We start from the raw sequence: 55,975 nt of genomic DNA, 5'->3' as shown, positions 1-55,975 counted from the left end.
AAGGTCATCGTCATTTTCCATATTGTCGGAACGGCTATGGAAGTGTTCAAAACCCACGCCGGATCATGGATCTATCCGGAAGAAAACTTCTTCCGGATCGGTGGCGTACCACTGTTTTCAGGCTTTATGTATGCGGCTGTCGGTTCCTATATGGCGCGTATCAACCGCATCTTCGATATCAGGCTCAACCACTATCCGCCGCTCTGGACAACGATCGTGCTGGCGGCTGCGATCTATATCAATTTCTTCGCCCACCACTTCATCTGGGATATGCGCTGGGTGTTGTTTGCCGCAACCTTCGCGCTCTATTGGCGCACGACCATGCATTATCGCGTGTTTCGCTTCCGGCATAAAATGCCGCTGCTGGTTGCGTTCCTGCTCACATCACTGTTCATCTGGATCGCGGAAAACATCGGAACCTGGTCGAAAGCCTGGCTCTATCCCAACCAGCGCAATGGCTGGGAGCTGGTTTCAATGAGCAAGCTCGGCTCATGGTATCTGCTGATGATTATTTCCGTTGTGCTGGTGACACTCGTTCACCGCCCGCGCGAATATTCGGAAAACGAAAACGCCCGGTCATAACAGACCGGGCGCGCTGGAAACTTTACAGCGGTTCCAGTTAAGAAAGAATCGTTGGAGCCGCTGTAACTGTTTGTTTATACGCATTATCCGTCGCAAAACCGCTTCGCACTTTTGCTGCAAACGCTATAATCGAAGAGATCAAAGCTTGTAGAAGTTCTTGATCTCGTCCCAAGCTTCGTCAGCCGTTTCCACGAAGGTCAGCAGCTCAATATCGGCAGGCGAAATTGTGCCCTGCTCTGCGAGAAACTCGATATTGATCGCCTTGGTCCAGAATTCCTTGCCGAACAGGATGAGCGGCATACGCTCCATACGGTCTGTCTGGATCAGCGTCATGGCTTCAAACAGCTCATCCATCGTGCCGAAGCCGCCGGGGAATACGCAGACAGCCTTTGCCCGCATGAGAAAATGCATCTTGCGCAGCGCAAAATAATGGAAGTTGAAGCAAAGTTCCGGCGTCACATAAGCGTTTGGTGCCTGCTCATGCGGCAACACGATATTAAGACCGATGGTCGGCGCACCAACATCGGCGGCACCGCGATTGCCTGCTTCCATCACGCCCGGACCTCCGCCAGTCACCACGATGAATTCGCGATAATAGGTGGTCGCTGAATATTCGGAGCAGATGCGGGCAAACTTGCGCGCTTCTTCATAATAGCGAGAGTTCGCTTCGAGGTTCTTTTTCTGCACTTCGTTTTTCGCAGCCCAGGCTTCACCGCCCGGTTCCGGAATACGTGCACCACCGAACATGACGACCGTGGACTTGATGCCACGATCAGCAAGGATCAGTTCTGGTTTCAGAAGCTCAAGCTGAAGCCGCACGGGACGCATATCACGTCGCGTCATGAAGTCATCATCCATGAAGGCAAGACGATATGCGGGAGCTTCGGTCTGAGGTGTCTGAGGCACAGTGCGTGCCTGTTTAGCAGCGTCCTCAGAATTGGGGAAAGGCGTCCAGCCGGACTTCTCCATTGGGTTCATGCTTGCCTGCTCCTTCAATTACAATGCGTATTGATGCTTTAGCATCAATTTTGGCGCTAAATTCTTAATCTGTCTCAAATAGGGCCGCGCAATTCGCGTAACAACGCGATTGACCCATATGGTACCTTCGCTTAATCACTTCTGTGACAACTGCCGACCACAAAGACGGCAGCCGCTTATCCTGCCATTTTATGGAGACCGCCATATGACCAAGCCAGATTTCGCCTCCCTTGAAAAGGTCATCGAAAAGGCTTTTGACGAACGCGATGGCATCAACACGGCAACCCGCGGCGAAGTTCGCGATGCTGTTGAGCAGTCGCTTCTTATGCTCGATCGCGGTGAAGCGCGTGTGGCAGAAAAACAGGCGGACGGCAACTGGCAGGTCAATCAGTGGCTCAAGAAAGCGGTGCTGCTTTCTTTCCGTCTCAACCCGATGCAGATCATCAAAGGCGGTCCCGGCGAAGCCTCTTGGTGGGACAAGGTTCCTTCCAAGTTTGACGGCTGGACAGCCAATGAATTCGAAGCTGCTGGCATTCGTGCAGTGCCAAATTCAGTTGTTCGCTTTTCGGCTTACATTGCGCCAAACGCGATCCTGATGCCATCCTTCGTCAACCTCGGCGCTTATGTCGATGAAGGTACAATGGTTGATGCGTGGGCAACTGTTGGTTCCTGCGCACAGATCGGTAAGAATGTGCATCTGTCGGGCGGCGTCGGCATCGGCGGCGTTCTGGAGCCAATGCAGGCTGGCCCGACCATCATCGAAGACAATTGCTTCATCGGCGCCCGTTCGGAAGTCGTTGAAGGTTGTATCGTTCGCGAAGGTGCCGTTCTCGGCATGGGCGTCTTCATCGGCAAGTCGACCAAGATCGTTGACCGCGCAACTGGTGAAATCTTCTACGGCGAAGTACCGCCATATTCGGTCGTTGTTGCAGGCACGATGCCGGGCAAGCCATTCCCGAATGGTGAAGCTGGTCCCGGCCTCTATTGCGCCGTGATCGTCAAGCGCGTCGATGAAAAGACCCGCTCGAAGACTTCGATCAACGAGCTGCTGCGCGACTAATACCAAAACTCCGTATGAGTCATACTCATGGAGTTTTGGTTAAGCCCGAGTGGCGATTGAACTTTTTCAAGGCGTGATGCGTTAGCATCTTAGCGCCTTGGTATAATTTGCCTGCATAGAGCGGTTTCAGCGAATACTAAGTCATTGAAACCGCTTCACACTTTTCAGGATGCACTCGCATCAAACAAAAAGGCGAAGCCCGAGAGCTTCGCCTTTTTTAGTTTCACTGCCAGAATGATTAGTTCTGGTAGCTCGAAGGCGATGCATCGCCGAAGCGGTGTGCAGAACCGTCGCTATAGGTCTGGTTCTGGATCGAAGCAGGAGCGGTGTAATCAACGCCCTGTGTTGCAACTGGCGTACGATCGTTTGCATAAAGATCAGCTGGTTCACCAACATGTGGGTTTTCAGCGAAAGCAGCACCGGCGCTAAGGGCAACGGCTACGGCAGCAAGAGCAAACTTCTTCATTTTCATAATCCTTATATCACCCCATCGGATGGCAACTTGCCTTTCCCTTCGGGGACTCCGGGATGACATGAAGCCATCCTCCGGGGAGATTCGTTAAAATCGTTGAGTATATAAATCCAGCAGCAAGAACCTTGGGAGGCCGCACTCACTGCCTTCATGTCTTGCTATTCCGATCTGCAATCAGACCGGGATAGCAAAGCTCACTATCGAACGCTTAGTTCGAGAAGCTGGAAGGCGATGCATCACCGAAACGGTTTGCAGAACCATCCATGTAGGTCGACTGGCCGATTGCAGCAGTCGCGGTGTGATCAACGCGCTGAGCAGCAACTGGAGTACGATCATTTGCATAAAGGTCGGCTGGTTCGCCTACGCGTGGGTTTTCAGCAAAAGCAGCACCGGCGCTAAGTGCGAGAGCAGCAGCAGCAAGAACAAACTTATTCATTTTCTATCTCCTTAGTCAGATGGGCGACGTTCTATGCGTCGTCCTCATGCATCTCAAATGGGTGACAGTGGGAGAAAGTTCCAGTCACGAAAATGTTTTCTTAATCACACATTCGTGCAGCCAATTTTTTCGAAATTGGATATAAAAACGAAAATTATTAATTAGAAACAGCACGTTAAATCATATATCAGCATTCACAGAACTGTTATATAGGTATTTTTGTTCATTTTCGTTGAACAGACTGTTTGCAATCACTGTATAATAATAGCGAACAATGAGGCCCATTGGCGACAGTTGTGTGGCTGATCGTTTCAACGTTGCCACGATCTGCAAACCGCAAAACAATCAAACGAAGCGCCCTCTTCCAACACAACAAGAAGCTCACAATAAAATAGGGCCGCGAGACGCGACCCTATTAAACTTTGTAATTGCCATGCCGATTTGGAGCTCAGTCAAAAACTGGCCACCGGCCCTAATTATTAGCAACAGCTACCGAACGTCCCGCAATCGAGACCCACTGGCCGGAATTGGCTGGCGATTGCATCTTGATATAACGGTAGGAGGTCTTCTCCACCGGCAGGACTTCCCCGCGCATATTGTCGAGAATGTAATCACCGTGATCCGTCCTTGCCGACAACACAATATGCGGCTCGCTTCCCTGCACCATGGTAATGAGCAACTGCGATGGGCTGATGCCCCGCGCCATCAGCTTGGCGCGCTTCATCAATACGTAATCTTCGCAGTCGCCCTTCCCATTGCGGGGAATGGTCCAATAATCGCGCTTGCCGTAATTGTCCTGATCGGAAACAGGCTTGATCGCCGCATTGACCGATGCGTTCACGCTTTGCAGAAGCTTCATGCGATCCGGCGTCAGCTTCATCGGCGCCAAAGCGCGATGAGCGCCGCAATCACGCGGATTGCGTTTGCAATAATCAAGATGACCGTATGGAATACTGGTAATCCCGCCTGCTTCACTCCATTGAGCTGCCTTGGCCGGAACCAGCGTCGCCCCGGATAAAGCCATTATACCTGCTGCCGCAGAAATCAGTAGACGCATGACGGATTCCCATTATTAAAAATGTCCCTTGGAACAATTCCCCGGTGACCGGTCCGTTTTCCGGATCTCGCTATCAACCTTTTTTTAACTAACGATGACAAAGCCCCTCTGGTCAAGGAAATTTCATTCCCGAATTGCAACGATCTGAGAAAAGCTGCGATTTTTGCGCGTCCTCGAACTTGTTTATCTAAAGAGGCGATTGCTATTTCATCTGGGAGCTTCCCGATCTAATCTCAAGCCCATACGATTCTCAGAATGAAGCTTTGACATCATGAGCCTTCCTACCAATCCCGCCGATAACCTCGCCGCTCTCATCCGCTGTCCTTCCGTAACGCCCGCTGAAGGCGGCGCGCTTACGGCACTCGAAGCGATGCTTGAGCCAATGGGCTTTTCCGTTCAGCGCCCCGTCTTCACTGAAGAAGGCACGCCGGACATCGAAAACCTCTATGCGCGTAAATCCGGAAACGGTGCTCATCTGATGTTTGCCGGCCACACCGATGTCGTGCCTCCGGGCAATGAAAGCGACTGGAAACATCCGCCTTTCTCCGCCGCTATCGAAGACGGCATCATGTATGGCCGCGGCGCAGTCGATATGAAGGGTGGCATTGCCTGCTTTGTGGCTGCTGTCGCGCGACATGTTGAAAAGCACGGCAGCCTCAAGGGCAGTGTCTCCTTCCTCATCACAGGTGACGAAGAAGGCCCGGCAATCAACGGCACCGAAAAGCTGCTGCAATGGGCCAAGGAACGTGGCGAAACATGGGATGCTTCGCTCGTCGGCGAGCCAACCAATCCGGACACGCTCGGCGACATGATCAAGATCGGGCGTCGTGGCTCAATCTCCGGCACGATCACAGTGCATGGCGTGCAGGGTCACGCTGCCTATCCGCATCTGGCAGAAAATCCGGTTCGCGGTGTAACCACGCTTATCGACGGCCTGCTTTATCCGGCTTTCGATGAAGGCACGGATGACTTTCAGGCCAGCAATATGGAAGTGACGACGGTTGATGTGGGCAACACAGCAACAAACGTGATTGCAAACAAGGCGACCGCTTCCTTCAACATCCGCTTCAACGATACTTGGACCGCAGACAGCCTGAAAGCCGAGATCGTCTCGCGTCTCGAAAAGGCTTCGCGCAACGACCGCCTGCGCCCGGGCCGTGAAACGCCAATCAAGTATGAACTGACATGGCGCGAACACCCAAGCCATGTCTTCCTGACCCGCGATGAGAAGCTGATCGGAACACTGACCTCTTCAGTGGAAGCTGTCACCGGCAAACGCCCTAAGCTTTCCACATCAGGCGGCACGTCGGACGCGCGCTTCATCAAGGATTATTGCCCGGTGGTGGAATTTGGCCTCGTCGGACAGACCATGCACATGGTCGATGAACGCGTGGCTCTTGCCGACCTCGAAGGACTGACACAGATTTACGAACGTTTCATCGCTGATTTCTTTGGGTAAAGGAATTACATGCCCAATCTGGATAATATTTTCAGATACTTCACGGGCGTCTGGAAGATGATGCTTGGCCGCAAAGACGGCCTTGCATATCTCGATATCTCCGCAGAAGATTTCTGGACATCATTCTATGCGATTGTCGTTGCTCTGCCGCCGCTTCTGGCGACTTGGGTTGCCTATTCGGCTGACCTCACGGCCGGACGCGAAGAAGCTGGGCTTCGATTGGCAATCGTCATTCGTGCAGCAACCGTCGATATCGCAGCATGGGTGATACCGATTGTTATTGTCGGCCTGCTTGCCAAACGTATAGGCATTGCAAAGCGCTACGCTGCTTATGTGATTGCAACCAACTGGGGAAGCGCTCTTCTTGCATGGCTTTTCGCGCCAATCACGCTGCTGCAGTTGTTCTTTCCGGGATTTCTTGATGTCGCAACACTGTTTGCATTCGTGCTCTTCGGCATCTCAATTATCCTGAGCTACCGGCTAACCTTTATCGTGTTGCAGCGTCCGCACGCCTATGTCGCGCCGTTCTTTGCCTGCATGTTCTTCGGCTCACTGTTCATTACAGTGGTCCTGCAACAACTCTTCGGCATCGGGATTGGAGCCGAGAGCTTTTAAAGCGCATCCCGAAAACTGTGAAACGGCTTTCGGACAAGATGCGCGCCTAAACAAAGAATGAGAGCGTCGATCTGATTCAATCAGATCGAAAGGCGCTCTAAAACGGAAACGGGTAATCAACGCCGACCAAATAGAGGCCATAGGGCGGCGCGACCTGACCGCAGGCTTTGCGGTCCCTGGCCTCAAGTGCTGCCTGCAGATCATCAGCCGTCCAGCGGCCAACGCCAACTTCCATCAGGCTTCCTGCAAAGGAACGCACCTGATTATGCAGGAACGAACGTGCTGAAACGCGCATTTCGACATAGTCACCATTGCGCGTGATATCGAGCCGGTCGAGTGTCTTGACCGGACTTTTTGCCTGACATTGCGTTGCGCGAAATGTCGTAAAATCATGCTCGCCCAGCAATCGCTTTGCAGCCTCATGCATCGCTTCGTGGTCAAGGCGTTTCTGCACCCACCAAACGCGCTGATAATCAATCGCCAGCGGCGCACGGCGATTGTGAATGCGATAAAGATAGTGCCGGGCGCGCGCCGAAAACCGCGCGTCAAAAGCATCCGTCGTCTTCTCGACATTGAGAATGCTGATGCGTTCATCCGCCATCACCAGATGCGCATTGAGCGCATCGCGCACTTTCGCAGCACCCCAATCTTTTGTCAGATCAACATGAATGACCTGCGCGCTCGCATGAACGCCTGCATCGGTGCGGCCTGCCGCACTCAACGTCAGATCTTCTCCGCAGAACTTCTTGAACGCCTGCTCAATCGCGTTCTGCACGGCATGCCCGTTTTCCTGCCGCTGCCAGCCGACATAGGGCGTGCCGTCATATTCGACCGTGATCTTGTAACGAGGCACCGCTCAGAGAACCTTCGTCACAGACGCTCCACGCAGAAACTCCTGCGCGGGCAAAGGCTTGCCGCCTGAACGTTGTAACGTTACGAGCCGCACAGCACCCTCGCCGCACGCAATCGTCAGGCGATCATCAAGTACGGTTCCCGGAGCGCCGCTTCCCTCGCCCAATGTGGAGCGCTGGAGTTTGACACGTTCAACGACACCGTTGATTTCCATCTCGCACCAGGCGCCCGGAAATGGTGAGATGCCACGGATCGTATTGTGAACATCCTTCGCAGGCTTCGACCAGTCGATACGCGCTTCGGCCTTATCGATCTTGGCTGCATAGGTCACGCCTTCCTCTGGCTGCGCCTGAAGTGTGAGACTTTCGCGCTCAAGCGCACCCAATGCACGCACCATCAGGTCAGCACCGATAAGGCTTAAACGCTCATGCAGCTCGCCTGCAGTCATGTCCGGCGTGATCGCAACTTTTTCGGCCATAGCGACAGGACCCGTATCAAGCCCTGCATCCATTTTCATGATCATCATGCCGGTTTCTGTATCGCCAGACATAATAGCCCGCTGAATGGGAGCAGCCCCGCGCCAGCGCGGAAGAAGCGACGCATGACCGTTGTAACATCCAAGGCGCGGCGCATCGAGAATGGCCTGTGGCAGCAGCAGGCCATAGGCCACCACGATTGCTACATCCGCTTCCAGGCTCGCAAAAACGTCCTGCTCTTCCGTCCCTTTCAGGCTTTTCGGCGTGAAAACCGGAATGCCGAATTCCTCGGCCTTTTCATGCACGGGCGACTTGGTCAGTTCCAGTCCGCGACGGCCAGCCGGACGCGGTGGCTGCGAGTAAACCGCAACGACTTCATAGCCCTGTCCGATGATGGCTGTGAGGATTGGCACGGAAAAATCCGGCGTCCCCATAAAGACGATCCGCATTACAAAGCCCTGTTTGACGCACGCTGGCTGGCGAGCTTCTTGAACTTCTTGATGACCATATCGCGCTTGAGCTTGGAGATATGATCGATAAACAGCACACCATTGAGATGGTCGATTTCATGCTGCAGGCAGGTCGCCATCAGCCCATCGGCTTCCATCGACTTTTCCTTGCCGTCCGCATCGAAATAATTGACCTTGATGGTCGCAGGCCGCTCGACCTCGGCATAATAATCCGGGATCGAAAGACAGCCTTCTTCATAGACGCTGCGTTCGTCCGATGAGGCGACAATCTCCGGATTGATAAAGACATGCGGCGCTTTCGGCTCGTCTTCCTTGGCCAGATCAATCACCAGCATCCGCAGAGGCTCGCCCACCTGAATGGCGGCAAGGCCAATGCCCGGCGCGTCATACATGGTGTCGAACATGTCGCCGGCAAATTTGCGCAACTGATCGTCAAAGCGCTCGACAGGCTTGGAAAGCTGGCGCAGGACGGGATCGGGAAGGATGATGAGCGGTTTAATAGACATGCGCTTCACGTAATCGCTTGCGCGAGAATCGTCAATTGTAACTTGCAAAATGTTCTTGTTTTGATCTCATCAAGGCGACACGAATCAGTTAAGCTTGCGCAATGGAAAACCAGAATCTCTTGAACGAACCGCTTTTGCAGCTTGGTGCAACCTCCTTCACGCTGGGAGATATTCTCCTTGCGGGCATTGTCGTGCTGGTCCTGTGCCTCGCCATTTTCCTCATTGCGGCAGCGCGTTCTGCACGTCTCCGCGCGGTTGCGGAGGCACAGGCTGAAGACCGTGCGCGTGACGCGGAATATCGCATGGCGGAGATTCTGAAAACACAATCCGAAATGCAGGGCCGGATGCAAACCATGGCCGAAGTCTTCGGTTCACGGCAGGCAGAGCTCAACCAGTCAATCCGCGAACGGCTCGACGGCATGACGCATCGCATCGGCCAGACCATGACCGAGCAGACCCGTTCGACCCATGAAAACCTCGCCAAACTGCAGGAGCGTCTTGCGGTCATCGACACAGCGCAGAACAATATCCAGTCGCTTGCCGGTCAGGTCGTGCAGTTGCAGGCGATCCTTGCTAACAAGCAGACGCGCGGAGCCTTTGGCCAGTCTCGCATGGAAGCGATCATTGCCGATGGTCTGCCGCAGGGCGCTTACGAGTTTCAGGCGACACTATCCAACGGCACGCGCCCCGATTGCCTTGTAAAGATGCCAAACAACGCGCCTTCACTGGTTATCGACGCGAAATTCCCGCTTGAAGCATGGAACTCCATGCGCGAAACGGAACAGCCGGAAGCACGCAAGACAGCCGTTGCACAGTTCCGCCGCGATATGGAAGTGCATATCAAGGATGTTTCCGACAAATATCTGATTACAGGCGAAACACAGGATACGGCTTTCCTGTTCGTGCCATCGGAATCTATTTTTGCCGATATTCATGAGCATTTCGAAGCGCTGATCCAGCGCGCGCACCGGGCGCGGATCGTTATTGTCTCGCCATCGCTCCTGATGCTGTCAATTCAGGTTATTCAGGCGATCCTGAAAGATGCCCGTATGCGCGAACAGGCGCATGTCATTCAGGGTGAAGTGATCCGTCTGATGGAAGATGTAGGCCGCCTTGATGAGCGTGTGCGCAAGCTGCAAACCCATTTTGTGCAGGCCAACAAGGATATTGACGACATTCTGGTGTCTTCCAATAAGGTCACCAAGCGCGGTGCGAAGATCGAAGCACTGGAATTTGGCCCGGCACCGGCTGAAGAGCCCCAGCGCCCGACGCGACAGTCGGATAACGCTCCCACCCAAATGCGCCTGCGCGTGGTGGATGAGGATTAGAGCGCATCCCGAAAAGTGTGAAACATTTTTCGGATAAAGATGCGCGTTACAACAAGAATTTAGAGCGACGATCTGATCCACTCGGATCGAAACGCGCTCCAAATCCTACCAAAAACAAAGAAGCCCGCAACTTGCGGGCTTTGTCTTATTCAGATTTTGACGTCCTATCAGAGTGACCAAGATCGCGATCAGGCCAGACCAGATCACGCACGCGTTGCTTCAATACCTTGGCTTCCGGAAACCCACCGTCACGCTTGCGCTCCCAGATGAACTCATCTTGACCGCCCGGCATAGATACATGGATTTCAAACACACCACCTGTGCCGGGCCGCAGAGCGACCTCGCCTAAGTCCTGCCCGAATGTCTGCAACAGCTCCTGCGCCAGCCATGCAGCCCGCAACATCCAGTTACATTGCGTGCAATAGGTGATGGAAATAGAAATAGTCATTAGCAGTCGATCATTTCGTATTGTCTATCACTAGTCTCAAATCTGGATTTCGGTCTTGGGAACCTCCACCATGCCCTGAACCTTCGACCCCGACTATAGCCAAGTTGAATAATAGGTCATTTAGGTCGCTCGCATACACCCCCATAGACTCTGCAATATCGTGTACAGAGATGCCATCTCTCTTCAGTTCCAAGAATAACATCTGAAATAATTTTGAGAGCTCTTGCTTGTGATCAGACGGCTCACTCTTACGATATCCTCGCTGCGAGATTTGTTGAAACAAAGTCCTATAGTGCCAATCGCTAATCAAACCAACGCGATGCAAACGTACTATATACGCGGCAAGCGAAACACCCCAATGGCTCTTATGTGCCAAAATATTCTTCAAATCAGGCAAACGTGGAGCAGAGGCAATGAATCCTGCCCGAGGCATCAAAAAGGCTGAAGCAAATTCATCTGCTTCTTGTTCAGTAACACGACCGTCATACTCACCATGACGATGAAGCACCAAATGCCCGAGTTCATGCGCGGCATCAAAACGTCTGCGCGCATTCGATTTCTTAGTATTCAAAAAAACATACGGAATATCATCGCGCCAGGTACACAGTGCGTCCACATCAGATATGTCTAAAGCTAAGGAAAAAACCCTAACGCCTTTGGATTCCAAGAGATGCACCATGTTAGAAACAGGCTTTTCCGCTAAACCCCACATGTATCTCAAGGAAACAGCAGCTTGCTCCGGCCCTTCCTCTCGTAGATCAGGAATCGAGACCATTGGTAATTCAAAATGACTTTCTAACCATTTACAAAAAGCGAATGCAATTGCTGCGCTTCCTCTTGCCATATCGCGTTTTACTGCTGACAACTTAGAAACAGCTCGGAAACTAACTTGCTCCGCCTCAGGGCCGGCTAAGTCCCCTAGATAGAAAAAATTTTCTCTCACAGTTAATGTCTTAGCGAGAAGCTGAAGAGTATCATTTCCCGGAGGAAACTCTCCAGCTTCGTATGCCGAAATACTACGAAGATCTACGCCAACAGCTTGTGCAAGAGCTGTCTTGGTCAACCCTCGCTTTTTTCTCATCCACGTCAATCGATCAGGTGTAAATACCGAATTGTTCATTTTCTTCGAGCAAGCGTAACTTCGTATTCGTCGGCTTCAGGAGCAGGAGAATCTGGAGGAAGAAGATCATCTGCACGAACAACAGGAAGAATTATTCTTTCAGCCCAGAGTGAAATCTTCTTTTCTTCCATACCTACGGGTAATGAAAGCTCTGAATAAAAAGCTTCACCTTTTCTCCTTATCAATAGATACCAAAATGGGCATCTGGCCTCTGAGGAGGCCACCTCAGGCGGAGGGATATCTAATACATACTGATTAGAATCCACCGCCACTACAGTACATCTGCCTTTATCCGAGGACGTAGAGACGTTTACTAAGCGATCGCCAGTCCCACTGTCACCGGTGGCAACATTTACAGCTAGCAACTCTGCGGGGTGGACGGTTAGCGCAAAGCCATTCTCATCAGAGTTAAACCAACCGTAAAGCTTCATTCGATTTCTCAATGCGAAAATCGCTTCACTGGCGGGTGTGATCGCTCGCCCCCAAGTTGGATGATCTTTTGTTTGGCTATTTAAGCTCAATGCGTATTGCCGAACAACTTCCGTAAGCAACTCTATTGGAAGATTCAGCTCATTTAACCGCGTGTGTACATCATGCTCTTCGAAAAGAATTCTGGCCTTAACAGGCATGCGAATCTCCAACTTCCTGTTTCTCTTCCTCAAATGTGGTTTAAAAACAGGAAGTCGTCAATGCAACTCGTATTAGATTCACCGTCAATTCACACAGTAGATCAATCATCACCCATCTTGAGTGCCTGAATGAAGGCCTCTTGCGGGATTTCCACCTTGCCGAACTGGCGCATGCGCTTCTTGCCTTCCTTCTGCTTGTCCAGAAGTTTGCGCTTACGCGAAATATCGCCACCATAGCACTTGGCCGTCACGTCCTTGCGCAGCGCTGAAATGGTTTCGCGCGCCACGATACGTCCGCCAATCGCTGCCTGAATAGGAATTTTGAACATATGCTGCGGGATCAGCTCTTTGAGCTTTTCGCAAAGCACACGGCCACGCTTTTCAGCAGCAGAGCGGTGAACGAGCATCGAAAGCGCGTCCACAGGTTCTTCATTCACAAGGATCGACATCTTGACCAGATCACCCTCACGGTAATCCGAGAGATTATAGTCGAACGAAGCATAGCCCTTCGAGATCGACTTCAGACGATCGTAGAAATCGAAAACGACTTCGTTGAGCGGCAGATCATAGGTGATCATCGCACGCGGGCCAACATAGGTCAGATCGATCTGGAGACCGCGACGCTCCTGACAAAGCTTCATGATCGCGCCGAGATAATCATCGGGCGTCATGATTGTTGCGCGAATCCATGGCTCCTCGATTGCATCGATCTTCACAACATCCGGCATATCAGCCGGGTTGTGCAGCTCTTTCTGCGAGCCGTCCTGCATGTTCAGACGATAGACAACCGAAGGTGCCGTCGTGATGAGGTCGAGATCGAACTCACGCTCAAGACGTTCCTGAATGATTTCAAGATGCAGAAGCCCCAGGAACCCGCAGCGGAAGCCGAAGCCGAGCGCCGCAGAGGTTTCCATTTCAAACGAGAACGACGCATCGTTGAGACGCAGCTTGCCCATGGCAGCGCGCAAGTCTTCAAAGTCGGCAGCATCAACCGGGAACAGTCCGCAGAACACAACCGGCTGCGCAGGCTTAAAGCCCGTCAAAGCCGCTGCTGTAGGGCGGCGATCTTCGGTGATGGTATCACCGACGCGGGTATCAGCCACTTCCTTAATGGAAGCGGTGATGAAGCCCAGTTCACCCGGTCCGAGTTCATCCATCTGAACCATTTTCGGCGTAAAGACACCGGTCCGTTCAACCGGATATTTCGCGCCCGTACCCATCATGCGGATGGTCTGGCCCTTTTTCAGCACACCGTCGATAACACGGACCAGAACAATAACGCCGAGATAGCTGTCATACCAGCTGTCGACCAGCATCGCCTTCAACGGCGCATTGCGGTCACCCTCTCTCGGAGGAGGCAGCTGCTCGACAATAGCTTCGAGCACATCAGGAATGCCGAGGCCAGTCTTGGCCGAGATCATCACGGCGCGGCTTGCATCAATGCCGATCACTTCTTCGATCTGGCTCTGAACGCGCTCAGGCTCTGCTGCTGGAAGATCAACCTTGTTGAGCACAACAACAATGTCGTGATTGTTGTCGATGGCCTGATAGACATTGGCCAGCGTCTGCGCTTCAACGCCCTGTGAGGCATCCACCACCAGAAGCGAACCTTCGCACGCAGCCAGCGAACGCGAGACTTCATAGGCAAAGTCGACGTGTCCGGGGGTGTCGATGAGGTTCAGCACATAGTCCTCGCCGTTCTTCGCCTTATAGTTAAGACGAACGGTCTGGGCCTTAATGGTGATGCCGCGCTCGCGCTCGATATCCATCGAGTCGAGGACCTGGTCCTTCATCTCACGCGTGTCCAGCCCGCCCGTCAATTGAATGAGGCGGTCGGCCAGCGTCGATTTGCCGTGGTCGATATGGGCGACGATCGAAAAATTGCGAATATGGTCAAGTGGTGTGCTCATGCGCGCGATTTACCAGTAAGCCGCGAAATCTCAAAGCGGTATTGCGTGTTTAATACGGGAAAAGCGGCCTTTGTCGCAGTCGTGACAACAAGTCCCCTTTGCGTTGTTGCCAAAAGGCGATAAATCACCGCCAGAAAACATGCCGCAATGATAAACTCGGGCATCATATCCGGCGTTATAATCAGGCTTTCATGCAGGAGTTCAGGATGAAGACCGAACCGAACGAAGTTCACAACAGACCAAAGCTGGTCACTGTTTTCGGCGGCTCCGGCTTTGTTGGGCGCGCGGTCGTAGCAAGCCTCACCAAGCGCGGCTATCGTGTACGCGTCGCCGTACGCAAGCCAGAGGTCGCTTATTACATGGCGCCGCTCGGCAATGTTGGCCAGATCCAGATGGTTCAGGCCAATGTCCGCCATCGCTGGTCGGTTGAACGCGCCATCATGGGCGCTGATCATGTCATCAATCTCGTCGGCATTCTTTCGGAAAGCGGCAAGCAGCGCTTCAACAGCGTTCAGGTGCTTGGCGCAAAGAACATTGCCGAAGCCACCAAGGCAGCCGGCCTCAAGCTGACACATCTTTCGTCGCTTGCAGCAGACGCAAAATCTCCTTCGGATTATGCACGTACCAAGGCAGAAGGCGAAAACGCCGTTCTCTCCATTCTGCCAGATACGGTTATCCTGCGTCCGTCGATCATTTTCGGCCATGAAGATCGCTTCTTCAACCGCTTCGCCAACATGGCTCGCTTTTCGCCGTTCCTGCCGGTTATCGGCGGTGGTGAAACCAAGCTGCAGCCGGTCTATGTCGGCGATGTCGCGGAAGCTGTTGCACGCGCAGTCGATGGCAAGCTTGAAGCCGGTAGCGTGTATGAACTGGGCGGCCCAGACGCACAGCCATTCAAGAACTGGATGAAAGACATGCTCGGCGTTATCGCCCGCAAGCGCGTCATCGTCTCGATGCCTTTCTGGGTTGCGCGCATTCAGGCATCTGTTCTTGGCTTGCTGCCAAATCCGCTGCTCACCAATGATCAGGTGACGCTGCTGAAATTTGACAATGTCGTTTCGGAACAAGCCACCAAGGAAGGCCGCACACTTCAGGGCATGGGCATTACGCCAGAAGCCGTGGATGCAATCCTTCCAGCCTATCTCTGGCGCTACCGCGTTGCCGGTCAGTACACCAAGACCGGGTTTGCGTGAGACGAAAATCTAGAGCGCATCCCGAAAAGTGCGAAGCGGTTTTCGGAGCAAGATGCGCGTAAAAACAAATTGATAGAGCATTTCCAATGACTCAATCAAAACAGGAAATGCTCTAAATGAATAAAGGGGCCGAAAGGCCCCTTTTCTTTTGTCCGTTCTTTGCGGGTTTACCCCCAGATAAGCAATGCAGCCATTCCGAGTGCGCCGACGATCAAACGCCACCAGGCAAACAGCTTGAAACCATGGCGAGAAACATAGTCGAGCAGGTGACGCACAACAAATACGCCTGAGATGAAAGCCATCACAAATCCGACTGCGATCAGCGCGCCGTCATTCATCGACAGCATATTATGGCTCTTATAGAGATCATAAGTGAAAGCGCCGGCCATGGTTGGCATGGCGAGAAAGAACGAGAATTCAGCAGCCGAACGCTTGTCTGCTCCAAGCAGAAGCGCACCAACAATCGTTGAGCCTGATCGCGATACGCCGGGGATCATGGCAAGGCACTGGACAAAGCCAATCGCCAGACAGATCGGCAGCGGATAATCCATCACATCGCGATAACGTGGCTTGAGTTCCAGCTGGTCCACCCAGAGCAGAATGAAACCACCGACGATAAGCATGGCGCAAACCAGCATCGGCGTTTCAAAAAGCACGCTCTTGATGAAGCCATGTGCCATTGCGCCGATGACAGCTGCAGGCAGAAATGCAACCAGAATACCCAGCACGAAGCGCCGTGTGCGGGCATCGCGCGGAAAGTCGGTCAGAATTTTGATCAGCTTCGCGGAATAAACCGTCAGAATTGCCAAAATCGCACCGAGCTGAATAAGCACCTCGAAGGTCTTGCCCGTCGATTCAAAGCCAAGAAAATGGCCAACCAGCAACAAATGGCCTGTGGAGGAAACGGGGATGAACTCCGTCAAACCTTCGATGAGACCAAGAAAAGCGGCTTCCAGAAGATTATAAATTTCCATGAAGTCAGTACCTTAGGGAGGTGAGCAGGATGAAAGCGGTGCGTCTTGACGAGCTGTTAAGCATGAAAGTGCTACAATAAGCGCTTCCAGCGATTGCTTGTCTCCCGCAGGCATAGCCCTTATAGACTAAATATTCCGTTGAGGTGGCTCGAATCGCCTGACAGCAGAAATAACCTGCTGCCGGTGCAAACGCTAGCCGCAGTGCCTCACCGGGGATCAATTAAAGCTTGTCAGTCGAGAGTACCGCGTCGATTATGCTTACGCTTTTTCATCATCCTATGTCTTCAGGCTCGCGCTATGTGCGGCTTATTCTCGGCGAATATGATGTGGAAGCCGAACTGATCGAGGAACGTCCATGGTCGCGCCGCAAGGAATTTCTGGCGCTGAACCCTGCTGCAACACTTCCTGTATTGCTGGCTGAACGCGATCTGCCGGTTGTTGGCGCAACCGTCATTGCAGAATATCTCGATGAAACGCGCGGCGCCTTAAAACGCAGTCGTCGTCTTTTGCCCGAAAGCCCGATGGAACGCGCAGAAGTGCGGCGTCTGGTCGACTGGTTTCTGCTCAAGCTCGAAAACGAAGTGACACGCCATATTGCACGCGAACGCGTTTTCAAGCTTCAGATGGCTGATGAAATGGGCGGCAGCGCGCCGGATTCGACCGCCATCCGTGCAGCCCGCACCAATATTCGCCAGCACATGAAATATATCGACTGGCTGGCCGCTACCCGTGACTGGCTCGCAGGCAGTCATCCAAGCTATGCGGATATGGCGGCCGCAGCGTCCATTTCTGTGCTAGACTATCTCGGCGAAATTGAATGGGGCGAGACAAAAGCCGCGCGCGACTGGTATGCTCGCATGAAATCGCGCCCAGCCTTCCGCCCGCTGCTGGCTGATCGCGTGCGCGGACTAGCTCCAGTGGCTCATTATGGCGACCTCGACTTCTGATACTAGCCAAGCTTCGGATAAAGCTCTCAAGCTGAAACGCTTTCTGATCGAAGAAGCGAAAGCTGTCGGCTTTGATGCGGTCGCTTTCACAGGGCCGGACGCTATTCCGCAGGCACCTCAGCGCTTGCGGCAATATATTGCCGATGGCCATCATGCTGACATGCTCTGGATGGAAGAGACCGAAGAGCGCAGGGCAAACCCTAGCGTTCTCTGGCCGGAAGTGCGTTCGATCATGGTGCTTGCCATGAATTACGGTCCGGATAGCAACCCGCTCAGCATTCTTGAACATAAAGACCGGGCGGCAATCTCGGTCTATGCGCAGAACCGCGATTATCACGACATCATCAAGGGCAAGCTCAAGCACATCGCAAGCCGCTTTGCGGCACGCGCCGGACAGGACGTAAAAGTCTTTGTCGATACGGCACCTGTGATGGAGAAGCCGCTTGCGCAGGCCGCTGGCCTTGGCTGGCAGGGAAAACACACCAATCTGGTCAGTCGCGAACTCGGCTCGTGGCTGTTCTTAGGCTCGATCTTCACCACGGCTGAAATTCCGCCGGATGAACCGGATCGCGATCATTGTGGCTCCTGCCGCGCCTGTCTCGATGCCTGTCCGACAAAAGCTTTCCCCTCACCTTACCGGATCGATGCGGGACGCTGCATTTCCTATCTCACCATCGAGAACAAGGGGCCAATTCCACACGAGTTCCGCAAAGCCATGGGCAACCGCATCTATGGTTGCGACGATTGCCTTTCAGTTTGTCCGTGGAACAAGTTTGCACAAGCGACCAGCGAGATGAAGCTGAAAGCACGCGATGATCTCAAGGCACCAAAGCTTGCAGATTTTCTTGCACTCGACGATCCGGCCTTCCGCACACTGTTTTCGGGTTCACCCGTCAAACGCATCGGTCGCGACCGTTTTCTGCGCAATGTGTTGATCGCAACCGGCAATTCGGAAGACCAGACGCTGGTGCCGCAGGTGGAAAGCCTGCTTGAAGATCCGGCACCTCTTGTGCGTGGTGCTGCTGTCTGGGCTTTGAAACAGCTCGTAAGCACAGATCGTTTCAAAATTTCACAGAAACGTCTGGCCTCACGCGAAGAGGATGTTACGGTGCGCGCAGAATGGAGCTTAGAGCACCAGTCTGATTAAGTCAGATTGGTGCATCTCAAGCTTTTGTTTAAACGCGCATCTTTTCCGAAAACCGTTTCACACTTTTCGGGGTGCGCTCTGGAGGATAGCTAGAATGCGCATTTTTCTGTTTGGAGCCGGTTATTCTGCGAGAGCCTTTTCCCGCCTGATGACCGGAGAGGCAGAGCGCATCGATGGCACCACCCGCAACGAGCAGAATTTCCCCCTCCTCGAAAAATCCGGCATCGCACCGATCATCTTCGACGGAGAAACCGCCTCGCCTGATCTGATCGACCGCCTTGCAAAATCAACCCATGTCGTCATTTCGATTTCGCCGCGCGAAAGCGGCGATCCATCGCTTGCAATTGTTGAGGAGGCTTTACGCCGCCCCGGCAATACCATTCGCTGGATCGGCTATCTCTCGACGGTAGGTGTTTACGGAAATCATGACGGCAACTGGATTGATGAAACAGCACCTTTAGCCCCGACATCGCGCCGTTCGCTTGAACGTGTGGAAGCGGAAAGCGCATGGGAAGCACTAAGCGAACGCCATGGCACACCGGTAGCACTTCTGCGTCTGTCGGGCATCTATGGTCCAGGCCGCAATGCATTCGTCAATCTGGAACGCGGCACCGCGCGGCGCATCATCAAGGACGGTCAGGTCTTCAACCGCATCCATGTGGATGATATCGCCGGAAGCCTGCGTTTTCTGGCAGGCACCAATAGTGGTGGCGCCTTCAACATCACCGATAGCGAACCCGCCCCGCCACAGGATGTCGTCGCTTATGCTGCCGAGTTGATGGGCGTTGCCATCCCGCCGGAAATTCCATTTGAACAGGCTGACCTCACGCCAATGGGACGCTCATTCTACGGCGAAAACAAACGCGTCTCCAACCTGCGCATCAAGGCTCTGGGCTATGATTTTATCTATCCTGATTACAAAGCAGCCTTTTCGGCCATGTGGCAGGATGATCATTGGCGCTAACACATGCCCCCAAAAGTGGACGTCAGTTTTGAGGTGAAGGCTGCGTAAAATGAGTAGTTGATTGCCGTTCTGGCGAACGCAAAGCATAATCCGGCCCATCAGCTCGAATGATTCGAGCAAAAGTTTTATGGAAAATTGCCCATGGCAAAGAGATCCAGCTCGAAATTCTGGTCGCGACTTGTTCTTGCAACCTGTCTTGCCACAATGATTGCACCAGACTTTGTCCCGCAAGCTTTGGCGCAGGATGCCCCTGCCAAGCAGGCATTCGGCAGCAAGAAACTTCCGGTTTTGGCGCAGTCGCCGCAATCCATCGGCTTTTATGCCAAGGGCTGCCTTTCAGGTGGCGTTGCCCTCCCAATCGATGGCCCCAACTGGCAGGTCATGCGGCTTTCGCGCAATCGCAACTGGGGGCATCCGCGCACCATTGGCCTTCTGGAAAAACTATCCCGCGACGCCGCAAAAGACGGGTGGCCCGGCCTGCTGGTCGGCGACATTTCACAGCCACGCGGCGGTCCAATGCTGACAGGTCATGCTTCGCATCAGGTTGGACTGGATGCCGATATCTGGCTGACGCCGATGCCAAAGAAGCGCTTCACCGATGCAGAGCGTGAAAGCGTCTCGGCTGTATCCATGCTGAAGAAGGATTCGCTTTACGTCGATCCGCAGAAGTGGACGCCAGCGCGCACAGCACTCATCAAACACGCTGCCAGCTATCCGGAAGTTGAACGCATCTTTGTGCATCCCGGCATCAAGAAACAGCTTTGCGATACCGTAACAGGAGACCGCAGCTGGCTTGGCAAAGTGCGCCCATACTGGGGCCATTTCTATCATTTCCACGTCCGACTGCATTGCCAGCCGGGATCGCCCGATTGCAAACCGCAGCCAAAAGTGGCGGCGGGTGACGGCTGCGACAAGTCGCTGGCATGGTGGTTTACAGATGAACCGTGGAAGCCTGCAAAGCCATCCAAGGAGCCGCCGAAGAAGCCAAAGCCGGTCATGGTGTCGGATTTGCCAAAGGCCTGTGCAGCGGTGCTGAATGGCCCGTCGCCGGATTCGATCGCGGATGTTATCTATGGTGCCAATTAACGCATGTCGCGGAAAAGTGGGAACCGGTTTTCCGGTAACGACATGCGTGGAAATAAAGAGATAGAGCGGGCGCAATGGCTACTATAAAATGCGACACGCTCTAGCATCTGTCAGAAAACATGCTTTTCACGGACCTATGGTGTCGCTATAGGTTTCAAACGATTTAGAACACAAATGACAAGGTTATCAATCTCATGACGGAACGTCTGCGCATTGCCCTGATCGCTCATGATCTGAAGAAGGACGAGATGGTCGCCTTTGCGCGTACGCATGAGAAAGCCTTGTCTCACTATGATATTGTCGCCACCGGCACCACTGGCGGTCTCATTCAGGAGGCTTGTCCTTCGCTGAATATCCATCGCGTCAAAAGCGGCCCGCTTGGCGGCGACCAGCAGATTGGCGCAATGATCGCGGAAGGCACGGTGCAGGCCTTGATTTTCTTCATCGATCCGCTCTCACCGCTCCCTCACGATGTCGATGTGAAGGCCCTCACCCGTCTCGGCAGCGTCTATGACATTCCGATGGCGCTGAACCCGGCAACAGCCGAAAAGCTGGTGCAAGTGCTGGACTAATAGAGCCACTCTGAACACGCCCGCAAACAATAAGAACAGTCGAAGCAGCAAGGCAGACCATGATTAACGCTGGCCAGAGTTTCAAGTTTCCCGTCCTCGTCGGCGATATTGGTGGAACCAATGCGCGCTTTGCGCTTCTTGTTGATTCTCATGCAGAGCCTAAAGAGTTTCCGGTCGTCCAGACCGCCGATTATGCAACGATAGACGATGCAATCGAACAAACGGTGCTCAACCACACTTCCATTCGTCCCCGTTCTGCTATTCTGGCTGTTGCAGGCCCGGTCGATGGTGATGAGATTGATCTCACCAATTGCGATTGGGTTGTCCGCCCGAAACAGCTGATCGCCAATCTCGGATTTGAAGACGTAACCGTCCTCAATGATTTTGAAGCGCAGGCGCTCGCCGTTGTTTCAATTGAAAAAGAATATCTGCATCAGATTGGCGGAAGCGAAGAAGAAGTCGTTGCCACACGCGTCGTGCTCGGCCCTGGAACGGGCTTAGGCGTTGCAGGTCTTGTGCGCACCAGAACCGCATGGGTTCCCGTTCCCGGTGAAGGTGGCCATATCGACATCGGCCCACGCAGCGAGCGTGACTATCAGGTCTTCCCGCATATCGAAACCATCGAAGGCCGTGTAGCGGCCGAACAGATCCTCTGCGGACGCGGTCTGCGCAATCTTTATCTCGCAATCTGCGCTGCCGATAAGGTGGCACCTGTTCTAGATACACCACCCGATATCACTGCAGCAGGTCTTGATGGCAGCAATCCTCAGGCTGTCGAGACGCTTGAACTCTTCGTGACCTATCTTGGCCGCATTGCCGGCGATTTGGCCCTCATCTTCAAGGCACATGGCGGCGTCTATCTTTCAGGCGGCATTCCCCAGCGCATCATGTCTGCGCTGCAGGCCGGATCGTTCCGCGCAGCCTTTGAAGACAAGGCTCCGCATACGCATTTCATGCGCGATATTCCGGTACGCGTCGTCGTTCATCCGCTGGCAGCCCTCAGCGGTCTTTCGGCTTTCGCACGTACTCCTATGCGGTTTGAGGTTGCCACCGATGGCCGCCGCTGGCGCGTCAGCTAAGCGGCTTCGCTTTCTCAGGCATGGTCAAGCGACAAAGATAACGCTATAGAAGCGCTGCAATGAAAACACTCATTGCAGCCTTTTGTCGTTTCCAGTCCAAAAGGACGCGCGAAAATGCATGATCAACGACAGCCAGCGGCTGCTAGATAAAAAGCACTTTGCCCGTGAGCCTATTCAAAAAGAAAAAAAACAAGATCGACCCGAGCGAAGCCACCCGCGTCATTCGTCGTATGCTATCGGAAAACGGAAGCCAGTATAAGGCGAGCTATGCGATTGCCATCGCTGCTTCGCTAATCGTAGGCGTTTCCAATGGTGCGCTTGCTTATCTGATGAAGCCGATGATCGACAAGATTTTCTATGAACAGAAGATCGGTCTTATCTGGGTTATCTGCGGCGCCATCCTCGGAATTTTCGTGCTTCGCGGACTTTCAAGCTATGTTCAGGCGGTCGAGCTGGCCAAGATTGGCAACAATCTGGTCGCGCGCTATCAGAAGCGTATCTTCGATCACCTGCTCAAGCTCGGGCTGGATTTCTATAATGATACACGCTCCGGCCATCTGGCAGCGCAGATCAATCAGAATGTGAATGGCATCCGCGATCTTCTGAACATGACGATCACCTCGATTGCGCGCGATTTCGTCGCGCTGATCGGGCTGATCGGTATGATGTTCTATACCGATCCGTTTATGTCTACGGTTGTCTTCCTCGTAGGCCCGCCACTTGTGCTGGCGGTTGCCTATATTTCGCGCCGTATCCGGTCCGTCACACGCGATCTGGTGCATCTCAATTCCCATCTTCTGGGCGCAATGCAGGAAACTGTGCAGGGCATTTCCATTGTGAAAGCCTTCACCATGGAAGATCAGCTGCGCGGCAAGATCAGCACGCTGATCGATCAGGCTGAAAACCGCAGCAACAAGATCGCCCGCGTTTCCGAACGCACGACACCTATTGCCGAAATTCTTGCGGGCTGTGCTATCGCAGGCGTTTTGGCCTATAGCGGCTATAATGCGATCCTCAACCAGCAGCCTCCAGGTGCGATGTTCGCCTTCATCACGGCTCTGCTTCTTGCCTATGATCCGGCACGCCGTCTGGCACGTCTGCAGGTCGGTCTTGAACGCGCCCTCGTTAATGCACGCATGATCTATGAAGTGCTGGATATTGAGCCCAATCAGGGCGATGCGCCTGACGCCAAGGCGCTTACGGCTGGCCCCGGCGAGATCGATTTCAAAGACGTGCGCTTCTCTTACAGCGACATCGCGCCGGTTCTGCATGGCGTGAGCTTCACAGCCAAAGCGGGCGAAACCACAGCGATTGTCGGCGCTTCGGGTGCAGGCAAGTCCACACTGATCAATCTCGTGCAGCGGTTCTACGATGTCACCGGTGGGCAGATTCTGTTCGACGGACAGGACATCGCCAAAGTGACAAAGGAATCGCTTCGTCACTCCGTGGCCTATGTTTCGCAACAGCCTTATCTGTTTGAAGGAACGATTGCCGACAACATCCGCTATGGACGTCCGGATGCAACGCAGGAAGAAATCATCAAGGCGGCAGAGCTTGCCAACGCGCATGAATTCATTCTCCAGCAACCACAGGGCTACGATACACCTGTCGGTGAAAACGGTGTTACTCTCTCAGGCGGTCAGCGGCAGCGCCTTTCGATTGCCCGTGCAATCGTGCGCAATGCTCCGGTATTGCTGCTCGATGAAGCGACATCCGCACTCGACAACGAGTCAGAAAAACGCGTGCAGCAGGCGCTTGATCACATCATGCAAGAGCGCACGACCATCGTCATTGCGCACCGCCTTTCCACCGTCGTCAATGCCGACCGCATCGTTGTCATGGAAGCCGGTCATGTGGTTGAAGAAGGTCGTCATAACGATCTCATCACGATACCCAATGGTGTCTATGCCCGCTTCTACCAGCTTCAGAGCGGCAAGGACGACATGCTGATCGCAAACACTGTTACAGAGGAAAAATCCAATGGCTGATAGTGCAGAAATCGGGCTCGTTGTTGTGGGCGCAAATGGTCGAATGGGACAGGCTCTCATTCGCGCCATCCACGCAATTGACGGAGCACGTCTCACTGGCGCCATTGCGCGTCCCGGCTCGCCATTTCTGGGCAAGGATGCGGGCGAAGTAGCAGGAGTGGGCAATCTCGGTGTCGCGATTACCGATGATCCGCTGCCGGTTTTTGCAAAGGCGCAAGGCGTGCTCGACTTCACCACGCCAGCGACAACGCTCAACTATGCAGGCCTCGCAGCACAGGCACGCATTGCGCATATTATTGGCACCACGGGTCTTTCGGTCGAAGACGAAGAAAAGATCCGCGCCGCAGCGCGTCATGCCACAATCGTCAAATCCGGCAATATGAGCCTTGGCGTCAATTTGTTGTCCGGTCTCATCAAGAAAGCAGCACAGGCGCTCGGCCCTGAAGATTTCGACATCGAAATCCTCGAAATGCACCACAAGCACAAGGTTGACGCGCCTTCCGGCACCGCCCTTCTGCTTGGTGAAGCAGCAGCGCAAGGTCGCGCTATCAATCTCGCAGAAAAGAGCGTGCGCGTACGCGACGGTCACACCGGCCCGCGTGAGCAGGGCACAATCGGCTTTGCAACCCTGCGCGGCGGCTCGGTTATCGGTGACCATGAAGTGATTCTTGCTGGCGAAGGCGAGCGCATCACCCTCGCCCATCATGCTCAGGACCGCACAATCTTTGCTCGAGGCGCCGTGAAAGCAGCTCTTTGGGCACATGGAAAGAAACCCGGCCTTTATTCCATGCTCGATGTTCTCGGACTTAACGACTAACTAACAATTATCCCAACGGAGTGCTGCGATGTCTCGTACCCTCGTCCTGGTCCGCCACGGCCAAAGCGAATGGAATCTGAAGAACCTTTTTACCGGCTGGCGCGATCCGGGCCTTACCGAACAGGGCCATGCCGAAGCCAAGGCTGCGGGTCAGCGTTTGAAGGCCGCTGGCCTCAAGTTTGACCTCGCATATACTTCGGGTCTGTCGCGCGCGCAGGTCACATGCCAGCACATTCTTGACGAGCTCGGCCAGTCCGACCTCGAAACGATCCGCGATCAGGCTTTGAACGAACGCGATTACGGCGATCTTTCCGGCCTTAATAAAGACGACGCACGCGAAAAGTGGGGCGAAGAGCAGGTTCACATCTGGCGCCGTTCTTACGACGTCCCTCCTCCAGGCGGCGAAAGCCTGAAGGATACCGGCGCACGCGTCTGGCCTTATTACCTGCACACCATCCAGCCGCATGTGCTGCGTGGCGAAACCATCCTGGTTGCAGCCCACGGCAATTCGCTGCGCGCGCTCATCATGGCGCTCGATGGCCTGACACCGGAAGAGATTCTCAAGCAGGAACTCAATACCGGCGTGCCAATCATCTACAAACTGAACGCCGATTCGACCGTCGCTTCCAAGGAAGTGCTTTCTGCATAATGATTTTTCGGGCGCGGCTGCAATTACGCACCGCGCCTGATCTCTGTTTTCATCTCGGTTCCCCGGCCTTTTTCAGCCTTCACGACAGGAATGTGAAAAAAAGCTGATTGAAGTGCGAAATCGTGATTGACAGAGACAGGCCGACCCCTTAGATCGGTCCTCGTCGCCCAGATGGCGGAATTGGTAGACGCACCAGCTTCAGGTGCTGGCGCTCGCAAGGGCGTGGAGGTTCGAGTCCTCTTCTGGGCACCATTTCCAAGTCTTCAGACCACTACCAAGGTCCAGAAGCACCCCAAAAAGCCCGCGCAAGCGGGCTTTTTTGTTGCCTGTGTTTGCCCATTGAGCCAAGCGCCAAACGGTTCGGCAAAGACCGAAATCAGATCTCATTGCGCAAACACATAAGCGTGATCTGAGCTACTCCAAACCAGAATGAAACTGAAAATCAACGGTTTCAAAATAGACCACGCATCGGGTGGGTTTGGATGAAATCATGGCCGTATATGGCACATGAATGGTAGCGATTTGTTCTTCGATAGAGCATTTCGAAACCGCATTCTTTTCACTCAAATGACAAGCTTTCCGGCGTCCCTCCCAACGGGCGGGTTTCCCGAACGCTTGAGTTCGAAAACCATAGGAAATGAAAATATGAAGAAGCAGACACTCTCCCTCATCGCTGTAATGCTTATTGCTGTGGCAGCAGCGGGATGTCAGTCGACGGACAACAAGACACGCGACTGGGGCAACAACAGGTCGGACGCACCTAGCCGCTCGGCAACTTCACAGTCCATGTAAGGGATTGGGCTACGCCGCGCGCGTGGCTACAGTCGTAAAATGAAAAAGGCCGGCAAATTGCCCGGCCTTTTTTACGCTGTCATCAGTGCTGGTACATCCGCAGTCACGACAACAGCTATAACGCCATAGTGAGCGTGATTGGTTAATAAATGGTTAACGAACAATGGCTTCGTAATCTCGCAATGCTTTGGGCCTTGCCACATACGAGAACTCCGCGCATCCTTCATTCAAGAATTGCGATTTGAAGGACAAATCAGATGGAGCAACCTGCCTATGACCTTGAGTTTGGGGAGATGATCCGCTGGCTCCGCGAGCATGGGCTTATTCTGCAGTCCGATCTTGAAGGCAATGCCGAACTCTCTACGCGCGCAGAACGGTTGGGTCGCAAACGTCGGCGTGAGGCAGAACAGACAAAACAATAGTGGGATTTACAGGCTCAAAAACAATAATCATATCAAGCCTGGGACGAAGCAAAATGGGGAGAAGAATGCGCCATAAGGGCTTGCTGGATTTTGGCAGAAACGGGCTGTTTTACCGGTTGTTTCTAGTGAGCGCGATCTGCGCGATCCTGAGCAGCGTATTGAGCCAGAATGGGGAGATTCCGTTCTGGCGCTGGGTTCATTATCTAACCAAACCAACCGCGACACTGCTTCTGCTTTTCGCAATTCTGAACGCCCCTCGTCTCAACTCCAAAACATACGGATTTGCAATCGCGCTTGGGCTTGCATTTGCAGCCGCTGGCGACTTTTTCCTGATGCTACCCGGTGAATATTTTCTCACTGGTCTGATTTGCTTTCTCATAACTCATTGCATTTACATCTATGCACTGTGCCGAAAGACGCGCTTTGCAGAAAGCAAACTCGCCTTCCTGATCTTTGCAGTGCTCGCAATTTCGATCATTGTGGGTCTGTGGGGCAAATTGCCGTCAGCCATGAAAATCCCCGTTGCCATTTATGCGTCAGCAATTGGCATCATGGCGGCTCAGGCCTTTAGCCGTGCGCTTTCGACAAGCCCCGACACCGCGGTACGCTATGCCGCATGGCTTGCCGCTGCGGGCGGCATTTTCTTCATGGTGAGTGATACGCTGCTCGCATTCAATCGTTTTCACACGCCTATTCCGCTCGCGGGCCTCTGGGTTCTCACCACCTATTATGTGGCGCAGTTCCTTTTCGCGCGCTCAACAGAGAGTTTTGCCTATGAGCGCTGATCAGCCTGCTTCGCCACAATACCAATTGCAGGCGACATTAAAGCGTTTGCGACAAAGCTGGCTGGATGATCGACCAGCCTATGAGCAACGCATCGATGATCTGCGGAATCTGCGTAGAGTTCTCCATGAGCGTCTTGAGGAGATGGCACACGCCATCAATGCCGACTTTGGCAATCGCTCGAAACATGAAACCTTGCTGGGCGAAGCCAGCGTTGTCTTCGCCGAAATCGATCACGCACTGCATCACCTGAAACGCTGGATGAAGCCACAACGCCGAACCGCAGGCTGGAAACTGTGGCCCGCAAAAGCCGAGCTTCGTTTTGTACCTCTTGGCGTGGTTGGTATTATTTCGCCATGGAATTACCCGGTCAATCTTGCGCTGGCGCCGCTGGTGGCAGCGGTCGCCGCTGGCAACCATGTCTTTCTGAAACCGTCCGAGCATACGCCACACACATCAGAATTTCTGCGCAAACTGATCGCCGACGTCTTTCCTGATGATCGGGCAACGGTGGTACTTGGCGATGCGCATCTTTCCGCTGAATTTTCATCGCTGCCTTTCGACCACCTGTTCTTCACCGGCTCGACTGCCGTTGGTCGCAAAATCATGAAAGCGGCAGCCGAAAACCTCACACCCGTAACTCTGGAGCTGGGTGGTAAATCGCCTGCCATTATCGGTGAAGGAGCCAGTCTCAAACGCGCCGCAAGCTCCATTGCTACAGGCAAATATTTCAACGCGGGTCAAACCTGCATCGCGCCTGACTATGTGCTGATCCACCAAAGCAAACGCGATGCCTTCGTAACCTTACTGCGCGAAGAAACTCGCAAGCGATATGGCGAGGGATCAGCGCAAAGCGACCGCACGACGATCATCAATGATGCACAATATGCGCGCCTGTCCTCGTTGTTGCACGATGCAGAGGATAACAGCGAAGCAATCGTTCCGCTGATGGATGCACCAACTTCACAAAGCCACCCGCGGCTGATGACGCCCGCAGCAATTCTGGAGCCCGGTCCGACCAGCGCAATCATGCGCGAAGAGATTTTCGGCCCCCTGCTTCCGATTATAAGCTATCGCTCAATTGATGAGGCAATCGCTTATGTTCTCAATCATGAGCGGCCACTGGCGCTTTATTGCTTCAACGACAACACAGCTGAAATCGAGACGGTGCTTTCTCAGGTCGTTGCAGGCGGCGTGTGCATCAATGACACGCTCTATCATTTTGCATGCGGAAATCTGCCGTTTGGTGGCGTTGGCCATAGCGGCATGGGGCATTACCACGGCAAAGATGGCTTCCTGACCTTCTCGAAAGCCATGCCAGTCCTGACCAAATATACGCCTGCAGCAACGGACTTGATCAAGCCACCCTATACTGGACTTGTTGACCGGATAATCCGTTTCATCACGCGATGAGCTGAACTGAAAACAATCTTGTCAGCAATCTGTGATCCAACACTACTGTTCAAACCGCAAAATGACCTATTTAAAAGGATATCCAAAACGGCACGAGGTAGCGGCGGGTGAAGAAAAAGAAAACACCAGGTCGAATTTCTACAAAAATATTGACGGCTATCCGTAATCGGCCCGGCTTCCGACCGCTGCATACCAATGTTGCAGACGGCGACATCGTGATCGCCTCCTACAATGTCCATAAATGCATTGGTGTGGACAAGATCTTCGACCCCCAGCGCACAGCCGACGTTATCAGCGAAATCGATGCCGATGTGATCGCTCTGCAGGAAGCAGACAAGCGTTTCGGCGAGCGATCCGGCCTGCTGGACTTAGGGCTGCTTGAGCGCCGCCACGGTCTTGTTCCCGTACCGATTACATCGACAATGCCCAAAGGCCATGGCTGGCACGGCAATGTTTTGCTGTTTCGCGAAGGTGTTGTGCGCAATGTGCGCCAGCTTGCTTTGCCAGGGGTAGAGCCGCGCGGCGCACTGGTTGCCGACCTGCAATTCGCATCCGGCCCTCTGCGCGTAATCGCAGCACATCTGGGGCTTTTGAAGCGCTCTCGCGAACAGCAAGCGGAAAGCATTCTTTCCGCATTGCAGGAAGCCGACACCCTGCCAACGCTGCTGATCGGCGACCTCAATGAATGGCGTATCGGCAAACGATCCTCACTGGCATCGCTCATGCCGGTGTTCAACCATGTATCAACTGCAGTACCCAGCTTTCCATCCCGCTTTCCAGTATTTGCGCTGGATCGCGTTCTTGGAACGCCGCATAATCTGGTAACGGCTGTAGAGGTTCACAACACACCGCTGGCGCGCATGGCTTCTGACCATCTTCCGATCAAGGCGCATCTCGATCTTAAAACCGCAGCGCAGGTCCTCGAAGAATTCAATCCTTCACTGCTGACCAGCAACTCAAGTTCAGGCAGCTAAAAAGCCTTAAAGATAAGGCGATCCGAGCCAGATGATACGGTCGATCAGTCGTTCGTAGAACGGGCGGTTTTTGAGACGGGTTAGGTTCACTTCCCGGCTGCTGTCGATCACCTTGCCGATACGTTCTTCGACTTTCAGCGCAATCTCGCGATCCAGAATTTCGAGATCGACCTCAAAATTTAACCGCAGCGAACGGGCGTCAAGATTGGATGAGCCGACATAGGACCACGCACCGTCAATCGTCATCAGCTTGGAGTGATTGAACGCGCCCCCTGCCCGCCAGATACGACAGCCACCTTTCAGCAACTGATCGAATTGCGCGCGCATGGCGCGATCCACCAGCTTGAGATTATTGACCCCCGGAACCACCACATCAACCGACACACCACGCCGGGCAGCAGTGACCAGCGCACTGATAAGTTCGCGGTCTGGCAGGAGATAAGGCGACATGATCAGGATGTGCTCCTGCGCAATCGAGAAGGCGCCCATCATCATGCGATGATTGGTTTCAATGTTCTTATCTGGCCCCGAGCCGACCACGCGGATGAGCTTGCCGGTTCCCGGCGGATCTTTGGGTGCTGCAATGCTCCAGGCGTCACCGGTCAGCAATTCGCCTGTTGCAAAACGCCAGTCTTCCGATGCGACATGGAAGAGATCGGCAATCGCCGGACCTTCGACGCGGAAATGCGTGTCAAACGCAACCGCATCGCCAGCGATAGCTTTTACAAAGCCTGCACGAATATTCATGCCGCCGGTAAAGGCCAGCTTGCCATCGACGATCAGGATTTTACGGTGGGTGCGCAGGTTTGCATAAGGCAGACGCAGACCCATAATGATATTGCCGTTGAACACATCAACAGCCACACCATTTTCCTTCAGCAGATTAACGATGCTGGGAATGGAATAGCGCGCGCCGACAGCATCCACCAATACACGAACTTCGACACCACGCTTGACGGCATCACCCAGCGCATCGGCAAATTGCTGGCCGATTGCATCACGGTCAAAAATATAGGTTTCAAGCATGATGCTGCGTTCAGCTTTGCCGATAGCATCCAGCATTGCCGCATAGGCTTCATCACCGGTTTCCAGCATTTCTATGCTGTTGCCGCTGGTAAAATCATAAAGGCTGACAGTGTCGCCAAGAATTTTCATCGCCCCGAACTGACGTCCGAAGGCCGCGCGCACGAGATCATTGGTCGTGTCGAAATGCGATAAATGATAAAGCGCAATATTGCCCATATTATCGCGCTGATGTCCGAGGGTGCTGCGCCGGATACGGTTCACACCTGCCAGCGCATAGACAACCGCACCGACGATTGGCGAAAGCACAATCACGCCAACCCAGCCGAGCGCGGTCCGCACCTCATCCTTGGTCATTGTCGCGTGGATAGCTGCAATCGCTCCCAGAACGATCGACAGAACAGCCAGGATATGCGGCCAATAGTGCGAAACCAGATCAAACATCAAACTGACTTTAAGCCAAAAAAAGTTTTTACTGCAAAGACATACCGTGTTCTGGCTCTTACACCAACAGGAGATTTTTGGGCGAGTTCAAGCCTCGGATCCATCTCTGGCCAAATCTTCAGTTTGGCTTATATTGCTGATCGGGAATGAAAATTGAGGGACATCTTATGGCAACAGCACAGAATGACTTTAATCGTCCTACCCTTCCAACCGAGGTCTCATCAAAATGGGGCTGGTTCGTCGCTCTCGGCGTCGCACTGCTGATCCTCGGCGGTATTGCTTTCGGCAATCTGGTTCTCGCGACAGTCGTCTCCGTCTACTATGTCGGCATCATGATGCTGGTCGCAGGGATCATCGAAATCATTCATGCTTTCGGCGTGAAGACCTGGGGCAGCTTCTTCTTCTGGCTACTGAGTGGTTTGCTCTATGCAGCCGCAGGCATTGTAGCCTTCGTCAATCCAATTCTCGCCGCAGGCGTGCTGACCTTCCTGCTTGCAGCCGCTCTTCTGGGTTCCGGCTTCTTCCGTATCTGGATGGGCTTCAAGTCAAAGCCAGCAGCAGGCTGGGGCTGGATTGTTGCAGCGGGTGTTATCACCGCTCTCGCAGGTCTCGTCATTGCAATGCAGTGGCCGGTCAACAGCCTGTTCATTCTGGGCCTGTTTTTGGCAATCGACCTGATCTTCCAGGGTTGGTCGTTCATTGCATTCGGCCTCGGCATCAAGCGCTAAAATCATAAACAACAAATTTGCGAAGCGGCGTTCCTCACGCCGCTTTTTCATTTCAAACACCGGGCTTGTTGAGATTTTGGCCAATGACTGCTAGATGCAGCGCAACATCTTCGCAGCGCGCGTTTCGCGCAGCCATCACTTCGCCATTACGAGTTTCTTCATGCCCGCTGATCATCCTGTTTCAAAGCGCCGTACCTTCGCGATCATCGCGCACCCGGATGCTGGTAAAACCACGCTAACCGAAAAGCTTCTGCTGTTCGGTGGCGCCATCCAGCTTGCCGGTGAAGTGAAGGCCAAGAAGGATCGCATCCAGACCCGTTCGGACTGGATGAACATCGAACGCGACCGCGGTATCTCGGTAGTCACTTCCGTGATGACCTTTGAGTATAAGGACTGCATCTTCAACCTGCTTGATACACCGGGCCACGAAGACTTCGCAGACGATACTTATCGCACGCTGACCGCTGTGGATTCTGCCGTCATGGTCATCGACGCCGCAAAAGGTATCGAGCCACGGACGCTGAAGCTATTTGAAGTCTGCCGTATGCGCGATATTCCAATCGTGACCTTCGTCAACAAGATGGACCGTGAAGCACGCGATCCACTCGAAATTCTTGATGAGATCGAAGAAAAGCTGGCGCTTGATACAGCACCGATCACCTGGCCTATCGGTTCGGGCAAAAGCTTTGCCGGCACTTATGATCTGCACAGCAACACTGTGCGCCAGAAGGATGCCGAAGAGCAGCCCACCAAGGTCAGCGGACCGGAAGAAGCAGCGAAGCTTCTGCCTGAAAACGAACGTGAAGCATGGATTGAAAGCGTCGAACTTGCGCGCGGCGTCTGCCGCCCGTTTGACCTCGCATCCTTCCGCGAAGGCCATATGACACCGGTTTATTTCGGTTCAGCACTGAAAAATTACGGTGTGCGCGATCTGATTGAAGCCTTCTGCGACTTCGGCCCAAGCCCACGCGACCAGCAGGCAGATAGCCGCATGGTTGGTGCGACCGAAGACAAAATGACCGGCTTCGTGTTCAAGATTCAGGCCAATATGGACCCGAACCACCGCGACCGTATTGCCTTCCTGCGCGTCTGCTCCGGCAAGCTTTCACGTGGCATGAAGGCCAAGCTGGTGCGTACCGGCAAGCCGATGAGCCTGTCTGCGCCACAGTTCTTCTTTGCACGCTCCCGCCAGATCGCAGACGAAGCATTCGCGGGCGATGTGGTTGGCATCCCGAACCATGGCACATTGCGCATCGGTGACACGCTGACCGAGGGTGAAGACATCCTGTTCCGTGGCGTGCCGAACTTCGCGCCGGAAATTCTGCGCCGCGTCCGCCTTGATGATGCGATGAAGGCGAAGAAGCTGCGTGAAGCGCTTCAGCAGATGGCAGAAGAAGGCGTTGTACAGCTCTTCGTGCCAGATGATGGTTCACCGGCAATTGTCGGGGTGGTTGGTGCGCTGCAGATCGACGTTCTGACCGAACGTCTTAAGATCGAATATTCTCTGCCTGTCGGCTTTGAAATGTCGCGCTTCTCTATTTGCCGCTGGATCACAGCGGATGAACCGGCGGAACTCGACCGCTTCATCGCCTCGCATCGCGCTGATATCGCACACGATCTTGACAATGATCCGGTATTTCTCGCGCAGAATGGCTTCTCACTCAACTACGAAGCCGAGCGTTGGAAGGCGATCCGCTTTGCCACGATCAAGGACTATCAGGTCCGCGACAAGGCCTGATATCACGGAGAAACAATGAACGACCCTGTTCTGGCTGCTCTCAACCTGCCCGATGCACTTGCGCATTCTCTGGCAGGCTATCGCAGTCAGCAGGATGGCATTGGCCGATCCACGGCCAATGTTCTTCTTCTGGAGCACCCGGAAAAAGCCCCGCTCGTTTTAAAGATTGAGCCCGCAAGCCCTGTCGGCGAGCTTGCCGATGAAGCGGCCCGGTTGACCTGGCTCAGTCAGCAAAACATAGCCTGCCCTGCTATCATGAGCTTTGTTCAGGAGCCTGATCAAAGCTATCTGCTCATGACACGGCTGGAAGGCCACGACCTCGCATCTGCTGCAGATCGTCTTGCACCCCAGCGCATCATCGAAATTCTCGCAGCAGCGCTGAAATCATTGCATGATATTGATCCCACATCATGCCCGTTTGATCATCGGGTCGATATTCGCATTGAAGACGTCCGCAAACGTGTTTTGGCAGGTGCGGTTGATGAAGATGATTTCGATGACGAACGTGCAGGACAAACGGCTGAAGATCTGTTCGCAAAACTCTGCAGCCTTAAACCGGCAAGCGAAGATGTCGTCATCACCCACGGCGATGCTTGCCTACCCAATTTCATGGCCGCTAATGGCAATTTCACGGGCTTCATCGACTGTGGAAGACTGGGTCTTGCCGACCGTCATCAGGACTTGGCGCTGGCTTGCTGGAGTGTTGAATATAATCTCGGCAAAGAATGGGTGATGCCATTCTTTGCTCTCTATAACGGCCCTGTAATAGACGAAAAGAAGATCGCTTTTTATCGCCTCTTGGATGAATTCTTTTAGAGCGCATCCCGAAAACCGTTTCACACTTTTCGGGATGCGCTCTAAAACATTCTCCGCAAATGGCTGAGCTTGTCAGGATTGCGGATGAGATAGACCCCCCGGATCAATCCGTCTTCGATCTCCACCGCAGCCACTTGCGGCAGGCCATCCGCCTCAAGGCTCATATGACCGGGTAAGCCATCAAACAGCGCAAAATGATTGATGGCAGGCACAAGCCCATCGGTCTTACGCGCAATACCGTCATAAAAGCGCATGATCTTTTCACGCCCATATATCGGGTTGAGCGCTGCATTGCGGATACCGCCACCGTCGGAATACATCACAGCATCTTCAGCCAGCAGACCTTTCAGCGCCGTCATGTCACCACTGCGGGACGCCTGAAAGAAAGCCTCGGCAATCGTGCGTCCACGATCCTCGGGCATGGAAAACCGCGACTTCTCCTGTCGAACATGGCTGCGTGCGCGGCTCGCCAGCTGACGACAGGCCACAGCATCGCGATCAAGCACACGCCCGACCTCCTCAAAGCCCATATCGAACACGTCATGCAAAAGAAATGCCGCCCGCTCCAGCGGCGACAGTCGGTCGAGAGCCAGCATCAATGTCAATGTGATATCGTCGCTGCGGTCTTCTTCATCCTCGACAAGTGGCTCAGGCAGCCATGTTCCGGGATAGGTTTCGCGTCGTACGCGTGCAGATTTCAGATGATCGAGCGCAAGACGGCTGACCACACGCGTAAGCCAGCCCTGCGGCTCACGGATGGTTGCACGATCCGCAGCGCTCCAGCGCAGCCATGCATCCTGCACAATGTCTTCGGCTTCGGCATGGGTGCCAACCATACGATAGGCAATGCGGATGAGCCGAGGCCGCACGGTCTCGAACACACCCGCATCATTGATATTTGGCTCAAGCGGCAGCTGCATCGGCTTTAACCGGATGAACGAGACGCAGGCCCACTGCAATCCGGTTCCATGCATTGATGGTGGTAATCAGCATGGTCAGATTGACGATCTCTTCGTCTGAGAAATGCGCTTTCAAAGCATCAAAATCCTTATCCGGTGCGCCCGTCTGTGCCAACAGGGTCAGCGCCTCGGTCCAGCCAAGTGCCACCCGCTCCCGCGCAGTATAAAGCGGTGATTCACGCCATGCAGCAACCAGATAGAGGCGCTCTTCAGTTTCGCCAGCCTTCCGCGCATCAGCCGTATGCATATAGATGCAATAGGCGCAGCCATTGATCTGCGAAGCGCGGATTTTCACCAGCTCATAGAGGCTATATTCAAGTCCGGATGCCGCAACGCGCTTTTCCAGCTCAACCATTGCCTGCATGATCTGCGGTGCGAAAGTGTAAGGGGCAAGTCTTAGTTCCATGATCTCTTCTCCTCGATGTTGACCCGTATTGGTCGCTCACCATCAAGACGAGATAGCTGCATCGGAATGTGACATGCCCCGCATAAAAAATCAGCTTTTTATTTCGAGAAGTGCGGCCGCAATTTTTTCTGCAAGCTTTTCAGCAACTTGCTCCTTGCTCATTTCCGGCCATTCTTCGATGCCTGCGCGGCTCAAAACACGCACACGGTTGCGATCGCCGCCCATCACATCGCCAGACACATCATTGGCAACGATCCAGTCGGCACCTTTCTTGTCGAGCTTGCGGCCTGCATTGGCGAGCACGTCCTGCGTTTCCGCAGCAAAGCCCACCACAAGCCCGGGACGCTTCTCACTATGACCAACACCGGCCAGAATATCCGGGTTCTCTATCATGCTGAGCGTTGGTGCGCCCTCGCCCGGCTGTTTCTTGATCTTCTGATCGGCTGCATTAGCTGTCCGCCAGTCGGCAACGGCTGCAACCATCACAGCCGCATCAGCGGGAAGATGGCCTTCGACCGCCGCCTGCATTTCCCGCGCTGTTTCAACATGAGTGACGTTGACGCCCTGCGGATCAGCGATCGTGACAGGACCGGAGACCAGATGCACAGTGGCGCCCAGATGTGCTAGGGCCGCAGCGATGGCATGGCCCTGCTTGCCCGAGGAACGGTTGGCAATATAGCGCACCGGATCAATCGGCTCATGTGTCGGGCCAGATGTCATGACGATCACTTTGCCTGCAAGCGGCTTCGCCTGTGGCGCAAGCAGGTTTTCAATTGCCGCGACAATAGCCAGCGGTTCGCTCATGCGACCTGTGCCAGCCTCTCCACTTTCCGCCATCTCGCCCTTTTCAGGCCCAATGAAATGCACGCCATCCTTTTCCAATGTCAGACGGTTGCGCCGGGTCGCAGCATTGTCCCACATCGCAGGGTTCATGGCAGGTGCAATCAGCAATGGCACCTTGCGGGCGAGAAGCACAGCACTGGCCAGATCATCGGTAATGCCAGTGGCCATCTTGGCCATACGCCCCGCCGTTGCAGGTGCCACAACAATCAGATCGGCATCGCGCGCAAGGCGAATATGGCCGACATCCTGTTCGTCCTCGCGAGAAAAAAGATCCGTAAACACATGATCGGCGGACACAGTGCCGATGGTCAGCGGCGTCACAAACTGCTGCGCTCCGGCAGTCAGGACCGTGCGAACACGCGCGCCACGCTCTTTCAAACGCCGAATGAGGTCCGGTGTTTTGTAAGCTGCAATCCCGCCGCTGATGATGAGAAGAATTCGCTTATCGCGCAATGAACCGGCAATCGGCGACAAAGCAGCGGCTACCGGCTTCGTCTCTTCAAGACCGCCAAGCAGAAGCCTTGCTTCTTCTTCCATGGAGCGCCCGTTTTGAGCGGCTCTCACGCGAAGCCGCTCTTTTGCAGCGTCATCAAGATTGCGGATTGTAATACTGGCCATTTGATTGCACCGGTCTAATACTGATGCAATCAATGAAATCACTATTCTGTTGAATAATCAACAAACAGATGAATTATGGTGCAGCTAAAGCTCGATATAGAGCTTAATCGCTATCGCAGCCAATGAAATTGCAATCACTATCTGCGCAATGCGTCCCCAGCGCGAGTGCCGCGCCTCGGCTCGGCCAATGGCTTCTGCAGTCGCGTCGTCAAAGCGCAGACCGTTTGCAGCCATCTCGTCAAGCGCCACGGAAGCACGATCCATTCTTGCTACCAGCTCAGGCGTCTTGCGGGTGAAATGGAGCAGCGCATAGGCGCTGTCCTTAGCATCCAGCAACATACCCTGCGGCCCGAGGTTCTTGCGAATCCAAGCGCCCACAACCGGCTCGGCTGCTTTCCACATGTTGAAATGCGGATCGAGCGTGCGCGAAACACCTTCCACCACCACCATCGTCTTCTGAAGCATCAGAAGCTCAGGACGTGTTTCCATGTCGAACAGCTCAGTCACTTCAAACAGAAGCGTGAGCAGCTTTGCCATGGAAATGGTTTCGGCTGGCTGTCCGTGGATAGGCTCACCAATCGCGCGGATTGCCTGCGCAAAACTCGCCACATCGTGCTTGTGCGGAACATAACCGGCTTCAAAATGCACTTCCGCAACGCGCAGATAATCGCGTGTGATGAAGCCATAAAGAATTTCTGCGAGAAAGCGCCGCTGATCCTTGTTGAGCCGCCCGGTAATGCCGAAATCAACGGCGACAATAGTGCCTTTGGGGTCGACGAACAGATTACCCGGATGCATGTCGGCATGGAAAAAACCGTCGCGCAGCGTATGACGCAGGAAAGACTGGATCAGCGTTTCAGCAAGCTTCTTGAGGTCGAAGCCGGCTGCATTCAACGCCCCGATATCCGACATCTTGATGCCATCGATCCATTCGAGCGTCAGGACATCGCGGCCCGTCCGCTCCCAGTCAACATCGGGAACGCGGAAACCTTCATCATCCTTGATGTTCTCGGCAATCTCAGAAAGTGCCGCCGCCTCAAGCCGCAGATCCATTTCGATGCGCGTTGTCTGCTGAAGCGTTTCAACCATCTCAACAGGCCGCAAGCGGCGCGTAAAAGGCACATGCCGCTCCTGCATACGGGCGACCATGAAAAAGCTTTCAAGGTCGCGCGCAAAACGCTGGCGGACACCCGGACGGATAACCTTGACGGCAACCTTGTGCGGCGCGCCATCCTTCATCACATAGGCAGGATGGACCTGCGCCATAGATGCAGCCGCAATCGGCGCATCAAAACTCACATAAAGATCATCAATCTTGCGACCGAGAGAATTCTCGACTGCTGAAACGGCTTCCGTCTGCGGGAAGAAATCGAGCCGGTCCTGCAACAGCTCCAGATCGGCGGCAACATCCTTACCGACAATATCCGGACGCGTGGCAAGAAACTGGCCGAGCTTCACATAAGAAGGGCCAAGCTTGTTCATCGCACGCGAAATGCGTTCAGAGCGAGGCGCATCTTTCGCACGCTTGCGCGCAAGCACTTTGGCAAACTTGTGCCCCAGCGCAGGCAGGCCTGCAGCATCATCAACAGGCAGTGAACTCAACACGCCTTCGCGCGCCATGATCCAGCCAGCACGCATCAACCGTATGGCAGCAGAAATATTGCTCATATCAGACTCAGAGCTTCCAGCCTGAATGAAGCGCTGCAATTCCACCTGTGAAATTGCGATAGCTCACACGCTCAAAACCCGCTTCGCGGATCATACGCGCAAAGTCTTCCTGCTTTGGAAACTTGCGGATCGATTCAACCAGATAGCTGTAGGAATCAGCATCACCCGTGATCATCTTGCCAATCTGGGGAATGGCGTTGAAGGACCACTGGTCATAAATCTTATCAAGCAGCGGCAGTTCAACCTCGGAGAATTCAAGGCACATGAAACGACCGCCCGGTTTCAAAACGCGATAGGCTTCAGACAGCGCCTTGTCGATATGCGGGACGTTACGGATGCCGAATGAAATCGTGTAGGCATCGAAGCTTGCATCTTCAAACGGCAGCTCTTCCGCACTGGCTTCCACAAATTCGAGGTTCTCAGCAAGACCCTTCTTGATTGCGCGCTCGCGACCGACACCGAGCATCGAGCCGTTGATATCGAGAATGGTTACATGGGCCTGACGCCCGGACGCTTCAACAATGCGGAATGCAATATCGCCCGTACCACCTGCAACATCGAGCGAAGTCCAGCCCGGACGCTTGGATGGAGCCAGCCAGCTGATCATCGCATCTTTCCAGACGCGGTGCATACCAGCCGACATGAGATCGTTCATCACATCGTAACGCTTGGCAACCTTATGGAAAACGTCATTGACCAGCCCCTGCTTTTCGCTTTCGTCCACTGCCTTGAAGCCGAACGAATGCTCCATGCCACCATGTGCGCCCACGCGGTCTGCATTGCCTGTCTGCTGGCCCATAACTCACCTGCCGGTTCATGTGCGAAACGAAGCCGATCTCCGTTTTCCGTTTGCCTGATGCATATAAAGCTTGTGCCGGACGATACAAGCACAGACCGCAGGCCGATACCCCTTTTGTGATCTGGTGATTAATTTCCGGCAGTTAGCGCGCATAAGCTGGTGGTCAGCCAAGATTCACACGGCAAATTCAAACCACCAGACTTGCGCAAGGGCGGAAAATGGTCAAAGACAGATAAAACTGTGCGTGTGCGCCTGCCACGCGTTTTCTCCGGCATCATTCGCCGTTAAAGTGAAAAACGATAACAAGAAAAGTGGAAAAATCATGGGCGTTAATGTCGTCAGCCATCCGCTTGTCCAGCACAAGCTCACCATCATGCGCAAGCGCGAAACTTCAACCGCCAGCTTCCGGCGTTTGCTGAAAGAAATTTCGCTGCTGCTTTGCTATGAAGTGACCCGCGATCTCGAACTGACCACCATGCAGATCGAAACACCGATGATGCCAATGGAAGCACCAACGCTTGAAGGCAAGAAGCTGGTCTTCGCCTCCATCCTGCGCGCAGGTAACGGCCTGCTGGAAGGTATGTTGGATCTGGTTCCGGCAGCTCGCGTGGCGCATATCGGTCTTTATCGCGATCACGATACGCTGCAGCCAATCGAATATTACTTCAAGGCTCCGGAAGATATCGTCAACCGCCTCATCATCGTGGTCGATCCAATGCTTGCAACCGGCCACTCCGCCATTGCAGCCATCGACAAGCTGAAGGAACGCGGCGCAACCAACATCAAGTTCCTCTGCCTGCTGGCAGCACCGGAAGGCATTGAACGCTTTACTGCGGCTCACCCTGATGTTGACGTCTTCACCGCCTCCATTGATGATAGCCTTGATGAAAAGGGCTATATCATCCCTGGCCTCGGCGATGCCGGTGACCGCATGTATGGTACGAAGTAAGTTTCAAACCATACGATAAAAGACAGATTGATCCGCGCTGACCGCTCGATAATTGTTATTGAGCGGTCAGCGCGGATTTTTTATCTTCTGATGATCAGCAAAAACGGAACAGCTTTATGTCCACGGATAACCGCCTGACAGAACTTGAAATTCGAGTTGCAGAACAGGAAAAGACCATTGAAGAGCTATCATCTGTCTTGGCCGAACAATGGAAAACCGTTGATCAACTGAACAAGAAACTGACAGCTCTCACTGATCGTTTTCTTATGCTGGAAGAACAGACGGCACCTGACGTGCCCGTCACCAAACCTCCACACTGGTAATATCATGATTGAAATCATCAAACTGGACGACCGCAACGATCTCGCCGCCACCTGCGCCAAATGGAACCACAAAGAGTGGGGTTATCTTTCAGGCGCAACTGAAGACCAGATCATTGCCGGAATGCAAGAACTTGTCCATGCAACCGATGGTCAGGCCGTTCGTGCAGCCTTGTGGAATGGCGAACTCGCGGGCTTTGTTCTGCTGATTCATAACGATCTCGACAGCCACCCTCACCTCAAGCCGTGGGTTGCAAGCCTGCTTGTTGCACCGGAATTCCGCGGGCGGGGTGTTGCGAAGGCACTCATGGCTTCAATTGAAGCCGCAGCCCACGAGCTCGGCTATAGTGAAGCCTATCTCTATACCGACAAGCCTGATCTTTATCGCAAAATCGCCTGGAATGATTTTGAAGAGCTGACCGGTGACGATGAAGGTATGTTGATCCTGAATAAGAAAATCGCGCGGAGTTAACCGCGCGATTTTTTTGCTTTTATGATGCTGCTGGTATCGGGCAACTAACGCCCGTTCCGCGCAAGCCGCAATAGCCATTCGGGTTCTTGGCCAGATACTGCTGATGATAATCCTCCGCATAATAGAATGTCGGAGCATCACTAATTTCTGTTGTAATCGGGCCGAGACCACGCCCAGACAGTGCTGACTGATATGCATCTCGGCTCTTCTCAACCGCTTCGCGATCCGCCTCGTCAAAGGTGTAGATCACCGAGCGATATGTTGTGCCGATATCATTGCCCTGTCGCATACCCTGCGTCGGATCATGCTCTTCCCAGAACAGCGTCAGCAGTTCATCAAGGCTCACAACCTTTGGATCGTAAACCACAAGAACAACCTCGGCATGGCCTGTGAGACCCGTGCAGGTTTCCTCATAGGTTGGATTGGGTGTGATTCCGCCCGCATAGCCAACGGCTGTCACATAGACACCCGGCACCTGCCAGAAAAGCCGCTCTGCGCCCCAGAAACACCCCATGCCGAACATGACCTGTTTCAGACCTTCCGGCCATGGCCCCTTCAGCGAATGCCCTGAAACAAAATGCGCTTGAGCAGTCGGAATTGGTGCTGCCCTGCCCGGCAAGGCATCCGATTGGGAAGGCATTTCAATTTTCTTGCGATAGCTGTCCAGAAAACCCATCTAACACCTCCTTATGCATGTCATGAAAGGCGGGAAACCTTACACAACACGAACAAACAAATTCATAGAGCGTAGAAGCCGAAGCTAAACCGTTTACCGCGCGGTGAATTGTAAAAAACGTTTCTCGCGGCGATGGCCAGCGACGTAAAACAGTAGCGCCAACACACCGAACAAGACCCAGCCCGGCTGTTCGAGGACAGGAACGAAGATCCCGTTCCACACTCCTGACGATATATAGTGCGTCACATAAGCTTCTGCATCCCCCAGGCTTTCAGGGGCTGCTCTCGCCCATATATCCAAAAGCGGCTTGGTGACAAAAGCTGAGGCGCCCACCGAGCGCGCTCCGTCCAGAATCGCAAATATGACGCCAAGCGCCAAAGAAATGACCGCGAAACCACGCAAAACAAAACGGATCACGATTCTTGTCCTGTTTCTTCAGATGCAGCGCCATGGAAATCTGCCCGACACTTTATCCTGACTATATCTTTGCAGCACCTTAATTATAGCATGGCACCAGGTTAAGCCCAAAGTGCAGAAATTACCCACCAATCATGCAAAAATTATCCGTTTAATAACAATGGGTTACAGGGGTTACAAAAAGCTTCTCACAGGCTGGAAGATTTTAATGCGGAAAAGCCAAATAAGAGTTGAACATCAGCCCATTCTGGCTATATTGCGCGCCGCAGGGGCTTTTTTGGTAGTCAACCAATACCTGATTTGAAAGCCCTTCCTTGCTTGCGTTAGTTCTGATCATCAGACGATATCACAATAGCAATAGACGGAGAGGTGGCCGAGTGGTTGAAGGCGCACGCCTGGAAAGTGTGTATACGGGGAACCGTATCGCGGGTTCGAATCCCGCTCTCTCCGCCATGAGCCGCTTTTAAGCGCTTGTTTTCCTTAGAATCAATGACTTAGCATGTACTTTTGGTACACAATTCGGTACGCATGTGCTTATGAAAAAAGCTGTAATTCCGGGATTTGAAGCTCAGTACCTGTTTGAAAGAGGCAATGGCAATTACCTCTACAGAAGGCGGATCCCGGCTCGATATCGAGTTCTGGCTGGAGGCCTTCTTGAATTTAAAGCCTCTCTGGGGTGCAAGAACCATAATGAAGTCATTGAAAAATATGGCAAGCTGCATGCTCATTATGAAAGACAGATGGATCGCCTCAAGGCAGGCAGCAGAATCGACAGCACTGAAAGGCTGCCATTAGAAGAGCTCAAATCCATCAGTGCGGACCTAGGCTTACCATATAAATCGGCAGACCAGCTTCTGCAGGATGATGACTTGGATGCTTTTGCCCAGAGATTGATCATTGCCAGCAAACAGCAAAATCCCAACCCGACTGCTATCCAAGCTCTGTTTGGCATTTCACCTAATGAGCCGACCTTAAAAGATGTTCTGGATTTTTATGAAGAGAACACCAGAGACCAATTGATTGGGAAAAACCCCAGAGAGATTTCAAAGAAGAAAGCTCCTGTGCAACTGGCTGTCAAAAGAGCCAATGATTTCTTTGGGAAAGACAAACCCCTTTCCCAGATTACCAAACAGCTTGCCCTCACCTACAGATCACACATGGTTGATCTGGTTCAAACTGAGGAATTGAAAGCAGGTACTGCCAACAAGCAGATTATGCATCTGAGGAAAATCATCCGGTTCTATCTTGAACAGAACGACCTCAAGCAGGATAACCCTTTCAACAAAATTAGCCTGCAAGAAGAAAAGGCGGCCCGCCCAGCCTATTCAATTCAGTTCCTTAAAGAAAAATGGCTTAGAGGCATCCCTTTCTCATCCCTCAATGATGAATCCTTGCATATCCTCTATGCCATCATGGACACAGGAACCGGCCCAAAGGAAATATGTGGGCTGGAACCTCAGGATATTCATCTGGGTCATGAAGTTCCTCATATCGACATCAAACCAAACAAGATCAGGAAGCTCAAAACTGGCCACAGAGGCAGACAAATCCCTTTGGTTGGCCAAAGCTTGATTGCCTTCAAGAAATATCCACATGGTTTCCCTTCTCATACCGGCCCGACAGGACCAGACAATTTCTCAGCCAATGTGAACAAATATCTGAAAGCGCATGGTCTCTGTGAAACTGATGAGCATGGCATCTACAGCCTTAGGCACACCTTCAAAGATAGAATGAGAAAACATAAGCTCCCACCCGAGCTGCAAAACTACCTGATGGGGCATAAAGACGGGTCAATCGGGGCGCATTATGGCAGCGGATACCCATTAAATGACATTCTTGACTACATGAAGCTTTTAGAAGCCGATTGGAAAAACTAAAGTTTTACAATAGCTTAAGCAAAAATGAGCCTATCAAATGCATCCGGTCAATAGCCAAAATGCATTTGATAGGCTTTTTCATGCAAATGATAGTATATTCGGCAAAATAAATATTGTAGGAGTACAGCAACTGCCCAGCCTGAAGGAACCTTTGGCAAGTTAACTGTACTGAATGAAATATAATGAATCTGAACTTGAATATTATGGTAATTTACTGAAAAAAACTGGTGATATTATAGTTAAATTAGGCTATAATGAACTAATTCCGCTCTTCAATCATTACGATGCTCTGATTAAAAATTTCAAAAATCAGTCAGCCCCTCAATGGGGCTGATTAGGATTATTTTCCCATAATCGAATTTATATAATTTATTTTGTTGATCGCGGCTGCCGGCGGCCGCGATCTAAATGATGTTTGGGTGAATTCCCCCTAGATTATGAATATAAAATAAAACCCGATCGGGCCTGAAACTCTGGGTAGCCATTCCCAGGGTAATTGTAAAACTTAACTAAAAATATGAAAGTAACATAATAATGAATATACAGAATCCATCCATTTATGGATATCTGCCGACAGGCAGATCACTAATTAACTCCAGTCATGATCAATGGCTTTATGATCTCTTTATGGAAAAATTCAGATTTGACTTTAACGATCAAAATATAAAATACAAACAGGCTCATTTTGAGAAAAATCTGTATTTTATAACAATGCAGTTCAGAACCGGATTGTTTGCAGCTAAAGATGCGAAGTCAATTTACAACTCCAGACCAATGTTTGAATCCTTCCGGCTCTGGTATTTGGATGCTGTCAGAACCGTTATGGGGCCGAGAGCAGGCAATAAACTCAAATATCAGCCCTTTACTGTAGCCTGTCTGGATGTTGAAGGCTCGGCTCAAGGTGCTGCTGCAACAGTGTTTCAGACACCACATATTCATGCCTGTCTTCTGGTCCATCCAAACAATCAGGATGAATTTGAAGCCCATCTCCTGTCCCTGAAAGCCAAGCAATTCAAGGACCAGATCATATCCAAGATCGACATTAAGCAGTTTAAAGATGATAGTCGCGGAATTGAGCCAATGCTGACCTACTCATCCAAATATGCCAGAGAACAGCAATCAAGCCCGAGGCATACGGTTCTGTTGGAAGCGTATCCTGCTGTCGATGCTAAGAATTATCCGTTCTATCATCCAACTGGTAGCGCAGCTCATAGAATTGGGTGACAGGTTTTGAATGCGTTGAAAGAAAATCAGCCTTGAATTATCGTTAAAGCGTTAAAGATATGACTTGTGTCTCTGTCGAAGGTTTAGGAAATTTTGCGACACGGAGGAAAGCATTAAGGCTCTTTCTATTGTTCGACCAGGTGGAAGTCTTATTTCCTCTGGTGTGAAAACACTTGAGGTCCGTCGATGGAAACCGAACTTGGCCCCTTCAGAAGATCTGCTTATCGTAGAAAATGGCTATTTTCTTCTTGATGATGGCGATCACGATGATGATGGCACTCCGGTAGCTATTGTTAAGGTGAAGGCTGTACGGCCTTTCACACTTGCTGATATGGAAGCAGCCTGCGCCTCATATTTTGAAGAGGGATGGCTCGCATGGGAGTTAGCCTATGTGAGGCCGGTAAGATCTGTCGCTCGCGTCGTTGCTGCGCGAGGCATCTACGAGCTTGATTTCCCCTTGTCGCACAACTCCTAATTCGTGCGACAATGCCCTGCATCGCTGACGCTGCCGGGGTCTTGTCATAAAAGTCAGACGCTAAAGTCTATTGTTTGCAACTATCTTTTACGACAATATCGATGCGTCGGTATCCAGCGACCAGCCTTCTCAAATGTGCCTCCAAGACGGTTAATCGTATTCTGCTCTAAGCGCCTCCCATTCTTCAAGGAGAGTCGCGTATCGGTCTCGGAAACTGTCCTCCTCATTTCCTGTAAGCGGATAGCGATCAATTGAGAATGGTTCGCCGCGAATAACATCCAGAATTCTAATCTCCTCATGAGGTACATCGGGGAGAGCTTGACCCAACAGCCAAAGCCCGAGCCGCGCAGCCTGCTCGTCCAGAACAGGGGTTTCGGAGAAATAGGGGTAAACATAATGCTCGTCTCCCCGACCATCGCGAGCAGACAAAATGTTGTCGACCTTTACGATGGCATCGAGCCCCGGAAACGGAAACTGCATCCTCAGCTGTCGGCCGGGCTCAAAGGGCGCATTCGTCCAGCGGCGTCTCTCGTCCCACCAGAGCAGGAAGCCGTCCCTTAGCTGTGGATAGAGGTTTTGCCGGCGACCATTCCCAGCGATCCGCCCATCAGTCGCGACATGTAGATCATGCATTCCGAAAACATGTCGTTTCGCGTCACTCCAGAAAGGCGCGTAGAAATCTCCGCCGCCCTCGCCGCCTTCATCCTCAGCTCGTGCGCGCTCCTCTCGAATATCGGCCCGGAGTGCCGATCGGCGAGGCCCCTCTGCCAGAAACATGATCTTGAGGAGTTTGCGAAGGTGTACGCGGCGCATCGACATTTCAATCTCCTGAAAACATTAGGACTTAGTGACAACTAATTCGGCGATCTTAGCCGCAACTTCCGCCATCGACTCTTCGGCAGTGCTCAGCCCGGCCCGAGAAGCTAGCAGTAGGCTGACTTGTTCGAGTTCTTCATAGGTTGTTTCATGAGCAACTGGAACGAGCCGCTCTCGCCTAAGAAGCGCGGATAGCTCTTTGTCTGCAATGCCTTCTGCCGGCAGGCGACGCAGCATGGCCGGGGTCACTAAAACGATACCGACCCGGGAATTCACCAAGCCCTTATCGATCGCTCGCATCATCGGCACCCCTAGGCCAAGATCCTTCTCACTGAACCACACACGGACGCCCAGCGCTTCTAGCAAGTCATGTAATTCCTTGGCAGATCCCTGCCTGTCATCCCATGCATGGCACAAAAAAACATCTCGAAGGTCAGGCTGCGACGCCGCTAGGTTCTCAACATGTTCACGAACGGGCGTGAGCGACTGCACTTGTTCAGGCGTGTACCACACAGTCGAACCAGATCCAGACCAACGCGGCTTTGCAGTATGCCGCCCTGATCCGCGACTGCTGCCGCTTCGGCCGCCGGTGCTTCCTGACGAGGGATACAGATAATCCGATCCTGAACTGTACGTGCCGCCATATCCCCTGCTGCTAAAGCCGCGGTAGCGGCTTCCGCAGGCAGGACAGTTGGCGGCTGCAGCGCCTGATCGATGGCCCATCACTGGAGCGGTGCATCTAGCCATATCTTTTTTCTCCTTCCCAGAATCCTCGATTTGAGGATCCCCTCATAAAAAAGACCGCGTCCAGAATGAACGCGGTCTCGGTGGATCAGCCCTTTGGTGGGTAAGGGTCATTGCCATAACTGTCTCGTTCACGAATTTGGCCGTTTCGGCCATGGATCAACAGTTCAGACTGTTGGTTCTGCGCTATCGAACGAGCATGAGCCGTCGCTTCAGCTTGGGTAGAGTGAACAGCAGTGGCGCGGCTGTTACCGGCACCCTGCACTGCCCAACCATTCGCATGTGGCACAACGTGTTGGTTCTTTCCTGACATCTTCTCACCTCCTTTCCGTCCCAGTATGGACATGCCGTAAGATATGGTGAACGATAGCGGTGTTGTCAATAGTGAACATGTCGTTCATTTGACAGAACGGCGTTTTCAACATACTGACTGCCTCCGCAGAGCAAGTAAGGGAGATTATAAATGTCATTAGCTTCGAAGCTCAAGGAGCTTCGGTTGAGGCGCGGAGAGTCGCTCCAACAGGTTGGCGATGCCGTATCAGTCTCGAAGGCTCATATTTGGGAACTGGAAAAGGGAACTAGTACCAATCCGGGACTGGAGCTTCTGAGAAAGCTCGCTGCTCATTTTAACGTGACCGTTCAGTATCTTGCTGAGGACAAAAAGACCGAGCAAGATCCGTCTTCATTACAGTTTTTTCGCGAGTTCGGCGGCAAGCTTTCGGATAAGGACTGGGAAACGCTACGTGTTGTCGCCGAACGCCTGAAGGATAAGGAATCGAAATGAACGACGATCTGATGATGGATCTCGCGGACTGTGCCGCACCCGAGTCAATCATCGCTTGCATCCTACGCCATCACCCGCACTGGACATCGCCAATCCCAATCGAAGATCTAGCACACTCCATCAACATTATTGATATTCTGGAGATGGAAACGGAGGAGTTCGAAGGCGGCCTCACCACCGATCCGGACAAACAGAAGGGAGTCATTCTCTACAAGGCTGGGACAAAAGGGGGGCGTCGACGCTTCACAATCGCTCACGAGATCGGACATTTCTTGATCCCCTGGCATAAAGGGGATCGGCGCTGCACGAAAAAGGACATGGGCGAGCGACGGACCGAAACGCTTATCCAGCAACAGGAAGCAGAAGCCAACAGGTTCGCGGCCGGCTTACTTATGCCAAAGCCATGGTTCGTGTCTGATATGCGCAAACTAGGCAATGCCGACGTAGAGCACATAAGAACGCTTGCTAGAAAATACGAGACAAGCGTCGAAGCTACTGTAGCCCGGTATGTCGAGTTAACGGACGATTGCTGCGCTTTCATCTTCTCGAAAGACGGAATTATTCGATACACCAAAGCGACCAAGGATTTTCCACGTCTATCGGTTCGCTCAAAGCATCATCTTCCAGAGCTAAGCCTATCCGGGCGACCCTCTGAACGCACACAATCTGGTCAATCCGAATGGGCGGAAATTCAGGGAGTTGTCTGGCTTAGGGATGAAGGCCGTTCTCATTGCCCCAAAGTGCTGGAGCAGACGCTGTTTCAACGGGAGGGATACCAGCTCACACTGCTTTTTATTGCTCCCAATGAAATTGAGGACACGGAGGAGATCGAAGCCTTAGAAGAAAGTTGGACACCAAGGTTTCGCCGATAAAAGGACCCACCGTTGGGAGTTTGCTGTTTTGGCCCTTCACACTATTAATCAAATTCGTGACACTTAGAATTTTAGCAACAATGGACGCCTACCGGCAGCGCGCATTACCTGCCGGGAGGCTAGCTTATCGCGCTATATAGCTTGAAACTGCACCTTGCCGTTGTGCAAGAAGTAGGCTTTCGAGAAAAGCCTCAAATCTACGTTGTTAGGCAAGCGTATATCGTGCATATCCGGCAAAGGCTTCGCTTCTGGATCGTAAGAACGATCAATCTGGGAGATGAAGACGAGAATAATACTATTCTTTCGTGCGAATTGTTGAAGGGCAGTTATTTGCTCCGAAAGCTCGGGCTTGTTTCGCCGCTGATCAAGAATTTGTAGGTAGTCGATAACGGCAACCGTTCCTCGAGAAGCACCGACAAGATGATGCATGATATATTCAGCGCAAATTTCGTCAGAGGTCACGATTTCCAGATCAGCACCGAGACCCGGTGTTTCTCCTTCCAGCGACCGGATACGCGCATGGGTTTCCTGTTCGGTGTATTCGAGGGTGAAGAAAATACCGCGCCTGCCGTCATGGATGGCATCTAGTAGCAATCTAAGCCCAAGCAGCGTCTTACCATGAGCGGGCCGCGCTCCCAATAGGAGCATATCGCCATCAGTAAGCCGAGACAGCATTTCGCTTGCTGTCGCAGCCGTCGAAACACGGGCGGAAAGCAGACTCCACCCTGCAAAACCTTCGTCGCGTGCTATGCGGTCCAACGCCTTGTACAGGGGAATGTTTTCATCGCGAGCCAGCAACTTGGCCCTACGTTTCAGTTTATAGATTGGAGCAGAAAGTTTCATCAAAGAACCTCCATTCCGAGCAGGAAACACAACCCCTCCTTATGCGGCGCTCGAACGGATGATTCGGTGATCTCAATACCCCGTATGAACGATACTTTCCCAATGGGAGGGAGGAGGCTCGGGCCAAGCCTATACGTTCACTATAGCCTAATATGCGTGTCGCGAAAATCCCAAAATCAGCGACAAAGTTTTGGTGGCAGTAATACGTTGGGCTTGTGTTACCGATCAAGTCCAATGAGCGTCTCGGAAGGAATCGAAAGCAGAAACCATGCAACCGCTCTAACCAGTTCAACTTCTTCAGAAAAATGGGACTAACAGCCCTAATTCGCGTGAAACAGAATATACAATTCTGTTTCGTTTTTTCGCTTGTATCACATCTTTTTGGGCCAGCAACCCCTGATTTTCCAAGGTTTTTGAAACACTTCCTAGAAGAATTGTTTCAACAAAAAGCGGGCCATTTCTTTTTCATTTTTCTTTGAATGCTCAATCCCAGGCTCAAGCCCGAGACCGAATTGTATATTCTGTTTCATATAGCGGCCACATTAATACCCTTATGCATCATCAAATACATTTTTCTCTTTCTATTTGAAACATTTCTCATGAATTTTGTTTCCCCCGTAAATACAATATCAAATCTAAGTAGTTTCGAATCGGGGGTAATTTTATGTCCAATCAACCAAACATGAACACTATCGCAGCGGAAATGGCTGCCGAATTAATTAAGTCTGCGTTTAATTCAGTTATGGAAAAGGGTTCAAAGGGCTTTAAGAATTTATGGTCAGCCATATTTGAAGATTTTAAGCCATACATGAATGACATATACAGAAAGAATAGTCATGTCAGAATTATATGTCAGAAAGAAAATGATGTTCCTTTCGATAAGATTTATATAAACAGCCATTTCCGACTTGGAAAAGAAACTTTTACAGACGAAGATTTAATATCAAAAATACGCGATAAAAAAAATATTGTCATTAATGGCGATGGTGGCGCTGGGAAAACTTTTTTTATGAGGCATCTATGGATGACTCTTTTCAAAACATCATACCAATTTACGCCTATATTCTATGAGCTTCGTCTTTTAAACGACATCACCGATATCAATATTGAAGCTATTATTCGCGTCTCCATTTCAAAAAAACGAGAGCTATCTCCTGAGGTTTTTTCGCATTTCTGCGATAATGGTGCATTTTGTTTTATCTTAGATGGATTTGATGAGATCAACGTAAATAAGCGCGATATAATTCAAAAACAAATAATCGAATTATCAAATAAGTATCCGAATTGTCGGATTGTCGTTTCGAGTAGACACGAAGGAAGATTTGCTGGGTGGCAAAACTTCCAAGTTTTCAACTCAGAACCATTTACTTTCAGCCAAGTTAGCACTCTAGTAGACAAAATCCCTTTTGATGAACCGTCGAAAAAAGCTTTCAATAAAATTGTTGATGAAAAATTTTATTATGAAAACAAAACTTTTCTATCGAATCCACTATTATGCGTAATGATGCTGATGACATTTAAAGAAAATATGGACATTCCGAAGCGGATGAATATATTTTATGAGCACGCATTTACTACTTTATATCAGTGGCACGATGCAACAAAAATATACACGCGAGAAAAATGCCTTGATTTCATTGATTTTCAAAGATCTTTTTCGATGTTTTGTCTTTACAGCTACCATAAGGGAAAATCGGAATTCACTTATTCTGAAATAATTGATTATATATCTTCAAGTAGTAAATATTGTGGGATAACGAAGAAGCCAGATGATATATTGCATGACTATATGCAGTCTGTAAATTTAATTAAAATGAACGGTTTATCATATACATTTATACATAGATCATTTCAGGAGTATTTTACCGCGTATGCATTGATGCGTATTGTGCCGAATAAATTTGAATCCATAATAAGGCAAATTGCCGAACGTCACAGCGACAGTGTAATACTTTTATGTTATGAGATGAATGGTAGAAAAGTCATAGATGAATACATAACTCCTCTTTACAATCGAATTGTAAGTGCGAATCTATTAACTAGTGATGGACACCGTTATTTCTATCTCAATAGCCTTGGCGTAAAAGTGAGCTTTACAATCGGTTCGGGGAAGCCATCTATGGCTTTCAAAACCCAGAGCGAGCATCTCCTAGAATTTCTCATCAATGTGAGAAAAATAATCAACTCCAAAAATGGCGTGACATTTATTGCGACATTATTTACCAGTGACGAAATATTTACTGCCGTCCGAAAAATAATGAAAGCAATAGATGTTAAAGTAAATCAATCATTTAGTATTAACATAGATTTGGACGGAATTGAAATCACACAAGATAATAAATCTGGCAATGACAAGAATCTGAAAATAGACACTAGTAGATATAAAGACATTATTGATAAGCATAATTTTGATAAAACAGAATTATTAGTACAAAAAGAGCTTGCCGAAATCGTTGCCTGGTATAGAAAACAGATAAGATCATTGAAAAGACAGGAAAAGTCTTTAGATGATATCTTGGAATTATAAACTTTTCTTCCTTCCTGGCTTGATGTTATTCACCTCATATTCTTGGTTAGTTTCTTTAATTAATAATACAGCAACCTCACATTCTAAAGCACTGGCTAACTTTACTAGTGTTTTTAATGTGGGGTTTTTTTTTCCACGCTCAAGGTAACCAACATAAGCTCGCTCCACTCCTGCACGCAAAGCCAGCTCATCCTGAGATATGTTTTTGGCAACTCTAATCCTTCTGAGATTGAGTGCTAGAAGCTCTTGAATTTCCATACAAAAACAAAAGCATTTTGCCTTTCGTATAACCACGTTTTTTAAAACGTGGTATTATAGAACGCGAATCGATTGGCTTTTATGCCAGTTAAGGCAACTGTTTCTTGGGGCTATTGGAATGCTGAATGATCCTTATGGCAAAAGGCTCTACCTAACTGCATCAGAAAGAAGTTCATTTCTACAATCTGCTATGAAGACGTCTGGTGAGATCAGATCATTTTGTGAAACTCTTCATTTCACAGGTTGCAGAATTTCTGAGGCTTTAAACCTCACTGTCGATCGCATCGACATTGAAAATGAGGTTGTTGTTTTTGAAACCCTCAAAAAGAGAAGAGCAGGAATTTACAGGTCTGTCCCTGTCCCACAGGCACTCATGAACACACTCGACCTAGTTCACCAAGTCAGGAGGCCAGGCAAGCTGAATCGCAAGCTGTGGCAATGGTCTAGGGTTACTGCTTGGAGGCATATCAAAGCAGTGATGGCAGATGCCAAAATCCAGGATGGCCCTCATACATCGCCCAAGGGGCTAAGGCATGGCTATGGAGTGAATGCTATCTCAGCAGGCGTTCCTCTTAACATGCTCTCTAAGTGGATGGGGCATTCGGCCATTGAAGTTACTGCCATCTATACCAATGCAATCGGCAGTGAGCAGAAACAATTATCAGCAAGAATGTGGGAACAGCAATAATGAGTGATTTTTCTGTATCAGGTAAAGTTCAGACAGATGAGATTGACACTGCAGCTGATTTTGAGAAGATCTTTGTTAAGGAACTTAACAGCACTTTCAATAAGGTTAAAACCAAGAATGGTTCCAATGGCTTGACCATAACCGGCCGAGTCAAAACAGCAATCTTTAATCCCATAGCCTCTTTCAAAGGCAAGCTTGATGTAAGCATTAAAAATGGCCAATGTAGATACATTTATGATGGGAAAGTTAGCACAAATGGCTGGTTTTGGATCACACTACTGATCTTCATGGTACTATTTTTCCCACTGATACTGGTGATTGTCATCATGTACCACAAGCAAAAGAACCAGATCATTGAAGAGATGAAGCGGCTGGATCAAAGATTGCATTTTGCAGTAGATAAACTCTGAAATACAAAGACTTATAACCGGATGGAAACCAAGGGGTGTCACACCTATCCCTTGGTTGGTACACAAATTGGCACGCGCGCAGCGAGCGCGCATCATATTTTATCATTTATTTTCAATGTGCTGCGGTTAAAATATTTCTAGGCGGGAGTCCGCTCTCTCCGCCAGAAATATTTTCAACTCGATATTCAAACGTTCTTATTTCAGGCATAACGACCTTATCTAAGGTTCGTATTTTCTCATACAAAGGTACTGAAATTTACGGTCCAGCATCTCGTCCATTTACCCAAATCAGCGATGAGATCGCACCGACCGTTCGCATTTATGATTACGCCACGCCGAAAATCTCATCAAGGTAGAGCCGCTCATACGAAAGTTGCCAAGCGTACCCCTCGTCAGCTCTAAAGGCATCATTCGATGCATAAGGCGGTGCTTGCCGAACGGGAAAACTAAACGAACGAAGGGCTAGTTCACTTGATATCCAGCAGCCTGCATGCTCACCGATCTTAAACTGCGTAGATCACTTCCGCTTCTTCTTCGTCTGCAGATGGCAGACTTTCACGCGCTCGCCATTCTTGCCTTTTCGCCAGACGCAACCTTCGTTGCGGGGCTTGCCTTTGTAGAGATAAATCTTGCCCCGCCGTTTGCTGTTAAAGGTCTGATTGGAGAAATCATGACCACCGACCCGCACATTCTTGCCAAAGCGCACTTCGGCATATGCTGGAAACCCAAGTGACACAGCGAGCATAACGGCTAACCCAATAGATAGAAGCTTCATCGGCTATTTTCCTGTTACGAGCTTACTAGTTGGCTTAGTATAGAATTTCGAAGCCACTTTTTCAAAAGCGCCGCGTTGTGCTTTCAGGACCGTTGGATTTGCATTGTTATGTGAGGTTAGCGGGTGCCCCAGCATGTAGGCAGCATGGCTTATGTTGGCCTGCCCTTTAGCTTTCACCAGGTGCCAGAAACGTCAAAAGCCCGGGCTGCAATTGCACCGGGCTTTTTGATTTGGTTTAGTTTAGTACTGTTTGGAGATTTTGGTTGCGGGGGCAGGATTTGAACCTGCGGCCTTCAGGTTATGAGCCTGACGAGCTACCGGGCTGCTCCACCCCGCGTTATTAAGTGCGAACCATTGCGGCCCGGGAGCGAAGTCAGGCCCCTTTTTTCAAGGAATGGGCCTGATGAGGTGAGGTCGTTTAAAAATCGATTGATTATCGATTTTAGACCGAACGGGCTGCTCCGAGCCACTCTCACTTATTCATTGTATTCGGTATTTTTCGCGGTTGCCGCGTTGAATGGTCTGTTTTGTATGGTTTTGAGAAGATGATTGATATTTGTGTGCTTAGCAGACCTGGCAGCGACCTACTCTCCCGTGTCTTAAGACAA

61 protein-coding genes and 3 tRNA genes (1 of these 64 cut by a window edge) are annotated in these 55,975 nt (G+C 51.8%); 36 read left to right on the top strand and 28 right to left on the bottom strand.

The window, feature by feature from the left end:
* Window positions 1-582: the 3' portion of a DUF817 domain-containing protein gene (locus RT142_RS18670; RefSeq protein WP_313030645.1), read on the top strand. It extends 303 nt beyond the left edge of the window; 582 of the gene's 885 nt are visible here — the last part of the coding sequence; the start codon falls outside the window, past its left edge; its stop codon occupies window positions 580-582.
* Window positions 583-720: 138 nt separating this feature from the next.
* Here the strand turns inward: RT142_RS18670 and RT142_RS18665 are convergent, their stop codons facing one another.
* Window positions 721-1,560 (bottom strand): LOG family protein, encoded by an 840-nt coding sequence (locus tag RT142_RS18665; RefSeq protein WP_112805487.1) that lies wholly within the window; start codon window positions 1,558-1,560, stop codon window positions 721-723.
* A 205-nt stretch (window positions 1,561-1,765) separates the two neighbouring features.
* Between RT142_RS18665 and dapD the strand changes: the two genes are divergently transcribed.
* Window positions 1,766-2,620, top strand: a complete 855-nt coding sequence (dapD, locus tag RT142_RS18660) for a 2,3,4,5-tetrahydropyridine-2,6-dicarboxylate N-succinyltransferase (protein ID WP_007876401.1) — start codon at window positions 1,766-1,768, stop codon at window positions 2,618-2,620.
* Between the two features lie 238 nt (window positions 2,621-2,858).
* Here dapD and RT142_RS18655 read toward each other — a convergent pair whose 3' ends face one another.
* The 3 genes from RT142_RS18655 to RT142_RS18645 form a co-directional block, all read right to left on the bottom strand.
* Window positions 2,859-3,086: a hypothetical protein gene (locus tag RT142_RS18655; protein ID WP_007876402.1), complete on the bottom strand. Its 228-nt coding sequence runs from the start codon at window positions 3,084-3,086 to the stop codon at window positions 2,859-2,861.
* A gap of 214 nt (window positions 3,087-3,300) precedes the next feature.
* A complete protein-coding gene (locus RT142_RS18650) occupies window positions 3,301-3,528 on the bottom strand; it encodes a hypothetical protein (protein ID WP_007876403.1) in 228 nt (75 codons plus the stop codon).
* 472 nt (window positions 3,529-4,000) lie between these two features.
* Window positions 4,001-4,552, bottom strand: a complete 552-nt coding sequence (locus RT142_RS18645) for a transglutaminase-like cysteine peptidase (protein ID WP_079212607.1) — start codon at window positions 4,550-4,552, stop codon at window positions 4,001-4,003.
* A gap of 304 nt (window positions 4,553-4,856) precedes the next feature.
* On the opposite strand from RT142_RS18645, the gene dapE reads away from it, so the two are divergent.
* Together dapE and RT142_RS18635 are read left to right on the top strand one after the other, a co-directional pair.
* Window positions 4,857-6,044 carry a succinyl-diaminopimelate desuccinylase gene (gene dapE / locus RT142_RS18640; RefSeq protein ID WP_112805482.1) on the top strand — a complete coding sequence of 396 codons (1,188 nt, stop codon included), beginning with the start codon at window positions 4,857-4,859 and terminating at the stop codon, window positions 6,042-6,044.
* 9 nt (window positions 6,045-6,053) lie between these two features.
* Entirely contained in the window at window positions 6,054-6,659 is a 606-nt protein-coding gene (locus RT142_RS18635) for a hypothetical protein (RefSeq protein WP_112805480.1), read from the top strand.
* 97 nt (window positions 6,660-6,756) lie between these two features.
* On the opposite strand, the gene truA is transcribed toward RT142_RS18635, so the two are convergent.
* Genes truA through def form a run of 3 tightly spaced genes read right to left on the bottom strand, consistent with a single transcriptional unit; the run spans window position 6,757 to window position 8,963 of the window.
* The gene (gene truA / locus RT142_RS18630; RefSeq protein WP_112805478.1) at window positions 6,757-7,512 is read right to left on the bottom strand and encodes a tRNA pseudouridine(38-40) synthase TruA; all 756 of its coding nucleotides are present in this window, start codon (window positions 7,510-7,512) and stop codon (window positions 6,757-6,759) included.
* A gap of 3 nt (window positions 7,513-7,515) precedes the next feature.
* On the bottom strand, window positions 7,516-8,436 hold the full coding sequence (gene fmt, locus RT142_RS18625; RefSeq protein ID WP_313030638.1) for a methionyl-tRNA formyltransferase: 921 nt from the start codon (window positions 8,434-8,436) through the stop codon (window positions 7,516-7,518).
* Entirely contained in the window at window positions 8,436-8,963 is a 528-nt protein-coding gene (gene def / locus RT142_RS18620; RefSeq protein WP_064322451.1) for a peptide deformylase, read from the bottom strand. The genes fmt and def overlap by 1 nt, the downstream gene beginning before the upstream one ends.
* A 101-nt stretch (window positions 8,964-9,064) precedes the next feature.
* Here def and RT142_RS18615 point away from each other — a divergent pair, with 101 nt between their 5' ends.
* The gene (locus RT142_RS18615) at window positions 9,065-10,291 is read left to right on the top strand and encodes a DNA recombination protein RmuC (protein WP_313030635.1); all 1,227 of its coding nucleotides are present in this window, start codon (window positions 9,065-9,067) and stop codon (window positions 10,289-10,291) included.
* A 145-nt stretch (window positions 10,292-10,436) separates the two neighbouring features.
* On the opposite strand, the gene RT142_RS18610 is transcribed toward RT142_RS18615, so the two are convergent.
* From RT142_RS18610 to lepA, 4 genes are all read right to left on the bottom strand, one after another.
* Window positions 10,437-10,739, bottom strand: coding sequence for a SelT/SelW/SelH family protein (locus RT142_RS18610; protein ID WP_313030632.1), 303 nt, complete (start codon window positions 10,737-10,739; stop codon window positions 10,437-10,439).
* A 10-nt stretch (window positions 10,740-10,749) separates the two neighbouring features.
* On the bottom strand, window positions 10,750-11,859 hold the full coding sequence (locus RT142_RS18605) for an XRE family transcriptional regulator (RefSeq protein WP_112805472.1): 1,110 nt from the start codon (window positions 11,857-11,859) through the stop codon (window positions 10,750-10,752).
* Window positions 11,856-12,488 carry a hypothetical protein gene (locus tag RT142_RS18600; RefSeq protein ID WP_112805470.1) on the bottom strand — a complete coding sequence of 211 codons (633 nt, stop codon included), beginning with the start codon at window positions 12,486-12,488 and terminating at the stop codon, window positions 11,856-11,858. Before RT142_RS18600 ends, RT142_RS18605 begins: the two co-directional genes overlap by 4 nt.
* Window positions 12,489-12,589: 101 nt before the next feature.
* The gene (gene lepA, locus RT142_RS18595) at window positions 12,590-14,398 is read right to left on the bottom strand and encodes a translation elongation factor 4 (protein ID WP_112805468.1); all 1,809 of its coding nucleotides are present in this window, start codon (window positions 14,396-14,398) and stop codon (window positions 12,590-12,592) included.
* Window positions 14,399-14,604: 206 nt separating this feature from the next.
* Between lepA and RT142_RS18590 the strand changes: the two genes are divergently transcribed.
* Window positions 14,605-15,591, top strand: coding sequence for a complex I NDUFA9 subunit family protein (locus RT142_RS18590; RefSeq protein ID WP_231195238.1), 987 nt, complete (start codon window positions 14,605-14,607; stop codon window positions 15,589-15,591).
* Between the two features lie 167 nt (window positions 15,592-15,758).
* Here the strand turns inward: RT142_RS18590 and RT142_RS18585 are convergent, their stop codons facing one another.
* Window positions 15,759-16,565 (bottom strand): undecaprenyl-diphosphate phosphatase, encoded by an 807-nt coding sequence (locus tag RT142_RS18585; RefSeq protein WP_105518866.1) that lies wholly within the window; start codon window positions 16,563-16,565, stop codon window positions 15,759-15,761.
* 254 nt (window positions 16,566-16,819) lie between these two features.
* On the opposite strand from RT142_RS18585, the gene RT142_RS18580 reads away from it, so the two are divergent.
* The 15 genes from RT142_RS18580 (at window position 16,820) to RT142_RS18510 (ending at window position 30,198) form a co-directional block, all read left to right on the top strand.
* Entirely contained in the window at window positions 16,820-17,512 is a 693-nt protein-coding gene (locus RT142_RS18580) for a glutathione S-transferase family protein (protein WP_007876431.1), read from the top strand.
* The gene (queG, locus tag RT142_RS18575; RefSeq protein ID WP_313030622.1) at window positions 17,493-18,659 is read left to right on the top strand and encodes a tRNA epoxyqueuosine(34) reductase QueG; all 1,167 of its coding nucleotides are present in this window, start codon (window positions 17,493-17,495) and stop codon (window positions 18,657-18,659) included. The genes RT142_RS18580 and queG overlap by 20 nt, the downstream gene beginning before the upstream one ends.
* Before the next feature lie 94 nt (window positions 18,660-18,753).
* Entirely contained in the window at window positions 18,754-19,623 is an 870-nt protein-coding gene (locus tag RT142_RS18570; protein WP_007876435.1) for an SDR family oxidoreductase, read from the top strand.
* Between the two features lie 141 nt (window positions 19,624-19,764).
* Window positions 19,765-20,709, top strand: a complete 945-nt coding sequence (gene mepA / locus RT142_RS18565; protein ID WP_007876437.1) for a penicillin-insensitive murein endopeptidase — start codon at window positions 19,765-19,767, stop codon at window positions 20,707-20,709.
* 194 nt (window positions 20,710-20,903) lie between these two features.
* A complete protein-coding gene (locus tag RT142_RS18560) occupies window positions 20,904-21,281 on the top strand; it encodes a methylglyoxal synthase (RefSeq protein ID WP_112805460.1) in 378 nt (125 codons plus the stop codon).
* Window positions 21,282-21,340: 59 nt separating this feature from the next.
* A complete protein-coding gene (locus RT142_RS18555; protein WP_313030617.1) occupies window positions 21,341-22,360 on the top strand; it encodes a glucokinase in 1,020 nt (339 codons plus the stop codon).
* A gap of 164 nt (window positions 22,361-22,524) precedes the next feature.
* The gene (locus RT142_RS18550; RefSeq protein WP_313030615.1) at window positions 22,525-24,348 is read left to right on the top strand and encodes an ABC transporter ATP-binding protein; all 1,824 of its coding nucleotides are present in this window, start codon (window positions 22,525-22,527) and stop codon (window positions 24,346-24,348) included.
* Window positions 24,341-25,165, top strand: a complete 825-nt coding sequence (dapB, locus tag RT142_RS18545) for a 4-hydroxy-tetrahydrodipicolinate reductase (protein ID WP_105518870.1) — start codon at window positions 24,341-24,343, stop codon at window positions 25,163-25,165. Before RT142_RS18550 ends, dapB begins: the two co-directional genes overlap by 8 nt.
* Before the next feature lie 28 nt (window positions 25,166-25,193).
* Window positions 25,194-25,814, top strand: coding sequence for a 2,3-bisphosphoglycerate-dependent phosphoglycerate mutase (locus RT142_RS18540; protein WP_064321000.1), 621 nt, complete (start codon window positions 25,194-25,196; stop codon window positions 25,812-25,814).
* 165 nt (window positions 25,815-25,979) lie between these two features.
* Window positions 25,980-26,066, top strand: a tRNA-Leu gene (locus RT142_RS18535).
* Between the two features lie 393 nt (window positions 26,067-26,459).
* Entirely contained in the window at window positions 26,460-26,606 is a 147-nt protein-coding gene (locus RT142_RS18530) for a hypothetical protein (RefSeq protein ID WP_153222981.1), read from the top strand.
* Window positions 26,607-26,863: 257 nt separating this feature from the next.
* Entirely contained in the window at window positions 26,864-27,028 is a 165-nt protein-coding gene (locus RT142_RS18525; RefSeq protein WP_153222983.1) for a hypothetical protein, read from the top strand.
* 65 nt (window positions 27,029-27,093) lie between these two features.
* The gene (locus RT142_RS18520; RefSeq protein ID WP_007876454.1) at window positions 27,094-27,813 is read left to right on the top strand and encodes a lysoplasmalogenase; all 720 of its coding nucleotides are present in this window, start codon (window positions 27,094-27,096) and stop codon (window positions 27,811-27,813) included.
* A complete protein-coding gene (locus RT142_RS18515; protein ID WP_313030609.1) occupies window positions 27,803-29,224 on the top strand; it encodes a coniferyl aldehyde dehydrogenase in 1,422 nt (473 codons plus the stop codon). The genes RT142_RS18520 and RT142_RS18515 overlap by 11 nt, the downstream gene beginning before the upstream one ends.
* 107 nt (window positions 29,225-29,331) lie before the next feature.
* Window positions 29,332-30,198, top strand: a complete 867-nt coding sequence (locus RT142_RS18510; protein ID WP_079212233.1) for an endonuclease/exonuclease/phosphatase family protein — start codon at window positions 29,332-29,334, stop codon at window positions 30,196-30,198.
* Window positions 30,199-30,204: 6 nt separating this feature from the next.
* On the opposite strand, the gene cls is transcribed toward RT142_RS18510, so the two are convergent.
* Window positions 30,205-31,665 carry a cardiolipin synthase gene (gene cls / locus RT142_RS18505; RefSeq protein WP_007876457.1) on the bottom strand — a complete coding sequence of 487 codons (1,461 nt, stop codon included), beginning with the start codon at window positions 31,663-31,665 and terminating at the stop codon, window positions 30,205-30,207.
* 167 nt (window positions 31,666-31,832) lie between these two features.
* Here cls and RT142_RS18500 point away from each other — a divergent pair, with 167 nt between their 5' ends.
* The 3 genes from RT142_RS18500 to RT142_RS18490 all read left to right on the top strand — a co-directional run bounded on the left by RT142_RS18500 (window position 31,833) and on the right by RT142_RS18490 (window position 34,947).
* Complete coding sequence (locus RT142_RS18500; RefSeq protein ID WP_064322452.1) at window positions 31,833-32,393, top strand: HdeD family acid-resistance protein; 561 nt, start codon at window positions 31,833-31,835, stop codon at window positions 32,391-32,393.
* 160 nt (window positions 32,394-32,553) lie between these two features.
* On the top strand, window positions 32,554-34,131 hold the full coding sequence (locus tag RT142_RS18495; RefSeq protein WP_007876460.1) for a peptide chain release factor 3: 1,578 nt from the start codon (window positions 32,554-32,556) through the stop codon (window positions 34,129-34,131).
* Window positions 34,132-34,146: 15 nt separating this feature from the next.
* Window positions 34,147-34,947: an APH(3')-II family aminoglycoside O-phosphotransferase gene (locus RT142_RS18490; RefSeq protein WP_112805444.1), complete on the top strand. Its 801-nt coding sequence runs from the start codon at window positions 34,147-34,149 to the stop codon at window positions 34,945-34,947.
* 41 nt (window positions 34,948-34,988) lie between these two features.
* On the opposite strand, the gene RT142_RS18485 is transcribed toward RT142_RS18490, so the two are convergent.
* From RT142_RS18485 to ubiE, 5 genes are all read right to left on the bottom strand, one after another.
* Window positions 34,989-35,867, bottom strand: coding sequence for a sigma-70 family RNA polymerase sigma factor (locus RT142_RS18485; RefSeq protein WP_112805442.1), 879 nt, complete (start codon window positions 35,865-35,867; stop codon window positions 34,989-34,991).
* Window positions 35,851-36,312, bottom strand: coding sequence for a carboxymuconolactone decarboxylase family protein (locus RT142_RS18480; protein ID WP_112805440.1), 462 nt, complete (start codon window positions 36,310-36,312; stop codon window positions 35,851-35,853). The genes RT142_RS18485 and RT142_RS18480 overlap by 17 nt, the downstream gene beginning before the upstream one ends.
* 90 nt (window positions 36,313-36,402) lie before the next feature.
* Complete coding sequence (gene coaBC / locus RT142_RS18475) at window positions 36,403-37,773, bottom strand: bifunctional phosphopantothenoylcysteine decarboxylase/phosphopantothenate--cysteine ligase CoaBC (protein ID WP_313030600.1); 1,371 nt, start codon at window positions 37,771-37,773, stop codon at window positions 36,403-36,405.
* A gap of 84 nt (window positions 37,774-37,857) precedes the next feature.
* Window positions 37,858-39,441 (bottom strand): 2-polyprenylphenol 6-hydroxylase, encoded by a 1,584-nt coding sequence (gene ubiB, locus RT142_RS18470; protein ID WP_113160180.1) that lies wholly within the window; start codon window positions 39,439-39,441, stop codon window positions 37,858-37,860.
* Between the two features lie 7 nt (window positions 39,442-39,448).
* Entirely contained in the window at window positions 39,449-40,240 is a 792-nt protein-coding gene (gene ubiE, locus RT142_RS18465; protein ID WP_007876472.1) for a bifunctional demethylmenaquinone methyltransferase/2-methoxy-6-polyprenyl-1,4-benzoquinol methylase UbiE, read from the bottom strand.
* A gap of 322 nt (window positions 40,241-40,562) precedes the next feature.
* Here ubiE and upp point away from each other — a divergent pair, with 322 nt between their 5' ends.
* The 3 genes from upp (at window position 40,563) to RT142_RS18450 (ending at window position 41,981) form a co-directional block, all read left to right on the top strand.
* Window positions 40,563-41,189, top strand: coding sequence for a uracil phosphoribosyltransferase (gene upp / locus RT142_RS18460; protein WP_007876474.1), 627 nt, complete (start codon window positions 40,563-40,565; stop codon window positions 41,187-41,189).
* A gap of 116 nt (window positions 41,190-41,305) precedes the next feature.
* Window positions 41,306-41,512 (top strand): SlyX family protein, encoded by a 207-nt coding sequence (locus tag RT142_RS18455; RefSeq protein WP_064321008.1) that lies wholly within the window; start codon window positions 41,306-41,308, stop codon window positions 41,510-41,512.
* 4 nt (window positions 41,513-41,516) lie between these two features.
* Window positions 41,517-41,981 (top strand): GNAT family N-acetyltransferase, encoded by a 465-nt coding sequence (locus RT142_RS18450; protein WP_313030596.1) that lies wholly within the window; start codon window positions 41,517-41,519, stop codon window positions 41,979-41,981.
* A 19-nt stretch (window positions 41,982-42,000) separates the two neighbouring features.
* Here the strand turns inward: RT142_RS18450 and msrA are convergent, their stop codons facing one another.
* Entirely contained in the window at window positions 42,001-42,657 is a 657-nt protein-coding gene (msrA, locus tag RT142_RS18445) for a peptide-methionine (S)-S-oxide reductase MsrA (protein WP_112812689.1), read from the bottom strand.
* 93 nt (window positions 42,658-42,750) lie between these two features.
* Window positions 42,751-43,074, bottom strand: coding sequence for a hypothetical protein (locus RT142_RS18440; protein WP_079212239.1), 324 nt, complete (start codon window positions 43,072-43,074; stop codon window positions 42,751-42,753).
* Window positions 43,075-43,437: 363 nt separating this feature from the next.
* Between RT142_RS18440 and RT142_RS18435 the strand changes: the two genes are divergently transcribed.
* From RT142_RS18435 to RT142_RS18420, 4 genes are all read left to right on the top strand, one after another.
* Window positions 43,438-43,527, top strand: a tRNA-Ser gene (locus RT142_RS18435).
* An 83-nt stretch (window positions 43,528-43,610) separates the two neighbouring features.
* The gene (locus RT142_RS18430; protein ID WP_313030592.1) at window positions 43,611-44,951 is read left to right on the top strand and encodes a tyrosine-type recombinase/integrase; all 1,341 of its coding nucleotides are present in this window, start codon (window positions 43,611-43,613) and stop codon (window positions 44,949-44,951) included.
* A 627-nt stretch (window positions 44,952-45,578) separates the two neighbouring features.
* A complete protein-coding gene (locus tag RT142_RS18425; protein WP_313030588.1) occupies window positions 45,579-46,175 on the top strand; it encodes a hypothetical protein in 597 nt (198 codons plus the stop codon).
* Between the two features lie 64 nt (window positions 46,176-46,239).
* Window positions 46,240-46,650 carry an ASCH domain-containing protein gene (locus RT142_RS18420; protein WP_313030585.1) on the top strand — a complete coding sequence of 137 codons (411 nt, stop codon included), beginning with the start codon at window positions 46,240-46,242 and terminating at the stop codon, window positions 46,648-46,650.
* A 150-nt stretch (window positions 46,651-46,800) separates the two neighbouring features.
* Here the strand turns inward: RT142_RS18420 and RT142_RS18415 are convergent, their stop codons facing one another.
* From RT142_RS18415 to RT142_RS18400, 4 genes are all read right to left on the bottom strand, one after another.
* Window positions 46,801-47,469 (bottom strand): hypothetical protein, encoded by a 669-nt coding sequence (locus RT142_RS18415; RefSeq protein WP_313030583.1) that lies wholly within the window; start codon window positions 47,467-47,469, stop codon window positions 46,801-46,803.
* Between the two features lie 18 nt (window positions 47,470-47,487).
* A complete protein-coding gene (locus tag RT142_RS18410; RefSeq protein WP_313030580.1) occupies window positions 47,488-47,958 on the bottom strand; it encodes a toll/interleukin-1 receptor domain-containing protein in 471 nt (156 codons plus the stop codon).
* The gene (locus RT142_RS18405; RefSeq protein ID WP_313030578.1) at window positions 47,916-48,110 is read right to left on the bottom strand and encodes a hypothetical protein; all 195 of its coding nucleotides are present in this window, start codon (window positions 48,108-48,110) and stop codon (window positions 47,916-47,918) included. Before RT142_RS18405 ends, RT142_RS18410 begins: the two co-directional genes overlap by 43 nt.
* Before the next feature lie 188 nt (window positions 48,111-48,298).
* Entirely contained in the window at window positions 48,299-48,523 is a 225-nt protein-coding gene (locus RT142_RS18400) for a DUF2188 domain-containing protein (protein WP_003571562.1), read from the bottom strand.
* A 150-nt stretch (window positions 48,524-48,673) separates the two neighbouring features.
* On the opposite strand from RT142_RS18400, the gene RT142_RS18395 reads away from it, so the two are divergent.
* The gene (locus RT142_RS18395; RefSeq protein ID WP_313030571.1) at window positions 48,674-48,994 is read left to right on the top strand and encodes a helix-turn-helix transcriptional regulator; all 321 of its coding nucleotides are present in this window, start codon (window positions 48,674-48,676) and stop codon (window positions 48,992-48,994) included.
* Entirely contained in the window at window positions 48,991-49,866 is an 876-nt protein-coding gene (locus RT142_RS18390) for an ImmA/IrrE family metallo-endopeptidase (protein WP_313030569.1), read from the top strand. Before RT142_RS18395 ends, RT142_RS18390 begins: the two co-directional genes overlap by 4 nt.
* A 132-nt stretch (window positions 49,867-49,998) precedes the next feature.
* On the opposite strand, the gene RT142_RS18385 is transcribed toward RT142_RS18390, so the two are convergent.
* Complete coding sequence (locus tag RT142_RS18385) at window positions 49,999-50,709, bottom strand: DNA helicase (RefSeq protein ID WP_313030566.1); 711 nt, start codon at window positions 50,707-50,709, stop codon at window positions 49,999-50,001.
* Window positions 50,710-51,373: 664 nt separating this feature from the next.
* Here RT142_RS18385 and RT142_RS18380 point away from each other — a divergent pair.
* Window positions 51,374-53,236 carry an NACHT domain-containing protein gene (locus RT142_RS18380; protein ID WP_313030563.1) on the top strand — a complete coding sequence of 621 codons (1,863 nt, stop codon included), beginning with the start codon at window positions 51,374-51,376 and terminating at the stop codon, window positions 53,234-53,236.
* Here RT142_RS18380 and RT142_RS18375 read toward each other — a convergent pair.
* Window positions 53,231-53,494 carry a helix-turn-helix transcriptional regulator gene (locus RT142_RS18375; protein ID WP_313030560.1) on the bottom strand — a complete coding sequence of 88 codons (264 nt, stop codon included), beginning with the start codon at window positions 53,492-53,494 and terminating at the stop codon, window positions 53,231-53,233. The genes RT142_RS18380 and RT142_RS18375 overlap by 6 nt on opposite strands.
* Before the next feature lie 118 nt (window positions 53,495-53,612).
* Between RT142_RS18375 and RT142_RS18370 the strand changes: the two genes are divergently transcribed.
* Both RT142_RS18370 and RT142_RS18365 read left to right on the top strand, forming a co-directional pair.
* Complete coding sequence (locus RT142_RS18370; RefSeq protein ID WP_313030558.1) at window positions 53,613-54,182, top strand: site-specific integrase; 570 nt, start codon at window positions 53,613-53,615, stop codon at window positions 54,180-54,182.
* Window positions 54,182-54,592 (top strand): hypothetical protein, encoded by a 411-nt coding sequence (locus RT142_RS18365; RefSeq protein WP_313030555.1) that lies wholly within the window; start codon window positions 54,182-54,184, stop codon window positions 54,590-54,592. Before RT142_RS18370 ends, RT142_RS18365 begins: the two co-directional genes overlap by 1 nt.
* Window positions 54,593-55,109: 517 nt before the next feature.
* Here the strand turns inward: RT142_RS18365 and RT142_RS18360 are convergent.
* Both RT142_RS18360 and RT142_RS18355 read right to left on the bottom strand, forming a co-directional pair.
* Window positions 55,110-55,367 carry a hypothetical protein gene (locus RT142_RS18360; RefSeq protein ID WP_105518879.1) on the bottom strand — a complete coding sequence of 86 codons (258 nt, stop codon included), beginning with the start codon at window positions 55,365-55,367 and terminating at the stop codon, window positions 55,110-55,112.
* Between the two features lie 260 nt (window positions 55,368-55,627).
* A tRNA-Met gene (locus RT142_RS18355) sits at window positions 55,628-55,704 on the bottom strand.
* Between the last annotated feature and the right edge of the window lie 271 nt (window positions 55,705-55,975).

It is taken from the genome of Brucella sp. (assembly GCF_032066345.1).
GTDB classification, from domain to species: Bacteria; Pseudomonadota; Alphaproteobacteria; order Rhizobiales; family Rhizobiaceae; genus Brucella; species Brucella pseudogrignonensis.
Note: the sequence above shows the minus strand (reverse complement) of the source record. Positions and strands in the feature narration are given on the sequence as shown.

Coding starts and splice junctions, on each gene's coding strand:
- RT142_RS18365 (WP_313030555.1), top strand. CDS start 54,182: ATGAGTGATTTTTCTGTATCAGGTAAAGTTCAGACAGATGAGATTGAC.
- RT142_RS18500 (WP_064322452.1), top strand. CDS start 31,833: ATGGCAACAGCACAGAATGACTTTAATCGTCCTACCCTTCCAACCGAG.
- RT142_RS18380 (WP_313030563.1), top strand. CDS start 51,374: ATGTCCAATCAACCAAACATGAACACTATCGCAGCGGAAATGGCTGCC.
- RT142_RS18390 (WP_313030569.1), top strand. CDS start 48,991: ATGAACGACGATCTGATGATGGATCTCGCGGACTGTGCCGCACCCGAG.
- RT142_RS18650 (WP_007876403.1), bottom strand. CDS start 3,528: ATGAATAAGTTTGTTCTTGCTGCTGCTGCTCTCGCACTTAGCGCCGGT.
- RT142_RS18665 (WP_112805487.1), bottom strand. CDS start 1,560: ATGAACCCAATGGAGAAGTCCGGCTGGACGCCTTTCCCCAATTCTGAG.
- RT142_RS18540 (WP_064321000.1), top strand. CDS start 25,194: ATGTCTCGTACCCTCGTCCTGGTCCGCCACGGCCAAAGCGAATGGAAT.
- RT142_RS18415 (WP_313030583.1), bottom strand. CDS start 47,469: ATGTCGATGCGCCGCGTACACCTTCGCAAACTCCTCAAGATCATGTTT.
- fmt (WP_313030638.1), bottom strand. CDS start 8,436: ATGCGGATCGTCTTTATGGGGACGCCGGATTTTTCCGTGCCAATCCTC.
- RT142_RS18605 (WP_112805472.1), bottom strand. CDS start 11,859: ATGAACAATTCGGTATTTACACCTGATCGATTGACGTGGATGAGAAAA.
- cls (WP_007876457.1), bottom strand. CDS start 31,665: ATGTTTGATCTGGTTTCGCACTATTGGCCGCATATCCTGGCTGTTCTG.
- ubiE (WP_007876472.1), bottom strand. CDS start 40,240: ATGGGCCAGCAGACAGGCAATGCAGACCGCGTGGGCGCACATGGTGGC.
- RT142_RS18360 (WP_105518879.1), bottom strand. CDS start 55,367: ATGAAGCTTCTATCTATTGGGTTAGCCGTTATGCTCGCTGTGTCACTT.
- def (WP_064322451.1), bottom strand. CDS start 8,963: ATGTCTATTAAACCGCTCATCATCCTTCCCGATCCCGTCCTGCGCCAG.
- RT142_RS18495 (WP_007876460.1), top strand. CDS start 32,554: ATGCCCGCTGATCATCCTGTTTCAAAGCGCCGTACCTTCGCGATCATC.
- RT142_RS18430 (WP_313030592.1), top strand. CDS start 43,611: ATGAAAAAAGCTGTAATTCCGGGATTTGAAGCTCAGTACCTGTTTGAA.
- RT142_RS18590 (WP_231195238.1), top strand. CDS start 14,605: ATGAAGACCGAACCGAACGAAGTTCACAACAGACCAAAGCTGGTCACT.
- RT142_RS18635 (WP_112805480.1), top strand. CDS start 6,054: ATGCCCAATCTGGATAATATTTTCAGATACTTCACGGGCGTCTGGAAG.
- RT142_RS18570 (WP_007876435.1), top strand. CDS start 18,754: ATGCGCATTTTTCTGTTTGGAGCCGGTTATTCTGCGAGAGCCTTTTCC.
- RT142_RS18655 (WP_007876402.1), bottom strand. CDS start 3,086: ATGAAGAAGTTTGCTCTTGCTGCCGTAGCCGTTGCCCTTAGCGCCGGT.
- dapD (WP_007876401.1), top strand. CDS start 1,766: ATGACCAAGCCAGATTTCGCCTCCCTTGAAAAGGTCATCGAAAAGGCT.
- queG (WP_313030622.1), top strand. CDS start 17,493: ATGGCGACCTCGACTTCTGATACTAGCCAAGCTTCGGATAAAGCTCTC.
- RT142_RS18600 (WP_112805470.1), bottom strand. CDS start 12,488: ATGCCTGTTAAGGCCAGAATTCTTTTCGAAGAGCATGATGTACACACG.
- RT142_RS18560 (WP_112805460.1), top strand. CDS start 20,904: ATGACGGAACGTCTGCGCATTGCCCTGATCGCTCATGATCTGAAGAAG.
- mepA (WP_007876437.1), top strand. CDS start 19,765: ATGGCAAAGAGATCCAGCTCGAAATTCTGGTCGCGACTTGTTCTTGCA.
- RT142_RS18530 (WP_153222981.1), top strand. CDS start 26,460: ATGAAGAAGCAGACACTCTCCCTCATCGCTGTAATGCTTATTGCTGTG.
- RT142_RS18455 (WP_064321008.1), top strand. CDS start 41,306: ATGTCCACGGATAACCGCCTGACAGAACTTGAAATTCGAGTTGCAGAA.
- RT142_RS18520 (WP_007876454.1), top strand. CDS start 27,094: ATGCGCCATAAGGGCTTGCTGGATTTTGGCAGAAACGGGCTGTTTTAC.
- dapE (WP_112805482.1), top strand. CDS start 4,857: ATGAGCCTTCCTACCAATCCCGCCGATAACCTCGCCGCTCTCATCCGC.
- RT142_RS18555 (WP_313030617.1), top strand. CDS start 21,341: ATGATTAACGCTGGCCAGAGTTTCAAGTTTCCCGTCCTCGTCGGCGAT.
- RT142_RS18490 (WP_112805444.1), top strand. CDS start 34,147: ATGAACGACCCTGTTCTGGCTGCTCTCAACCTGCCCGATGCACTTGCG.
- RT142_RS18525 (WP_153222983.1), top strand. CDS start 26,864: ATGGAGCAACCTGCCTATGACCTTGAGTTTGGGGAGATGATCCGCTGG.
- RT142_RS18400 (WP_003571562.1), bottom strand. CDS start 48,523: ATGTCAGGAAAGAACCAACACGTTGTGCCACATGCGAATGGTTGGGCA.
- RT142_RS18370 (WP_313030558.1), top strand. CDS start 53,613: ATGCTGAATGATCCTTATGGCAAAAGGCTCTACCTAACTGCATCAGAA.
- RT142_RS18485 (WP_112805442.1), bottom strand. CDS start 35,867: ATGCAGCTGCCGCTTGAGCCAAATATCAATGATGCGGGTGTGTTCGAG.
- RT142_RS18610 (WP_313030632.1), bottom strand. CDS start 10,739: ATGACTATTTCTATTTCCATCACCTATTGCACGCAATGTAACTGGATG.
- RT142_RS18450 (WP_313030596.1), top strand. CDS start 41,517: ATGATTGAAATCATCAAACTGGACGACCGCAACGATCTCGCCGCCACC.
- RT142_RS18615 (WP_313030635.1), top strand. CDS start 9,065: ATGGAAAACCAGAATCTCTTGAACGAACCGCTTTTGCAGCTTGGTGCA.
- ubiB (WP_113160180.1), bottom strand. CDS start 39,441: ATGAGCAATATTTCTGCTGCCATACGGTTGATGCGTGCTGGCTGGATC.
- dapB (WP_105518870.1), top strand. CDS start 24,341: ATGGCTGATAGTGCAGAAATCGGGCTCGTTGTTGTGGGCGCAAATGGT.
- RT142_RS18385 (WP_313030566.1), bottom strand. CDS start 50,709: ATGAAACTTTCTGCTCCAATCTATAAACTGAAACGTAGGGCCAAGTTG.
- RT142_RS18425 (WP_313030588.1), top strand. CDS start 45,579: ATGGAAAAATTCAGATTTGACTTTAACGATCAAAATATAAAATACAAA.
- RT142_RS18405 (WP_313030578.1), bottom strand. CDS start 48,110: ATGGCGGCACGTACAGTTCAGGATCGGATTATCTGTATCCCTCGTCAG.
- msrA (WP_112812689.1), bottom strand. CDS start 42,657: ATGGGTTTTCTGGACAGCTATCGCAAGAAAATTGAAATGCCTTCCCAA.
- RT142_RS18395 (WP_313030571.1), top strand. CDS start 48,674: ATGTCATTAGCTTCGAAGCTCAAGGAGCTTCGGTTGAGGCGCGGAGAG.
- RT142_RS18580 (WP_007876431.1), top strand. CDS start 16,820: ATGCTTACGCTTTTTCATCATCCTATGTCTTCAGGCTCGCGCTATGTG.
- RT142_RS18480 (WP_112805440.1), bottom strand. CDS start 36,312: ATGGAACTAAGACTTGCCCCTTACACTTTCGCACCGCAGATCATGCAG.
- RT142_RS18585 (WP_105518866.1), bottom strand. CDS start 16,565: ATGGAAATTTATAATCTTCTGGAAGCCGCTTTTCTTGGTCTCATCGAA.
- upp (WP_007876474.1), top strand. CDS start 40,563: ATGGGCGTTAATGTCGTCAGCCATCCGCTTGTCCAGCACAAGCTCACC.
- lepA (WP_112805468.1), bottom strand. CDS start 14,398: ATGAGCACACCACTTGACCATATTCGCAATTTTTCGATCGTCGCCCAT.
- RT142_RS18375 (WP_313030560.1), bottom strand. CDS start 53,494: ATGGAAATTCAAGAGCTTCTAGCACTCAATCTCAGAAGGATTAGAGTT.
- RT142_RS18645 (WP_079212607.1), bottom strand. CDS start 4,552: ATGGCTTTATCCGGGGCGACGCTGGTTCCGGCCAAGGCAGCTCAATGG.
- coaBC (WP_313030600.1), bottom strand. CDS start 37,773: ATGGCCAGTATTACAATCCGCAATCTTGATGACGCTGCAAAAGAGCGG.
- RT142_RS18515 (WP_313030609.1), top strand. CDS start 27,803: ATGAGCGCTGATCAGCCTGCTTCGCCACAATACCAATTGCAGGCGACA.